The organism is Angelakisella massiliensis, from assembly GCF_900104675.1.
GTDB lineage: Bacteria > Bacillota > Clostridia > Oscillospirales > Ruminococcaceae > Angelakisella > Angelakisella massiliensis.
On sequence record NZ_LT629945.1, the window covers coordinates 1,502,581 to 1,560,251 of the forward strand.

Annotated in this window: 54 protein-coding genes (2 of these 54 only partly in view); 36 read left to right on the forward strand and 18 right to left on the reverse strand. The window is 51.3% G+C overall.

Annotation, left to right across the window (positions count from 1 at the left end; all coding sequences use genetic code 11):
* Window positions 1–425, forward strand: the 3' portion of a protein-coding gene (locus tag BQ5383_RS12525; protein ID WP_071432480.1) for a flavodoxin family protein. 115 nt of this gene lie to the left of the window's left edge; 425 of the gene's 540 nt are visible here — the last part of the coding sequence; its start codon lies beyond the left edge, outside the window; its stop codon occupies window positions 423–425.
* Between the two features lie 219 nt (window positions 426–644).
* On the opposite strand, the gene BQ5383_RS12530 is transcribed toward BQ5383_RS12525, so the two are convergent.
* Complete coding sequence (locus BQ5383_RS12530) at window positions 645–1,493, reverse strand: HAD hydrolase family protein (RefSeq protein WP_071432482.1); 849 nt, start codon at window positions 1,491–1,493, stop codon at window positions 645–647.
* Between the two features lie 570 nt (window positions 1,494–2,063).
* On the opposite strand from BQ5383_RS12530, the gene glmS reads away from it, so the two are divergent.
* Window positions 2,064–3,881, forward strand: a complete 1,818-nt coding sequence (gene glmS / locus BQ5383_RS12535) for a glutamine--fructose-6-phosphate transaminase (isomerizing) (RefSeq protein ID WP_071432484.1) — start codon at window positions 2,064–2,066, stop codon at window positions 3,879–3,881.
* Between the two features lie 209 nt (window positions 3,882–4,090).
* Window positions 4,091–4,993 carry a hypothetical protein gene (locus BQ5383_RS12540; protein ID WP_071432486.1) on the forward strand — a complete coding sequence of 301 codons (903 nt, stop codon included), beginning with the start codon at window positions 4,091–4,093 and terminating at the stop codon, window positions 4,991–4,993.
* 147 nt (window positions 4,994–5,140) lie between these two features.
* On the opposite strand, the gene BQ5383_RS12545 is transcribed toward BQ5383_RS12540, so the two are convergent.
* Entirely contained in the window at window positions 5,141–6,736 is a 1,596-nt protein-coding gene (locus tag BQ5383_RS12545; RefSeq protein WP_338061416.1) for a recombinase family protein, read from the reverse strand.
* 77 nt (window positions 6,737–6,813) lie between these two features.
* Here BQ5383_RS12545 and BQ5383_RS12550 point away from each other — a divergent pair, with 77 nt between their 5' ends.
* From BQ5383_RS12550 to BQ5383_RS12625, 18 genes are all read left to right on the forward strand, one after another.
* Window positions 6,814–7,032, forward strand: coding sequence for a hypothetical protein (locus tag BQ5383_RS12550; protein WP_002604486.1), 219 nt, complete (start codon window positions 6,814–6,816; stop codon window positions 7,030–7,032).
* Window positions 7,033–7,160: 128 nt separating this feature from the next.
* The gene (locus tag BQ5383_RS12555) at window positions 7,161–8,105 is read left to right on the forward strand and encodes a DUF6017 domain-containing protein (protein ID WP_002604485.1); all 945 of its coding nucleotides are present in this window, start codon (window positions 7,161–7,163) and stop codon (window positions 8,103–8,105) included.
* Between the two features lie 36 nt (window positions 8,106–8,141).
* A complete protein-coding gene (locus BQ5383_RS12560) occupies window positions 8,142–8,615 on the forward strand; it encodes a PcfB family protein (RefSeq protein ID WP_002604484.1) in 474 nt (157 codons plus the stop codon).
* Window positions 8,612–10,393, forward strand: a complete 1,782-nt coding sequence (locus BQ5383_RS12565; RefSeq protein ID WP_002604483.1) for a VirD4-like conjugal transfer protein, CD1115 family — start codon at window positions 8,612–8,614, stop codon at window positions 10,391–10,393. The genes BQ5383_RS12560 and BQ5383_RS12565 overlap by 4 nt, the downstream gene beginning before the upstream one ends.
* A gap of 67 nt (window positions 10,394–10,460) precedes the next feature.
* A complete protein-coding gene (locus BQ5383_RS12570; protein ID WP_071432490.1) occupies window positions 10,461–10,676 on the forward strand; it encodes a Maff2 family mobile element protein in 216 nt (71 codons plus the stop codon).
* A gap of 70 nt (window positions 10,677–10,746) precedes the next feature.
* On the forward strand, window positions 10,747–11,610 hold the full coding sequence (locus BQ5383_RS12575; protein WP_268874631.1) for a VirB6/TrbL-like conjugal transfer protein, CD1112 family: 864 nt from the start codon (window positions 10,747–10,749) through the stop codon (window positions 11,608–11,610).
* 4 nt (window positions 11,611–11,614) lie between these two features.
* A complete protein-coding gene (locus BQ5383_RS12580) occupies window positions 11,615–12,523 on the forward strand; it encodes a radical SAM protein (protein WP_071432492.1) in 909 nt (302 codons plus the stop codon).
* Between the two features lies 1 nt (window position 12,524).
* The gene (locus BQ5383_RS12585) at window positions 12,525–12,917 is read left to right on the forward strand and encodes a PrgI family protein (RefSeq protein WP_007860207.1); all 393 of its coding nucleotides are present in this window, start codon (window positions 12,525–12,527) and stop codon (window positions 12,915–12,917) included.
* Window positions 12,877–15,273: a VirB4-like conjugal transfer ATPase, CD1110 family gene (locus tag BQ5383_RS12590; RefSeq protein ID WP_071432494.1), complete on the forward strand. Its 2,397-nt coding sequence runs from the start codon at window positions 12,877–12,879 to the stop codon at window positions 15,271–15,273. The genes BQ5383_RS12585 and BQ5383_RS12590 overlap by 41 nt, the downstream gene beginning before the upstream one ends.
* Window positions 15,270–16,226, forward strand: a complete 957-nt coding sequence (locus BQ5383_RS12595; protein ID WP_071432496.1) for a DNA-methyltransferase — start codon at window positions 15,270–15,272, stop codon at window positions 16,224–16,226. Before BQ5383_RS12590 ends, BQ5383_RS12595 begins: the two co-directional genes overlap by 4 nt.
* Window positions 16,227–16,264: 38 nt before the next feature.
* Entirely contained in the window at window positions 16,265–18,190 is a 1,926-nt protein-coding gene (locus BQ5383_RS12600) for a C40 family peptidase (protein WP_476726769.1), read from the forward strand.
* A 21-nt stretch (window positions 18,191–18,211) separates the two neighbouring features.
* A complete protein-coding gene (locus BQ5383_RS12605; RefSeq protein ID WP_003508256.1) occupies window positions 18,212–18,478 on the forward strand; it encodes a DUF4315 family protein in 267 nt (88 codons plus the stop codon).
* The gene (locus BQ5383_RS12610) at window positions 18,468–19,199 is read left to right on the forward strand and encodes a DUF4366 domain-containing protein (protein ID WP_071432500.1); all 732 of its coding nucleotides are present in this window, start codon (window positions 18,468–18,470) and stop codon (window positions 19,197–19,199) included. The genes BQ5383_RS12605 and BQ5383_RS12610 overlap by 11 nt, the downstream gene beginning before the upstream one ends.
* Window positions 19,200–19,260: 61 nt before the next feature.
* Window positions 19,261–19,422, forward strand: a complete 162-nt coding sequence (locus BQ5383_RS21170; protein WP_172724629.1) for a hypothetical protein — start codon at window positions 19,261–19,263, stop codon at window positions 19,420–19,422.
* Between the two features lie 77 nt (window positions 19,423–19,499).
* On the forward strand, window positions 19,500–21,575 hold the full coding sequence (locus BQ5383_RS12615; RefSeq protein ID WP_071432502.1) for a type IA DNA topoisomerase: 2,076 nt from the start codon (window positions 19,500–19,502) through the stop codon (window positions 21,573–21,575).
* Window positions 21,572–21,940, forward strand: coding sequence for a cysteine-rich VLP domain-containing protein (locus BQ5383_RS20130; RefSeq protein ID WP_007860200.1), 369 nt, complete (start codon window positions 21,572–21,574; stop codon window positions 21,938–21,940). Before BQ5383_RS12615 ends, BQ5383_RS20130 begins: the two co-directional genes overlap by 4 nt.
* 125 nt (window positions 21,941–22,065) lie before the next feature.
* The gene (locus BQ5383_RS12620) at window positions 22,066–25,464 is read left to right on the forward strand and encodes a YodL domain-containing protein (protein ID WP_071432504.1); all 3,399 of its coding nucleotides are present in this window, start codon (window positions 22,066–22,068) and stop codon (window positions 25,462–25,464) included.
* Between the two features lie 4 nt (window positions 25,465–25,468).
* Window positions 25,469–25,678: a transposon-transfer assisting family protein gene (locus tag BQ5383_RS12625; protein ID WP_071432506.1), complete on the forward strand. Its 210-nt coding sequence runs from the start codon at window positions 25,469–25,471 to the stop codon at window positions 25,676–25,678.
* 202 nt (window positions 25,679–25,880) lie between these two features.
* Here BQ5383_RS12625 and BQ5383_RS12630 read toward each other — a convergent pair whose 3' ends face one another.
* The 3 genes from BQ5383_RS12630 to BQ5383_RS12640 all read right to left on the reverse strand — a co-directional run bounded on the left by BQ5383_RS12630 (window position 25,881) and on the right by BQ5383_RS12640 (window position 28,063).
* Window positions 25,881–27,215, reverse strand: coding sequence for a relaxase/mobilization nuclease domain-containing protein (locus BQ5383_RS12630; protein WP_002584959.1), 1,335 nt, complete (start codon window positions 27,213–27,215; stop codon window positions 25,881–25,883).
* Window positions 27,176–27,505, reverse strand: a complete 330-nt coding sequence (locus BQ5383_RS12635; protein ID WP_002584958.1) for a plasmid mobilization protein — start codon at window positions 27,503–27,505, stop codon at window positions 27,176–27,178. Before BQ5383_RS12635 ends, BQ5383_RS12630 begins: the two co-directional genes overlap by 40 nt.
* 201 nt (window positions 27,506–27,706) lie before the next feature.
* Entirely contained in the window at window positions 27,707–28,063 is a 357-nt protein-coding gene (locus BQ5383_RS12640) for a helix-turn-helix transcriptional regulator (protein WP_002584957.1), read from the reverse strand.
* Window positions 28,064–28,461: 398 nt separating this feature from the next.
* On the opposite strand from BQ5383_RS12640, the gene BQ5383_RS20135 reads away from it, so the two are divergent.
* From BQ5383_RS20135 to BQ5383_RS12685, 11 genes are all read left to right on the forward strand, one after another.
* A complete protein-coding gene (locus tag BQ5383_RS20135; RefSeq protein ID WP_003431289.1) occupies window positions 28,462–28,647 on the forward strand; it encodes a cysteine-rich KTR domain-containing protein in 186 nt (61 codons plus the stop codon).
* Between the two features lie 16 nt (window positions 28,648–28,663).
* The gene (rlmN, locus tag BQ5383_RS12645) at window positions 28,664–29,647 is read left to right on the forward strand and encodes a 23S rRNA (adenine(2503)-C(2))-methyltransferase RlmN (protein ID WP_002584956.1); all 984 of its coding nucleotides are present in this window, start codon (window positions 28,664–28,666) and stop codon (window positions 29,645–29,647) included.
* A 473-nt stretch (window positions 29,648–30,120) separates the two neighbouring features.
* Window positions 30,121–30,558, forward strand: coding sequence for a sigma-70 family RNA polymerase sigma factor (locus BQ5383_RS12650; RefSeq protein WP_002604474.1), 438 nt, complete (start codon window positions 30,121–30,123; stop codon window positions 30,556–30,558).
* Window positions 30,542–30,784 (forward strand): helix-turn-helix domain-containing protein, encoded by a 243-nt coding sequence (locus tag BQ5383_RS12655; RefSeq protein WP_002604473.1) that lies wholly within the window; start codon window positions 30,542–30,544, stop codon window positions 30,782–30,784. The genes BQ5383_RS12650 and BQ5383_RS12655 overlap by 17 nt, the downstream gene beginning before the upstream one ends.
* Window positions 30,785–31,242: 458 nt before the next feature.
* Complete coding sequence (locus BQ5383_RS20145; RefSeq protein WP_002604472.1) at window positions 31,243–31,416, forward strand: transposon-encoded TnpW family protein; 174 nt, start codon at window positions 31,243–31,245, stop codon at window positions 31,414–31,416.
* A gap of 77 nt (window positions 31,417–31,493) precedes the next feature.
* Window positions 31,494–33,167, forward strand: coding sequence for a recombinase family protein (locus BQ5383_RS12660; RefSeq protein ID WP_002604471.1), 1,674 nt, complete (start codon window positions 31,494–31,496; stop codon window positions 33,165–33,167).
* A 325-nt stretch (window positions 33,168–33,492) separates the two neighbouring features.
* Window positions 33,493–36,162, forward strand: a complete 2,670-nt coding sequence (locus BQ5383_RS12665; protein WP_235821980.1) for an SNF2-related protein — start codon at window positions 33,493–33,495, stop codon at window positions 36,160–36,162.
* On the forward strand, window positions 36,143–36,904 hold the full coding sequence (locus BQ5383_RS12670) for a hypothetical protein (protein WP_071432508.1): 762 nt from the start codon (window positions 36,143–36,145) through the stop codon (window positions 36,902–36,904). The genes BQ5383_RS12665 and BQ5383_RS12670 overlap by 20 nt, the downstream gene beginning before the upstream one ends.
* On the forward strand, window positions 36,888–38,837 hold the full coding sequence (locus BQ5383_RS12675) for a site-specific DNA-methyltransferase (protein WP_071432510.1): 1,950 nt from the start codon (window positions 36,888–36,890) through the stop codon (window positions 38,835–38,837). The genes BQ5383_RS12670 and BQ5383_RS12675 overlap by 17 nt, the downstream gene beginning before the upstream one ends.
* A 7-nt stretch (window positions 38,838–38,844) precedes the next feature.
* The gene (locus tag BQ5383_RS12680) at window positions 38,845–39,363 is read left to right on the forward strand and encodes a hypothetical protein (protein ID WP_009860794.1); all 519 of its coding nucleotides are present in this window, start codon (window positions 38,845–38,847) and stop codon (window positions 39,361–39,363) included.
* 6 nt (window positions 39,364–39,369) lie between these two features.
* Window positions 39,370–42,525: a type III restriction-modification system endonuclease gene (locus tag BQ5383_RS12685; RefSeq protein ID WP_009860795.1), complete on the forward strand. Its 3,156-nt coding sequence runs from the start codon at window positions 39,370–39,372 to the stop codon at window positions 42,523–42,525.
* Between the two features lie 19 nt (window positions 42,526–42,544).
* Here the strand turns inward: BQ5383_RS12685 and mobQ are convergent, their stop codons facing one another.
* The 7 genes from mobQ to BQ5383_RS12720 form a co-directional block, all read right to left on the reverse strand.
* Window positions 42,545–44,251: a MobQ family relaxase gene (mobQ, locus tag BQ5383_RS12690; protein ID WP_071432512.1), complete on the reverse strand. Its 1,707-nt coding sequence runs from the start codon at window positions 44,249–44,251 to the stop codon at window positions 42,545–42,547.
* A 429-nt stretch (window positions 44,252–44,680) separates the two neighbouring features.
* Window positions 44,681–44,887, reverse strand: a complete 207-nt coding sequence (locus BQ5383_RS12695) for a hypothetical protein (RefSeq protein ID WP_002596142.1) — start codon at window positions 44,885–44,887, stop codon at window positions 44,681–44,683.
* Window positions 44,888–44,891: 4 nt separating this feature from the next.
* The gene (locus BQ5383_RS12700) at window positions 44,892–45,101 is read right to left on the reverse strand and encodes an LLM class flavin-dependent oxidoreductase (protein ID WP_425475198.1); all 210 of its coding nucleotides are present in this window, start codon (window positions 45,099–45,101) and stop codon (window positions 44,892–44,894) included.
* A 504-nt stretch (window positions 45,102–45,605) separates the two neighbouring features.
* Window positions 45,606–46,985 carry a DNA primase family protein gene (locus BQ5383_RS12705; RefSeq protein ID WP_071432516.1) on the reverse strand — a complete coding sequence of 460 codons (1,380 nt, stop codon included), beginning with the start codon at window positions 46,983–46,985 and terminating at the stop codon, window positions 45,606–45,608.
* The gene (locus BQ5383_RS12710) at window positions 46,963–47,583 is read right to left on the reverse strand and encodes a CHC2 zinc finger domain-containing protein (protein ID WP_071432518.1); all 621 of its coding nucleotides are present in this window, start codon (window positions 47,581–47,583) and stop codon (window positions 46,963–46,965) included. The genes BQ5383_RS12705 and BQ5383_RS12710 overlap by 23 nt, the downstream gene beginning before the upstream one ends.
* Before the next feature lie 68 nt (window positions 47,584–47,651).
* On the reverse strand, window positions 47,652–49,571 hold the full coding sequence (locus tag BQ5383_RS12715; RefSeq protein ID WP_071432520.1) for a DUF4368 domain-containing protein: 1,920 nt from the start codon (window positions 49,569–49,571) through the stop codon (window positions 47,652–47,654).
* Window position 49,572: 1 nt separating this feature from the next.
* Window positions 49,573–49,776, reverse strand: a complete 204-nt coding sequence (locus tag BQ5383_RS12720) for a transposon-encoded TnpW family protein (protein WP_007885061.1) — start codon at window positions 49,774–49,776, stop codon at window positions 49,573–49,575.
* Between the two features lie 262 nt (window positions 49,777–50,038).
* On the opposite strand from BQ5383_RS12720, the gene BQ5383_RS12725 reads away from it, so the two are divergent.
* The 3 genes from BQ5383_RS12725 to BQ5383_RS12735 are packed head-to-tail and all read left to right on the forward strand — an operon-like array spanning window position 50,039 to window position 52,852.
* A complete protein-coding gene (locus BQ5383_RS12725) occupies window positions 50,039–50,875 on the forward strand; it encodes a hypothetical protein (RefSeq protein WP_071435081.1) in 837 nt (278 codons plus the stop codon).
* A 31-nt stretch (window positions 50,876–50,906) separates the two neighbouring features.
* Window positions 50,907–51,827, forward strand: a complete 921-nt coding sequence (locus BQ5383_RS12730) for a DNA gyrase inhibitor YacG (protein WP_083389962.1) — start codon at window positions 50,907–50,909, stop codon at window positions 51,825–51,827.
* Window positions 51,824–52,852 carry a virulence RhuM family protein gene (locus BQ5383_RS12735; protein WP_071432522.1) on the forward strand — a complete coding sequence of 343 codons (1,029 nt, stop codon included), beginning with the start codon at window positions 51,824–51,826 and terminating at the stop codon, window positions 52,850–52,852. Before BQ5383_RS12730 ends, BQ5383_RS12735 begins: the two co-directional genes overlap by 4 nt.
* 66 nt (window positions 52,853–52,918) lie before the next feature.
* Here the strand turns inward: BQ5383_RS12735 and BQ5383_RS12740 are convergent, their stop codons facing one another.
* The 6 genes from BQ5383_RS12740 to BQ5383_RS12765 form a co-directional block, all read right to left on the reverse strand.
* The gene (locus tag BQ5383_RS12740) at window positions 52,919–53,194 is read right to left on the reverse strand and encodes a DUF6809 family protein (RefSeq protein WP_002596150.1); all 276 of its coding nucleotides are present in this window, start codon (window positions 53,192–53,194) and stop codon (window positions 52,919–52,921) included.
* A 13-nt stretch (window positions 53,195–53,207) separates the two neighbouring features.
* A complete protein-coding gene (locus BQ5383_RS12745; RefSeq protein ID WP_071432524.1) occupies window positions 53,208–53,558 on the reverse strand; it encodes a TnpV protein in 351 nt (116 codons plus the stop codon).
* Between the two features lie 323 nt (window positions 53,559–53,881).
* On the reverse strand, window positions 53,882–54,160 hold the full coding sequence (locus BQ5383_RS12750; RefSeq protein ID WP_071432526.1) for a hypothetical protein: 279 nt from the start codon (window positions 54,158–54,160) through the stop codon (window positions 53,882–53,884).
* Between the two features lie 49 nt (window positions 54,161–54,209).
* On the reverse strand, window positions 54,210–55,565 hold the full coding sequence (locus BQ5383_RS12755) for a relaxase/mobilization nuclease domain-containing protein (RefSeq protein WP_071432528.1): 1,356 nt from the start codon (window positions 55,563–55,565) through the stop codon (window positions 54,210–54,212).
* Between the two features lie 3 nt (window positions 55,566–55,568).
* The gene (locus tag BQ5383_RS12760) at window positions 55,569–55,880 is read right to left on the reverse strand and encodes a plasmid mobilization protein (protein ID WP_071432530.1); all 312 of its coding nucleotides are present in this window, start codon (window positions 55,878–55,880) and stop codon (window positions 55,569–55,571) included.
* Window positions 55,881–56,081: 201 nt separating this feature from the next.
* Window positions 56,082–57,155: an AAA family ATPase gene (locus BQ5383_RS12765; RefSeq protein WP_071432532.1), complete on the reverse strand. Its 1,074-nt coding sequence runs from the start codon at window positions 57,153–57,155 to the stop codon at window positions 56,082–56,084.
* Between the two features lie 163 nt (window positions 57,156–57,318).
* Between BQ5383_RS12765 and BQ5383_RS12770 the strand changes: the two genes are divergently transcribed.
* On the forward strand, window positions 57,319–57,671 hold the start of the coding sequence (locus tag BQ5383_RS12770) for a DUF6076 domain-containing protein (protein ID WP_071432534.1). Its footprint extends 772 nt past the window's final position; 353 of the gene's 1,125 nt are visible here — the first part of the coding sequence; the start codon lies at window positions 57,319–57,321; the stop codon falls past the right edge of the window.

Below are 57,671 nucleotides of genomic sequence, written 5' to 3' on the forward strand. Positions count from 1 at the left end.
TGACCCTCCGGGAGCGGCGCATTGGATATTGCATCGGCTGTGGAGCCTGCTATAATCAGAAAAGCCCCTGCATCCAGCGGGATGACGCACCGGGAATCGTGGAGAAAATGGTGGCGGCCGATGTGATCGTGCTGGCCACGCCAGTATATTTCTATTCCATATCCGGCCAGTTGAAAACACTTCTTGACCGCACCTGTGCCGGTTATACCAGAATATCCGATAAGGAGTTTTATTTTATTCTCACCGCCGCGGACAATGATCCTCATGCTTTGCAGCCGGCGGTGGAATGTCTGCGGGGATTTACTTCCTGCCTGCGCGGAGCAAAGGAATGCGGGATCCTGTATGGTACAGGCGTATGGCAGCTGGGGGATGTGGAAAAGACCGATCTGCTCAAGCAGGCGCAGCAGATGGGCCGCCAGGTGTAAAAACTGATAAAAAAGATCGCTGTAAAACAAATTTCTGAAAAAAGTGAGCAAAACCGGCTGTATTCTGGGAAATTCCCTTAAAAACAGCCGGTTTTATATTGTTTGTCAATCTTTTTTGCGCAAACTGCTGCGGTCTTATTTTGTAACAGTATCTCCGCCTGCGGAAAGCTTCATTAAAAGAAAAAAACAAGATATAAAACTGATTTTTTCAGCCGCTGCTCAGACAGCAGCCGTTTGGCCCAGCACCAGCTCTTCAATGATCCTGGCGGCTCCCTCCTCATTGCAGGAGGGAGCAATCAGATGGGCGGCGGCTTTGGCTGCGGGGGTGCCATTGGCCATGGCTACGCTGACCCCGGCTGTCAAAAGCATTTCCAGGTCGTTGTCGTTATCGCCCAAAGCCATCACGCAGTCCATGGGGATGCCCAGCTGCTGTGCCAGCAGTGATATGGCAATCCCTTTGTTTGCCTTGGAGTCACCGATCTCCAGATTGGATGCGCCGGAGGAGACATGGCGAACCCCGGGCAGCTGATCCACCTTTGCCATGATTTCTTCCCGAAGAGGGCTTTCCAGCAGGGTAATATTGATTTTTTCCACCCCCACCTGATGCTCCAGCACATAATCTGCCAGATCCTCTATGCCGGGGGAAGGATTTTTTTCAAACCATGCCAGATGATGCCGGGGAACGTAATAATCCCCCATATGTTCCGTGCAGTGACGGGAGATGAGGATTTTTCCTTCTACAAACAGCTCAGTAAACAGGTCGTATGGCCGAAGCAGTTCCAGAACGGCGGCAGTATCTTCCGGAGCCATCAGCACCTGATGAAAAAGCTCTCCGGTATTCAGATCGCAGGTGGCGGAACCGTTGGAATAAATCACATACCGGCAACTGGGCAGAGCCAGGACCTCCGGCGGGATGGTGGGCAAAACCCGGCCGGTACAGGGGACAAAGATGCAGCCCCGCTGCGCGGCTTCCTCAATGGCATGGACAAAGCGGGGTGTGATTTGGGTGCTGCCGATGGGGAAAACGGTGCCGTCCAGATCACAGAAGATCATTTTTATTTTTTTCATGCGGGTATCCTCCTCAGATGGTTTTCCCCTTCATATTGTATTCGCTGTCATTATAGCATTACGGGCGGAAAATAGAAAGTCCGGCGAAAAATTCCGCACCACCTGCCTGAGAAAAGCATAGAATGGGAAAAAAGAGGCCGTTCATATTTTCCCTCTTTCTTTTTGAGCGAAATTATGGCATACTGTAACAAACTGGCATAAGGGAGGTGAAAGTGGGTTTTCAAGCTTGATCAGCGCCAGTGCCCTTGCTTTGTATGGAAGCAGGGGACGACGAGGCGGAGGGTGATCGAATATTCGGCGGGTGCCCTCCCGTTGGTTCCACAGCGCAGGACGGGGCAAAAAGCAGAGGTAACTGTGCAGAACAAATTCCCGTTCATGGAACACTGAAATCGCTTCGGGTCCGCTCAGCCCGGAGGTTCAGAAGCCGCTGTACAGCAGCGGTCGTCAGACAGGGGAGCGCTGGATACTGGTCCGGTGTGGTTCATTGTTGTCCAGGAGATGCAATGGGCCTGTGCTCCCATCTGCTCCTCTGTAAAAAGACAGGGGACTGAAGGAAAGGAGCGTTTTTTTATGTGCGGAATTGTGGGATATTCCGGCCTCAAGCCGGTACGGCAGGTATTGACTGATGGATTGGCCAGTCTGGAATACCGTGGGTATGATTCGGCAGGGGTCGCCTTATGGGAAAATGATGCTGTCACTGTGATCCGGCAGCAGGGCAGGCTGTCCAAACTGGTGGAGCGCCTGGGATTGATGCATGAGCAGAGCCGGTGCGGCATCGGCCATACCAGATGGGCCACCCATGGCCAACCCAGCGAGGTCAACGCCCATCCCCATCGTCAGGGCCGGGTGACGCTGGTTCATAATGGTATTATTGAAAATTATCTTCAGCTGCGGGAAGAGCTTGAGAAAAAGGGATATCACTTTCAAACCCAAACAGACACCGAGATCGCGGCGGCGCTGATTGACAGCTGCTATACCGGTTCTCCTTTGGAGGCTATCCGGAAAGCGTGCGCCGGGATGGAGGGGGCGTATGCTTTTGCCATCCTTTTTGACGGTCATCCCAACTGTGTTTATGGGGTTCGTCTGGGCAGTCCGTTGGTAGCCGCAGTGGATGAGACCGGCGCCTATCTGGCTTCCGATCTGGCGGCGATCCTTCCCTATACCGACCGGTATCTGCTGCCGGAGGAGGGGGAACTGCTGGCGCTGGAAAATGGCCGTCTCACCTGCTATGACAGTGATCTTCAGCCGATGGAACCGGTATGGAAACAGGCCCACTGGTCGGTAGAACAGGCCCAAAAGGAAGGCTATCGGTACTTCATGGAAAAGGAAATCCATGAGCAGCCTCAGGCGCTGCGGCGTACCATCTCCCCCCGGATCGAGGACGGTCTGCCCACCTTCGGGGTGGACGGCTTGCCGGCGGGATTTTTCCAGAAGATCCGCAGACTGTATATTACCGCCTGCGGTACCGCCCTGTATTGCGGTATGGTGGGCAAGGCGCTCATTGAGAAGATCGCCCGTCTGCCGGTGGAGGTGGAGGTTGCTTCAGAGTTTCGGTACCGGGATCCCATTCTGGAGCCGGACAGTGCCGCCGTCATCATTTCCCAATCCGGTGAAACTGCTGACAGTCTGGCGGCTTTGCGGCTGCTGAAGGCGAGAGGAATCCCTGTTATTGCCATTGTCAATGTGGTGGGCTCCTCCATCGCCAGAGAGGCGGATTATTGCCTGTATACTTACGCCGGGCCGGAAATTGCTGTAGCCACCACCAAGGCCTATTCCGTTCAGGTGGCAATGATGTACCTGATCGCTATCCTGGCCGCCGGAGAGCGCCAGGTGGTGGATCAGGAGCAGCAGCGCCGTCTGATTGAGGGGCTGGAGGAAGCGGTGGAGCTGACTCCCAAAGTGCTGGCGATGAAGGAAGAGATACGCAGCTATGCACGGGGGCTGCGGGACACCGAGAGTATGTTCTATATCGGCCGGGGGCTGGACTATTCCCTTGCCCTGGAGGGGTCCCTGAAGCTCAAGGAGATATCTTATATTCATGCTGAAGCTTATGCGGCGGGGGAGCTGAAGCACGGCACACTGGCGCTGGTGACGCCCCATACCCCGGTAGTGGCTCTGGCCACCCAGCCGGAGCTGTTGTCCAAAACGGTGAGCAATATGCGGGAAGTGATGGCACGGGGAGGTCCGGTGCTGGCTTTGGTCACCGAGGACCTGGAGATTGATGCCGGAGCCTGTGATCAGCGCATCACCATTCCCGGCAAGGGCGGTATTTTTGCCCCGCTGCTGGTGGTCATCGTTTTGCAGATGATTGGCTTCTATGCTGCTGAGGAGCGGGGCTGTGATGTGGATAAACCCCGCAATCTGGCCAAATCCGTTACGGTGGAATAAATCGCCGGGATACGCCAAAAGGTCTGATATGTGTTTTCAGGCAGTGACGGCTGGCTGTTTCCCAATTGGCTTTTAAGCCTGTGTATGTTGTTTCCTGGACGTTTTTGGTGCTATGAAAGCGCCATATCATTTCAACAGTTACAAAGCCCAAGGGCCTTCCAGATCCATTGAGGAAATCTGGAAGGCCCTTTGCTTATCCCGAGTATTTTGTGGAGAATCAGAATGGCGATCTGACCGCCAATGATTTTGATTCCGATTATTTCTCCATCACCACCAAGCGCATCACCAGCGGTGCGTCTTACATCAAGTCCATCAGCATCAATGACAGCGAGGGCTGCGTAGAAATCACCTTCAACGGCGATTACGACATGGCGCTCAACGGCAAGCGCGACATTGAAATTGATGAGCTGGAAGTCAAGTCCAAGAAGGTTATCAACGAGGACGAAGACGACGAAATCAAGAAGAACACCACCTTCCTGGTATGCGAGAACCTGTCCATTGATCTGGGCTATACCGAAGTAGATCCCTATCCCCTGAATGAGGACATGGATATTTTGGAGAGCGATCTGAACAAGATCATCTGCTTCGACAAGGATACCGGCACTGACGATGTTTCCTACGGTACCGTAAGCGTGGAGCTGGGCGACGTTGCCTATCTGGAAGGCCGCGTTTATGACGGCGATGAGGTCTACTATGGCTACGATGAGGATGCCGACACCGATATCCTCAAAGCTTATCCCGATGCTGAGATGTCCTTCGTGAACATCTACACCAACGGTTTCCCCACCGCGATGGATCTGGAACTGTATGCCAATGAGGACGAGTATGTCTACGGCATTAAGGATGGCAAAGTGGTAGACGCCGGTCTGGATTGGGACGAGGATGCCTATGCTTATGTGGGCAAGATCCGTTCCTCCGCTTCCTACATCATCAGCGACATTGAGCTGGATGTTTCCGCTGTGGATGATACCACTGACGATACCACCGATGACGGCACTGCTACTGATGGTGTTGATAACCCTGATACCGGCGCCAACGATGTAGTGGGCGTGGCTACCGCTCTGGCAGTCGTGTCTCTGGTTGCCGCTGGTGCTGTGGCGGTGAAGAAGTAATTCTCCACACACATTCCTTCTCAAGCAATAAAAGCCCCGCTGTTCTCCGTGTCCGGTGCATGGGGACAATTTATGAACCTACCCATATAACTTCATATTTGTTCCTGTGGAGGGAGGCTGTGTTTCGGCACAGCCTCCCTTTTCTGCTCATGCAACCTCATTTGGGATTTCTTCTGACACAGAATCCGCCATATTCTGAGGCAGTTCGTCCACCAGCCCAATGTCACGGTAGTAGATGCGTACCTCCTGCGGTGCTGTGCGGGAGTATTTCTCCGCACGCTCACCGACCTCCACTCGCTTGATGAAGATGCGCAGGATCTCAGCAGTCAGCTCCGGGATCTCGCTGTGCCGCTTGGCGTTCTCAATGAACCGGGCAATATTGGAGCTGGAGTCTTTCAGTTCCTGAAGCCTTACTTCCATGGCAGGGAGCTGTTCCTGGATCTCTTTCTGCTCGGCGGTGTACTCCTGAGAGAGGATACGATACTGCTCGTCCGGGATACGTCCAAGTACACTGTCCTCGTAGAGCCGTTTGAACAGCTTTGTCAGCTCGATTTGGCGCTTCTGCATGGTGTCGCTCTTCTTCTGGAGCACTGCGATCTCCTGCTGTGCCTCCTTGCCCTGCTTCTTGCGGATATGCTCCGCAAACCGCAGCTCATTCTGACGAGCGAAGTGTGTGACACGGCGAATATCATCCAACAGGATAGCATTAAGCTCTTGTTCCCGGATATAATGAGCGGAGCACACAGCTTTGCCTTTCTTTTTGTAGGTGGAGCACATGAAGTTGTTTTTTACCGCATCCATGGTGTGCGCTCGGTGCAGTACCATGGTACCTCCACAGTCCAGGCAGTAGACCAATCCAGAGAAGATATTCTGCTCGTCCATGTTGGCTCTGCGCCGTTTGTGCTTGCGGATATCCTGTACGATCTCCCAGGTCTGTTGCGTAACGAGCGCCTCGTGCGTATTCTCAAAGCGGAGCTGCTCAGATTCTGGACGCTCAATGCGCTTCTTGTTCTTGAAGGACAGGGTGGTGGATTTCAGGTTGATGGTGTGGCCCAGATAGGTCTCATCCTCCAGAATGCCTGCGACGGTGTTGGTGGACCAGTTGTACGGCCGGGTGATATCCACTCCGGTCAGTTCCACTCCGTGCTTCTGGTAGTAGGAGTATCCAGGCGTGGGGATTTTGTCTTTCTTGAGCTGCTTTGCGATCTGGGCAGGACCCTTTCCGGACACACATAGGTCAAAGATATAACGCACTACCGGAGCGGTTTCAGGATCAGGCACCATGTGCCGTTTGGGATCTGCCGGGTCCTTCATATACCCATAGCGGGGGCGAGAGGAAACCCGGGCGCCAGTCTCCGCCTTGATCCGAACCACAGAGCGTCCCTTCTTGCTGCAGTCCTTGGCATAGAATTCGTTCATCAAATTCCGGAAGGGCGTAAAATCGTTGGTGGACTCATACAGGCTGTCCACACCATCGTTGACGGCGATAAACCGCACACCATAGCTTGGGAAGATGAGTTCCGTGTACTGACCCACCTGAAGGTACTCACGGCCCAGTCGGGACATGTCCTTGACGATCAGTGTTTCCACCTGACCGTTTTCCATCAGCTCCATGACCTGCTGCCAGCCTGGGCGGTTGAATAATGAGGTGTGATAGCGATAGCGGCAAAAAGCTAATAAAATCAATGGTTTTGCGGACAGCGGATAGACAGGGAATGTGTTAAAAACTGAATACGCACACAAACGGCGTTACCTTAACCCCTTTGGGGGAGAAAGTAACGCCGTTTTTTTATGCCCGCAGGAAAGGAGGTGCAGCCGGAATGTATTTCACAAAGGGCAAGCAGCGGGCGTTTGAATTGCTCATGCAGCAGAAGCCGGGATTTGACCGCTATCAATCCGGTTGTGCCGGAGATGATGAAGATTGCGGCACTTGCCGTTTCTACCGCCCCGGGTGGAAATATGAGTTTTGCGTTTTCAAAGAGTGTCCCTATTGCCCCGGCAAAAGGACGCGGAAAACGCACGCCAGCATGGACAAATAGACGGGCAAAAGCCCTTGTGCCATGCGGCTTTGCAGACGCGAAAACGGCAAAGGGCATATTGCAATACCAAAACAGCCGAAAACGGCTTTCTAATTGTCCACGCATACCAAGAGAGGAAGTGAGGAAATATGGCAGTTTTCAGAGTGGAGCGAAATACGGGATATACCGTTATGAGCAACCACCACTTGCGAAACAAGGAATTGTCCTTAAAGGCAAAGGGCTTGTTGTCGCAAATGCTTTCGCTGCCCGAAGATTGGGATTATACCCTTGCGGGCTTATCCCATATCAACCGGGAGAAGATCGACGCAATCCGCGAAGCGGTAAAGGAACTCGAAAAAGCCGGATATATCGTGCGCAGCCGGGAGCGCGACGAAAAGGGACGCTTGCGGGGCGCAGATTACGTCATATACGAGCAGCCGCAGCCGCGAGAGCCGGAAGCAGCTACCAGCGGCGGACAGCCGCCTATATTGGATTTACCTACATTGGAAAATCCAACATTGGATAATCCAACGTTGGAAAAACCTACGCAGGAAAAACCTACGTTGGAAAATCCAACGCAATTAAATAAAGATATATTAAGTAAAGAACAATCAATTACTGATTTATCAAGTACCGATTCCATTCCTTTCCATTCCCTAAACCCCTTGCCCTTTGCGCATGGCGAAGCGGCTACGCCGCCGGAAAGGAAAAGAACGGAAGCGAAAAGCAATAGCGCAGTAGAGATTTACAGGGAGATTATCAAGGACAATATCGAATACGACCATCTCATTCAAAACTGCAAAATTGACAAAGACCGTTTGGACGAGATTGTTGACCTTATGCTGGAAACCGTCTGCACAGCCCGAAAGACAATCCGTATTGCCGGGGACGACTACCCCGCCGAATTGGTGAAATCCAAGTTTTTGAAGCTGAACAGCAGCCATATTGAGTTTGTTTTGGATTGCATGAGGGAGAACACAACCAAAGTGCGCAACATCAAGCAGTATCTAAAAGCGGTGCTGTTCAACGCGCCGAGTACCATTGACAGCTACTATACCGCCCTTGTCAATCACGACTTATACGGCGGCGAATGAGCATAGCCGCACTTTACCGGGAAAGGAGTTGATACCTTGCAGGAGGAAGTAACCCAAAAAACGATTGCCCTATACGTCAAAGTGGGAAAAGGCGCGGCGCGGCTTACCGAACAGGCGTTACAGAAAGCAATCCAAAAGTTTTTGGAGCAGAAAAGCAAACCCGCGCATGGGAAACAGACCATGCGGCAGCTTATGAAGCAGAACGCGGGTGTTTCCAACATCGAGATCACCGACAGCAATATTAAAGCCTTTGAGAGTACGGCGAAGAAATACAACATAGATTTTTCGCTAAAAAAGGTTAAGGGCGAGCAGACCCGTTACCTTGTGTTTTTCAAAGGCCGGGACGCGGACGTTATGACCGCAGCGTTTCAAGAGTTTTCCGCAAAGAAGCTGAACCGGGAGAAAAAGCCCTCTATCCGCAAAGCCCTTGCCGCTGCAAAGGACAAGGCGAAGCAGCTTAACGCCGCCCGCGACAAGGTAAAGAAAATGGACAGGGGGCGCGAGATATGAAGCAGATCAACTACAAAAAGCTGATACTTCCGAATATCCCCTATGTGTTCTTTGTCTATCTCTTTGATAAAGTCGGACAGGCGGTGCGGCTTGCCCCCGGCGCGGATATTTCTGCAAAGATACTGAATATCACACAAGGATTTTCCGCAGCCTTTGAAAACGCCTTGCCGAGCGTTTACCCGTTGGATTTGCTTGTCGGCATTGTCGGTGCGGTGATTATCCGCTTGATAGTCTATGTCAAAGGGAAAAACGCGAAGAAATACCGCAAGGGCGCGGAGTACGGCTCTGCCCGATGGGGAAACGCCGAAGATATAAAGCCCTACATAGACCCGGATTTCCAAAACAACATCATTTTGACGCAGACGGAACGGCTTACCATGAACAGCCGCCCGAAGCAGCCGAAGTACGCGAGAAATAAGAACGTCGTCGTGATCGGCGGCAGCGGCAGCGGAAAAACAAGATTTTTTGTCAAACCTAATCTAATGCAGCTTCATTCCTCTTACGTCTTAACCGACCCGAAAGGTACGGTTTTGATTGAGTGCGGGAAGCTGCTGCAACGGGCGGGCTACCGCATTAAGGTACTGAATACGATTAACTTCAAAAAATCTATGCACTACAACCCCTTTGTGTATATCCGCAGCGAGAAAGATATTTTGAAGCTGGTAAATACGTTGATAGCGAATACCAAAGGTGAGGGAGAAAAAAGCGCGGAGGATTTTTGGGTAAAGGCAGAACGGCTTTTGTATTGCGCGTTGGTGGGCTACATCTGGTACGAAGCCCCCGCCGAGGAAATGAACTTTATTACCCTGTTGGAACTTATCAACGCCAGCGAAGCCCGCGAGGACGACGAGGAATATCAAAGCCCCGTCGATTTGCTGTTTGCCGACTTGGAAGAACGCGACCCCGACCATTTCGCGGTGAAGCAGTACCGAAAATATAAATTGGCGGCGGGCAAAACCGCAAAATCAATCCTCATTTCTTGCGGTGCGAGGCTCGCTCCTTTTGATATAAAGGAATTGCGCGATCTTATGTCCTACGACGAATTAGAACTTGACACGTTAGGCGACAGAAAAACAGCTTTGTTTTTGATTATGAGCGATACGGACAGCACGTTTAATTTTGTTATCGCTATGCTGCAATCGCAGTTATTTAATCTCTTGTGCGACAAGGCCGACGACGAATACGGCGGCAAGCTGCCGGTTCATGTTCGCTGCCTGTTAGACGAGTTTGCAAACATTGGACAAATCCCGCAGTTTGAAAAATTGATTGCCACAATCCGCAGCCGGGAAATCTCGGCTTCTATCATTCTGCAATCGCAGAGCCAGCTAAAAGCCATTTACAAGGACGCGGCAGAAATCATACTTGACAATGCCGACAGCACCTTGTTTTTGGGAGGGCGCGGGAAAAATGCAAAGGATATTTCGGAGAACTTGGGACGTGAAACAATCGACAGTTTCAACACTTCCGAAAATCGCGGCACGCAGGTTTCTCATGGCCTCAATTATCAGAAATTGGGAAAGGAGTTGATGACACAGGACGAAATCGCAGTTATGGACGGAGGAAAATGTATTTTGCAGTTGCGCGGCGTGCGCCCCTTTTTCAGCGATAAGTACGATATAACGCAGCACCCGAACTACAAATACCTTTCCGACTTCGACAAGAAAAACGCTTTTGACGTTGAACGGTATATGTCCACCCGTCCGGCAATCGTAAAGCCCGACGAACCCTTTGACATATACGAAATAGATTTGTCCGACGAGGACGCAGCCGCCGAATAAAAACGGCGGCATTTTTATTTCCAACAACATTTTTTGAGCCGTTTTAGCGGCAGAAAGCGAGGTTTATATGGATTTTTTCAACAGCGCAGTTGACGTATTGCAGACTTTGGTAATCGCGCTTGGCGCAGGTCTTGGCATTTGGGGTGCCATTAACTTAATGGAGGGTTACGGCAACGACAATCCGGGAGCAAAAAGCCAGGGCATGAAGCAGCTCATGGCGGGCGGCGGCGTTGCGTTGATCGGCGGCACCCTTGTTCCGCTTCTTTCCAAACTTTTTGGATAATGCCTAAAACAAATACCACCCGCCGCGCCCTCTCGGAAACGGGAGGGCGCGGGAAAGGAGGGATTAACTTTTGATATGGCAGATGATTGAAGATTGGTTTCGCGGCATTTTGACAGACGGGATTTTATCGAACCTCTCCGGCTTGTTTGACAGCGTAAATACAGAGGTTGGAGAAATTGCAACGCAAGTCGGCACGACCCCCGCCGGGTGGAACGCGGGCATATTCAACATGATACGCAGCCTTTCGGAAAACGTCATTGTACCGATTGCGGGCGTTATCATTACCTTTGTCATGTGTTATGAACTAATCCAGCTTGTAATTGAAAAAAACAATCTGCACGATCTCGACACTTGGATTTTCTTCAAATGGATTTTCAAAACCTTTGTTGCGGTGCTGCTGGTAACAAATACTTGGAACATTGTCATGGGAGTTTTCGACGTTACGCAGAGCGTCGTCAATCAGAGCGCGGGGGTTATCATATCCGATACAAGCATAGACGTTACCACCGTTATTACCGACATTGAAGCAAAACTCGAAGCTATGAGCGTGGGCGGTCTTTTGGGGTTATGGTTTCAATCCCTCTTTGTAGGGCTTACCATGAAAGCCCTGTCAATCTGTATTATGCTTGTGGTGTATGGGCGCATGATTGAAATATACCTTGTAACGAGCGTTGCCCCTATCCCTATGGCAACAATGGTAAATCACGAATGGGGCAGCATGGGACAGAATTACTTAAAATCTTTGCTTGCGCTTGGTTTTCAAGCGTTTTTGATTTTGGTGTGTGTCGGCATTTATGCGGTATTGATACAGACAATCGCAGCGACCGACGACATTTCCGGCGCGATCTGGGCTTGCATGGGCTATACCGTTCTCTTGTGCTTTACGCTTTTCAAAACAGGAAGCCTTGCAAAGAGCGTCTTTTCGGCACATTAAGGGGGTGAGTTATGATTTGAAAATCGGTTTAATCGACGTTGACAGCCATAATTTCCCCAACCTCTGCTTGATGAAGCTATCCGCGTATCATAAAGCAAAGGGGCATACGGTGGAATGGTGGAACGCAAAAGGGCGGTACGACCTTGTATATAAAAGCCGCGTCTTTACAGACACTTACTCCAAAGACACGATAACCGTTACCAACGCGGAACAGGTTATTTTCGGCGGTACGGGCTACGACACGAAAAACCGCTTGCCGCCGGAAGTGGAACACAGTTACCCGGATTATTCTATCTACCCGCAGTTTTTCGGGATTGCCTACGGCTTTTTAAGCCGGGGTTGTCCGAGAAATTGCGGGTTTTGCATTGTCAGCAGTAAAGAAGGGCGCAAAAGCGTTAAGGTTGCGGATTTATCCGAGTTTTGGAAATGGCAGCCGGAAATAAAAATCATGGACGCTAATCTGCTTGCCTGTCCCGACCATGAAAATCTCATTGAGCAGCTTATACAGAGCCGCGTATGGGTGGATTTTTCGCAAGGGCTGGATATACGCCTTGTGAACAGGGATAATGTCAGCCTGTTAAATCGGGTACGGATAAAAGCGGTACATTTTGCATGGGATAATCCCGACGAGGACTTGACCGGGTATTTCCAACGTTTTTTGGATTTGACCGCCATTAAGAGCAGCCGCCAGCGGCGCGTATATGTGCTTACCAACTATGGCAGCACCCACGAACAGGATTTATACCGCGTGAACACCTTGCGGGCTATGGGCTTTGACCCGTATGTGATGATTTATGAGCGTCCAACCGCCCCACCTGTTACCCGCCATTTGCAACGGTGGGTAAATAACAAACGGCTTTTCTATGCTGTCCCCCGTTTTGAAGATTACATTCCGAGCAGAAAGGAGGTTTGAAATGGCGTATGTAACCGTCCCAAAGGACTTAACAAAAATCAAAAGCAAGGTAATGTTCAACCTTACCAAACGACAGCTAATTTGTTTCAGCGCGGCGGTAGCAATCGGACTGCCGCTGTTCTTTTTGGTAAAAGACAGCGTTGGAACAACCACAGCGGCATTGTGCATGGTGCTTGCCATGCTGCCTATGTTTTTGCTTGCCATGTACGAGAAAAACGGGCAACCGCTGGAAGTGATTATTCGGCAATTTGTGGAAGTGAAGTTTCTTCGCCCCAAAGAGCGACCTTATCAGACCAACAATTTTTATGCCGCCCTTGCGCGGCAAGAGCAATTAGATAAGGAGGTACGGGCGATTGTCAAAGGAAAAGAAAAACACCCAAAACGAAAAGCGTAAACTTTCCCGACAGGAAAGAAAACAGATAGATACCCTTATCCGACAGGCAAAGGGCGACGGGAAGCCCCATACGGCGCAGGACAGCATACCGTTTGAGCGAATGTATAAGGACGGGATTTGCCGACTTGCAAACGGGCGGTATTCCAAGTGCATTGAGTTTGAGGACATCAACTATCAGCTTGCGCAGCCGGACGACAAAACCGCCATTTTTGAAGCCCTTTGCGATATGTATAACTCGTTCGACGCTTCTATCAGCGTGCAGCTTTCCCTAATCAGCCGCCATGCGAACAAGGACGATTTCAAGAACAGTATCACGATTGCGCCGCAGAATGATGACTTCGACAGTATCAGAGCAGAATACACCGAAATGCTTAGGACGCAGCTTGAACGCGGAAACAACGGGCTTATTAAGACCAAGTTTCTCACCTTTACCGTTGAAGCAAGGGACATTAGATCGGCGCGGGCGCGTCTTGCCCGCATTGAAACGGACACCCTCAACCATTTTAAGGTGATCGGCGCAGCGGCGCGGGTATTGGACGGGAAACAGCGTCTTGAAGTGCTGCATGGGATTTTCCACCCGGACGGGGAACGCTTTAACTTTGCGTGGGAATGGCTACCCGCAAGCGGGCTTTCCGTCAAAGACTTTATCGCCCCGTCCTCTTTCCGATTTGGCGACGGGCGAATGTTTCAAATGGGCGGCAAGTTTGGCGCGGTTTCCTTTTTGCAGATCGTCGCGCCGGAACTCTCCGACCGTATGCTTGCCGACTTCATGGACGCGGAAAACGGGATTATCGTCAATCTGCACATTCAGAGTATCGACCACAACGAAGCAATCAAGACGATTAAGCGCAAGATCACCGACCTTGACCGCATGAAGATTGAAGAACAAAAGAAAGCAATCCGCAGCGGTTATGACATGGATATTATTCCGTCCGACCTTGCCACCTACGGCGGGGAAGCAAAAAACCTACTCCGCGATTTGCAGAGCCGCAACGAAAGAATGTTTCTGCTTACGCTGCTTGTCTTAAACCTTGCAGATACCAAGCAGAAATTGGATAACGAAGTATTTGGGGCGGCGGCAATCGCACAGAAATACAACTGCATTTTGACCCGTCTTGACTACCGGCAGGAACAGGGGCTTATGTCCTCTATCCCGTTGGGGGATAACCTTATCCATATCCAGCGCGGCTTGACGACCAGCAGCACCGCCGTTTTCGTTCCCTTTACGGTGCAAGAGTTGTTCCAAAGCGGCGAAGCATTGTATTACGGCTTAAATGCCCTTTCCAACAACATGATTTTGTGCGACCGAAAGAAGCTGAAAAACCCCAACGGCTTGATACTCGGCACACCGGGCAGCGGCAAAAGTTTTTCTGCAAAACGTGAAATCACAAACGCTTTTCTCATTACGGCAGATGATATTATCATTTGCGACCCCGAAGCCGAATATTACCCCCTTGTCGGACGTTTGAAAGGACAGGTTATCAAGGTATCGCAGAACAGCACGCAATACATTAACCCTATGGATATTAACCTCAATTACAGCGAGGGCGACACGCCCATAGCCTTAAAGAGCGATTTTATCCTTTCCTTTTGTGAGTTGATTATGGGAGGTAAAAACGGGCTGGAAGCTGTCGAAAAGACCTTGATTGACCGCGCTGTTATCAGCGTGTACCGCAACTACCTTGCCGACCCAAAGCCCGAAAATATGCCGATTTTGGGCGACCTCTACGACGAGATCAAGAAGCAGCCGGAAAAGGAAGCGCAGCGTATCGCGGCGGCATTGGAACTCTATGTAAACGGCAGCTTGAACATTTTTAACCACAGGACAAACGTTGACATTCATAACCGCCTTGTCTGCTTTGATATTAAGGAACTCGGTACACAGCTTAAAAAAGTCGGTATGCTCATAGTCCAAGACCAAGTATGGAACAGAGTAACGGTAAACCGCAGCGAGGGCAAGGCGACGCGGTATTACATCGACGAGTTTCATTTGCTCTTGAAAGAGGAACAGACCGCAGCATACAGCGTTGAGATTTGGAAGCGTTTTAGAAAGTGGGGCGGTATTCCGACAGGTATCACGCAGAACGTCAAAGACCTTTTGACGAGCAGAGAAGTTTCAAATGTTTTTGAAAACAGCGATTTTGTCTATATGCTCAATCAAGCCCAGGGCGACCGGGAAATCCTTGCCAAGCAGCTTAACATTTCACAGCAGCAAATGACCTATGTAACCCATTCCGAAGCGGGCGAGGGACTTATCTTCTATGGCAACGTGATTTTGCCCTTTATTGACCGTTTCCCGAAAGATACGGAACTCTACCGCGTGATGACGACCAAGCCCGGCGAGGTGTCGGCATGAGGATAGAAACGGATAAAATCTATTGCGGCGACAGCTTGCAGGTGCTTCAAACCTTGCCGGATAACTGTATGGATTGTTGCGTAACGTCCCCGCCCTACTATGCTTTGCGCGATTACGGCACAGACGGGCAGATTGGGCGGGAAGCAACGCCGGAGGAATATGTTTCCCGCATTACGGCGGTTTTCCATGAGGTAAAGCGGGTGCTTACGCCGGAGGGTACTTGTTGGCTGAATATCGCGGACACTTATTGCGGTACAGGCAGCAAAGCCGACCACCAAGACCCGAAATATCCCAAAGGCAGAAACGGGCAGCAAGTGGCAGTAAACCACCGCGCCCCCGGCTGCAAGCCGAAAGACCTAATCGGTATTCCGTGGCTTGTAGCCCTTGCCTTGCGGGGCGACGGGTGGTATTTGCGCAGCTCCATCATTTGGCACAAGGGAAACCCCATGCCGGAAAGCTGCAAAGACCGCCCGACCCGCTGCTATGAGTATGTGTTTCTGCTTACCAAGTCGAAGAAATATTACTATGATTGGCAAGCAGTAGCCGAGCCGATAGCCCCCACAACAGCGGTACGGCTGAAAAGCGGAGTTGGGAAAGGCAACAAATATGCCGCTACCGTTCCGGGGCAGAACCAGCCGCAGAAAATCAACCGTCCCCGCGAGAAAGGCAGCTATACCGACGAAATGATTTCCCCCGTCCGCAGCCGCCGCAACGTTTGGGAGATCAACACAGCTTCCTATCGCGGCGGGCATTTTGCAGCGTTCCCGCCGAAACTTGCGGAAACGTGCATTTTGGCGGGCTGTCCTGTCGGCGGGATTGTGCTTGACCCGTTTTTAGGCAGCGGCACAACCGCAGCGGCGGCAAAAAGCCTTTCCCGCCGCTATGTCGGTATAGAGATCAACCCCGAATACTGCACCCTTGCAAAACAGCGTATTGGAGGTGATGAACATTGAGCAAGGAATTAAAAGCCCCCGACAAGGTAACACAGAAAATGACCCGCGACGGGGCGGTTGCGGAAAACCTTACGACGGGCGAAACAACGAGTATCAGCGAAAGACCGCCGGAGGAAAACTATTCAGCCCCCGCAGCGGGAGCAGCGGAAAAAGCGACCCAACGTATCGGCACAGAGGTTAGCCGCCATTTAGAAAAGGGCGCGGAGAAAAAGACCCTTGACGCAGCGCAGCTTAAAACCCATACGTCCCGCTTGCAGTTTTCCGAAGCGGAACGGGCAACGCCGGAACTGCAAAAGGCAATCAAAAAATCCGATACGGCGGCTGACCGTTTAGACAAAGCGCGGGCAGCTATCCCCAAACAGACCAAAATCACAAAAGAGCGCGTTTTTGACGAAGCCAAAGGCAAAGCAAAGACGCGCCTTGCTTTTGAAAAGACGGATAAGCCCCCAAACGGCAAATTGCGTCATAACCCGTTATCCCGTCCGGCGCAGGAATTGGACGCCGCCGTACATGGAAAAATCTATGAGGTGGAGAAAGAAAACGTCGGTGTGGAAAGCGGACACAGGATAGAACTTGTGGGCGAGAAAGCGGGCGGTATGACGACGCGGGCAGTAAAACGCGGCATACGCAGCCATAAGCTGAAACCCTACCGGGCAGCGGCAGCAGCCGAGAAAAAGGCAGCAAAGGCAAACGCCGATTTTCTCTATCAAAAGGCGCTGCATGATAACCCCGCCCTTGCGCACTCCAACCCGATTTCCCGTTTTTGGCAAAAGCAGCGCATTAAAAAGCAGTATGCAAAGGCGTTGAAAACAGGCGGCAAGGTGAAAAAGACCGCCGAAGCCACCGCAAAGGCGGCGAAGAAAACGGCGCAGGAAACCAAACGGGCAACGTTCTTTGTCGTCCGGCATTGGAAAGGCTGTTTGATTGTGGGCGGGATTGCCTTTATTGTGCTTCTGTTTTTCGGCGGCTTGTCCTCTTGTTCCCTGTTCGGCGGCAACAGCGGCAGCGGCTTGATTGCGTCGTCCTATCTCTCCGAGGACGCGGATATTACAGGCGCAGAAAGCGCGTATACCGCTATGGAAGCCGAGTTACAGGATATGCTGGATAATATCGAAAGCGAATACCCCGGCTATGACGAATACCGGGTAACGGCTGACGAGATCGAGCATGACCCGTATGTGCTAATCTCTATCCTCTCCGCTTGGCATGAGGGCGTGTTTACTCTCGATGAAGCGCAAAGCACCCTTGAAATGCTCTTTGATAAACAGTATATCTTGACGGTTACGGAGGAAGTCGAGGTACGCTACCGCACCGAAACGCGGACGGACAGCGAGGGCAACGAATACGACGTTGAAGTACCCTATAACTATTACATTCTCAATGTGGATTTGGAAAACTTCAACCTCTCCCATGTTCCCGTTTACATTATGGGCGAGGAACAGCTATCCATGTACGCTATGTATATGTCGTCGCTTGGAAACAGACCCGATCTTTTCCCACAATCCGGCTATATCTCAAAATACTATGAAAACCCGCCAGCGGATTATGAAATCCCGCCCGCCTATCTGGAAGATGAACAGTTTGCGCAGCTCATTGAGGAAGCAGAAAAGTACGTCGGTTTTCCTTATGTGTGGGGCGGCAGCAGCCCGGAAACCTCTTTTGATTGCAGCGGTTTTGTTAGCTATGTGCTGACGAACAGCGGCTTATACAATACGGGCAGACTTGGGGCGCAGGGGCTTTACAACATCTCAACCCGCGTTTCCAACCCGCAGCCGGGGGATTTGGTTTTCTTTACGGGTACATACGACACGCCGGGGGTATCTCATGTGGGTATCTACGTTGGCGAGGACGGGGACGGAAGCCCCGTCATGCTGCATTGTGGCGACCCGATACAATACGCAAAACTTGATACAAGCTATTGGCAATCCCATTTTTACGCCTATGGGCGGCTACATTACAACTGACTTTGAAAGGAGTTTATTTCTATGGCAAACACGAAACTTGACCGTATCGAAAGGGATATTGAGAAAACGAGGGCGAAAATCCTTGAATACCAAAAAAGGCTGAAAGACCTTGAAGCGCAGAAAATCGAGGAAGAAAACGCGCAGATCGTTCAAATGGTGAAAGCGGTACACCTTGACGGGGCGCAGCTTGCCGCGTTCCTCTCCGCTTACGCCAGCGGCGAAATTGCCTTGCCGCAGCCGGACGCAGACTATACCGACGAACAGGAGGAAACCGAAGATGAAGCATAAAAAACTGTTCCGCAGCGTTACCGCTTTGCTTGCCGCCCTTGTACTCATGGGCGGCTTTTCTGTTACCGCTTTTGCGGGCGGCGGTGATGTGAGCGACGAGCCGCCTACCCCCGTAACCGAAACCGAGCCGGAAGAAACGACGGGCGGCTATGAGCCGCAGCCCTTAACGCCGGAGGGCAACATGAGCCTTGTAGACGACATAACGGGCGAAGCGTCCGGCGATAAGCAGTTTATTACCGTCGTTACGAAAAACGGAAACTATTTTTACATCATCATTGACCGCGCCGAGGACGGGGAAAACACCGTCCATTTCCTCAATCAAGTTGATGAAAAAGACCTTTTGCAGCTTATGGAGGACGAACAGACCGAAACCCCCGCTTGTAGCTGTACTGAAAAATGCGTTGCCGGAAGCGTCAACACCGATTGCCCCGTTTGCAGCGTCAACATGAGCGAGTGCGCGGGCAAGGAAGCCGAGCCGGAGCCGGAAGAAACCGAGCAGCCGGAGCCGGAGGAAGATAAAGGCGGCGGCATGGGCGGTGCTATTCTGCTTGTGGTGCTGCTTCTTGCCGCAGCGGGCGGCGGCGCGTTCTATTACTTTAAGATTATGAAGCCCAAAAAGGACGCGGCAAAAGGCAGCAGCAACCTTGACGATCTCGATTTTGACGAGGACGACGAGGACGAGGAAGAATTAGAAACCGAGCAGGAGGACGAAAACATATAATTGCTTCTTTTTTCGCAATATGGTATAGTGCAAATGAAAATATATGTTGGGAGGTGGAAATATGACTGCCGATGAAAAAGCATATATAGCAAGCCGTTACAATGACTATACCAAATGTGAACCCGAATACCGCCAGCCCGAAAAGGGCGAAGCGATTAAACAGCTTATGGATTATTTCGGGATTGAGGAAATGGGGCAATTTACGAAATACGTTGACGACTAAATATAAAGAATACCTTATAGCGGTAAATCCAAAGAAAAGGATTTACCGCTTTTCTTTTTCACAGGAGGATTAAAACCATGAAACTTGTAATTGCAGAGAAACCGAGCGTCGGGGCGGCGATTGCCGCCGTACTTGGCGCGAATGAAAAGCGCAGCGGATATTTTGAGGGCGGCGGCTACCTTGTGTCCTGGTGTATCGGGCATTTGATTAGCCTTGCAGACGCGGCGACCTACAACGAGCAGTACCGAAAATGGAAGTATGACGATCTCCCCATTGTCCCGCAGGATTGGCAGTTTACCGTTGCCAGCGGCAAGGAGCAGCAGTTTTCCGTACTCAAAGACCTTATGCACCGCAGCGACGTTTCCGAGATTGTCAATGCGTGCGACAGCGGACGCGAGGGAGAACTCATTTTTCGCTTTGTCTACGAACAGGCAAATTGCAAAAAGCCCTTTTCCCGCCTTTGGATTAGCAGCATGGAAGAAAGCGCAATCCGCGAGGGCTTTTCAAACCTCAAAGACGGGCGCAGCTATGACGACCTCTATCAATCCGCGCTTTGCAGAGCAAAGGCAGATTGGCTTGTCGGGATTAACGCGACCCGCCTTTTCTCTATCCTCTATCACAAAACGCTGAATGTCGGCAGAGTGCAAACGCCCACCCTTACCATGCTGGTAAACCGCGACTATGCGATCAGCAGCTTTAAGAAAGAAAAATATCATGTTGTCCGTCTGGACGCGGGCGGTATTTCGGCTTTGTCCGAAAGGCTGAACGACGAAACGGCAGCGCAGCAGATGAAAGCGGCTTGCGAGAAATCGCAAGCCGTTTGTACTTCCCTCAAAAAAGAGAAAAAGACCGTTGCCCCGCCGAAGCTGTTTGACCTTACCGCGTTGCAGCGCGAAGCTAACCGCCTGTATGGATTTACGGCGAAACAGACCCTTGATTATGCGCAAGCCCTCTATGAAAAGCGGCTTTTGACCTATCCCCGCACCGACAGTAAATATATCACTTCCGATATGCAGGACAGCACAAAGGAACTCATTACCGGGCTTTGTTCGCTGCTTCCCTTTATGCGGGACGTGAAGCTGCAAGCAGACCTTACAAGGGTTTGCGACAACAGCAAAGTAACCGACCACCACGCTATTTTGCCGACAGCCGAGTTTTTGAAAGCGGGCTTTTCTTCCCTTGCCGACAGCGAAACAAAACTTATGACCCTTGTGTGCGCGAAGCTGCTTTGCGCCGCAGCCGCGCCCTATGAATACGAAGCGGTTACGGCGGTTATCTCTTGCGGCGGCTATACCTTTACCGCAAATGGAAAGACGACGCTTTGCGAGGGGTGGCGTGAGATTGAAACGCTGTCCCGCGCCGCGTCCGAGAAACAGGACGAGGACGCAGAGCCGGAAACCGTTTTGCCGCCGCTTGCCGAGGGGCAGACCTTTGACAATCCGGCAGCGGAGATCTCCGAGCGTTACACACAGCCCCCGAAAGCATATACCGAAGATACGCTTCTGTCCGCTATGGAGAACGCGGGCAAGGAAGAAACGCCGGAGGACGCAGAGCGCAAAGGGTTAGGCACTACCGCAACGCGGGCGGGTATCATTGAAAAACTCATTAGCGCGGGCTTTGCCGAGCGCAAGGGCAAAAAGCTAATCACCACAAAGGACGGGTATAACCTTGCCGCTATTCTGCCCGAAGTCCTTACGTCCCCGCAGCTTACGGCAGAATGGGAAACCCGCCTTACCGGGATTGCCAAAGGCAGCGACAGCCCGGACGACTTCATGCGCAGCATTGAGGAAATGACAGCGGGGCTTGTCAAAACCTATTCCGCGATTTCCGAAGATAAAGCGAAGCTGTTTACTCCGCAGCGGGAAGCAATCGGCACTTGTCCCCGTTGCGGCGCGGCGGTTTACGAGGGCAAGAAAAACTACTACTGTTCCGACAGGGCGTGCAGCTTTGTCATGTGGAAAAATGACTTGTTCTTTCAGCAGCGCAAAAAGACTTTCACAAAGGCGATTGCCGCCGCCCTTTTGAAAGACGGAAAGGTAAAAATCAAGGGTATGTACTCCACCAAAACGGGAAAGACCTTTGACGGGGTTGTGCTGCTTGCCGACACAGGCGGCAAGTATGTAAACTTCCGCGTCGAGCAGAACCGAAAATGATTAGGCTTGATGAAAAGCAGTATCGAGCCGTTAAGAAAATGACCCGCGCCGCGTGCGCCAACAACGATTGCGGGAACTGTCTGCTATTGGACGACGGGGAAACTTGCGTTTGTGTGCAGAGTATCAGCTATTCGCTGTTATGCCGTTATTTCCGCGAAGCGGTTTTACCCGCAGACAGGCAGCTATGCGAACAGATCACCCGCAGCGGGGAAACCGATTTGAAGCGTTGCGCGGTATGCGGCAGCACGTTTGCGGCGGGCAGCAACCGGGCGAAATACTGTCCCGATTGCGCGGCAAAGATACGCCGCAGACAGAAAGCGGAAAGCGAGAGAAACAGGCGTTTACGGATAAAAACAACTACATAGCAAGCACAGCAAACGAGTACCCGTTTGCGAGAAATGCCCGCGCTGCTCTATGGGAAGCGCGGGCATTTTGCTTGTTGGGATAGTCCCAAACCCTTAAAAATCGAGAAAGGACGTGATGAAACAATATGCCGTATTCTTCATACGACCATGACAAATTGGAAACCGCCGAAACCATGCGGATAGAACGCCGGATATATTTTGAAGCAAAGGACGGGGATATTGCCCCCTATGTTTCTTTGCCGCTGGAACAGCTACACGCCATGCGCGAGGAAAGCGCGGCAGCGGAACAGGCGATTTTTAACGATCTCTCAAGCCGCGCCGCCGCATGGGAGGAACAGGCGGGCAAAACACTTTTGCTTGACAAAGCGATTGAATACACAAGGACAACCGTTGTGCAGCACACTTCTAACGAGTGGCAGAAAGGCGAATATGACCGATATACCCGCAGCAACCGGGTATATCAGATGAACTACCACATTTACGAGAACACCCGTTACGACAGGGAGAAGCAGCAAAGCGTCCCTTACTCTTATTCTCTCACATGGGGCGTTTATACCAACAGCCCGAACAGGAACGGGCAAGCGAAGATTGCCGGGCAGGACAGAAAGGTTTTTTCCGATAAGGCGGCTATGGAAAAATATCTGAATGGACGTATCAAAGCATACGACCGTCTGTTTACGGAAATCTCCCCGCCTATCCCGCAGGAGTACGCCGAGCATTTCAAAGTAAACGGTATGCTTTTACCGGGCTATACCATTGAGGGCGAGGAACCCCCGCAGCAGCAGCCACAGGCGGCAGCTATCCCCGAAACTACCGGGCAGCAAAAGGAGCGTGAACACATGAGCGAACAGTTTTCTATTATGATTGGCAACCGCAGCCGTTTTGAAGCGGGCGACCCCGGCGGTTATTGGCTGGATATGCCCGCCACAAAGGAGCAACTTCACGAAGCTATGCAGAGCGTCGGCATTACCGCCGACAACCCGCAGGATTTTTCCATTCGCGGCTTTTCCGACGACCCGGAAAAACATATTGCCTTGCCTTATGACATGGTATGCGCCGCCAACGTGGACGAACTCAATTTTCTTGCGGCGCGGATTGAGCAGTTAGACCCCGCCGAGATCGGCAAGCTGAACGCAGCTTTGCAGCAGAAAAACGGCTTTGAGAATATCGGACAGGTAATCGACTTCACCTACAACGTGGATTTTTACGTCCATATTCCCGAAGTACATACCTACCGCGATTTGGGCGACTACTACTTAAATCAATCCGGCATGGTACAAATGCCCGAAGAATGGAAAGGCGGGATTGACCTTACCGCGTTTGGAAGAAACGCCGCCGAGCAGGAAAAGGGCGCGTTTACCGAATACGGCTATATCGTCGAAAGCGGCGACGAGTGGGAGCGTCAATTTGAGGGGCGCGAAGTGCCGGAGGAATACCGCATTATGAGTTACCCGCAGCAAGAGCGCGGCGAACAGGATAAAGTCTTTATGGACGCAGCCGAAGCACAGCAGACAGAAACGCCGCCCGCCGAGCCGCCGCAGCCCCGCCCCGTCGTGCCGATTATCCTTTCTTCTGAAAAACCCGGCGACAAGGTAAAGGAGATCACCGCCCGTCTGGAACAGGGCATACAAGCAATTTTTGACAGCGACCGCTACAAAGAGTTTTTAACGGCTATGTCAAAGTTTCACGATTACAGCTTGAATAACACGATCTTGATTGCCATGCAGGGCGGCAATTTGGTAAAGGGCTATTCACAATGGCAGAAAGAGTTTGACCGCCATGTGAAAAGCGGCGAGAAAGGTATTAAAATCTTTGCCCCCGCCCCCTACAAGGTAAAAAAGCTGGTGGATAAAATCGACCCCGACACAAGAAAGCCCATACTTGACAGCGAGGGAAAGACGGTTAAGGAGGAAAAGGAAGTTACCGTTCCCGCCTTTAAGGTTGTAACCGTCTTTGACATTTCGCAGACCGAGGGAAAGGAGTTTCCCGACCTCTCCGTGAAACCGCTGCTTGCCGATGTGGAACAGTACGAGGACTTTTTCGCTGCCCTTGAAAAAGCGTCCCCCGTTCCGATTGCTTTTGAGCAGATCACAAACGGCGCAAACGGATATTTCAGCTTGACCGATAAGCGAATTGCTATCAAAGAGGGTGTAAGTGAGCTGCAAGCGGTTAAGACCGCCATTCACGAAATCGCCCATGCGAAGCTGCATGACGTGGACTTAAACGCCCCGCTGGAGGAACAAAACCGCGTTGACCGCCGCAGCCGCGAGGTACAGGCTGAAAGCGTTGCCTATACGGTGTGTCAGCATTTCGGGCTTGATACGTCGGATTACTCTTTCGGGTATGTTGCCGGGTGGAGCAGCGGCAAGGAAATGACCGAATTAAAAGCGTCCCTTGAAACGATACAGGCAACCGCAAAGGAACTCATTACCGAGATCGAGGGGCATTTTACCGAATTGCAGCAGCAGCGGCAAGCCGAGCAGGAGCAGGAAGCGAAAACAAAAGAAACCTTGCTTCTCAACGGTAAGGAGGACAGCTACGGGATTTATCAGTTAGCCCGCAGAGAGGAAACTATGGATTTGCGCTTTGAGCCTTTCGACCGTCTGCAAGCAACGGGGCATACCGTTGACCGGGCAAATTATGAACTCGTCTATACTGCGCCGCTTACAAAGGATATGACGCTTGGCGGCATTTGGGAAAAGTTTAATATCGACCGCCCCGCCGACTTCAAGGGGCATAGCCTTTCCGTTTCCAACATTGTTGTGCTTCATCAGAACGGCGAGAACACCGCCCATTATGTAGACAGCATAGGTTTTCAGCAGGTGCCGGAGTTTTTACAGGAGCAAGCGCAGCAGACCCCCGTATTTGATAAGCTATCTCCCGAACAGCAGCAAGCCCTATCCGATACCGTAAAAGATACGCTGCAACTGCTCGTAGACGCAGACAAGCGGATTTATGGCGACGTTACGGGCAAGACCCTTGAAGCAATCGCGGCGCAAGGGTATTCCTACAAGGGCGGGCAGCTTGAAAAGCAGCAGCCGGAAGCGACCCCCGAAAGCCTTATGACGGGCGAAACCGTCAGAACGCCGAGGGGCAATTTTTACATTACCGATATGAGCCGTGAACAGATCGAAGCGGCGGGCTTTGGTTTTCATCATGCGTCGGAGGACGGGAAGTATCTCATTATGGGAAATGGTACACAGGCTTATGCCATAGCCGCCGAGCAGCCGCAGCGGGATAATCCCTTAAAGCACGTTGAGGACATTGTAGAACAGAACGACAACAACTTTGACGGGATTATCAATAATACGCCGCAAACGCCCACCGTCGCGGATTTGGAGCAGCGGGCAAAGGCGGGCGAAGCGATTTCCGTTACCGACCTTGCGAAAGCGGTAAAAGCCGAGAAACGGGAGCAGCCGCAGAAGAAACCGTCCATTTTGAAGAAGCTGGACGAGTACAAGAAACAGGCGGCGCAGCAGCCGAAAGCCAAGCAGAAAGAACAGAAAAAGGATTTGGAGGTTTGATAGTATGAATATCCGCTTTACCATAGAGGAAGAAAACATAGTTGCGATTTACGCCGAGGACAGCCGGGAAACAACGCTTGAAAATATCCTTGCCGCTATGCCCTACATGGACGAGGATATGCGCCAGCTTGCCGCCGTAGCGGTAAACAAGCTGCAAGCCATGACGGACAGCGAGTTTTCCGAAAGGGAGTTTATCTTGACCGACGAGGAATAGCCCATAACGAAGCGGGGGCGCGGTTGCCGATTTCCGGCACCGCGCCCCTGTTCTTTTTTTGTCCTTGCGTGGACAATTAGAAAGCCGTTTTTGCGGGTTTGAATATACTTTATCGTCTATGTCGTTTTCATGCGCTGGAAGCCGCAGAAACACAGGCGTTTTCAGCCCTTAACATTCCACTTGCCACCCCATGTTTTGCGCCTTATCGCTCCTGCTCCCGCGCCCTGCTTTGGGACGGGTAAAGAATACTATCGACGTTCTTTTTGACAACGCCGTATTCCTGCATTTGCTTCTTGGCTTGCCGATAATCTTCATACAATTTGGTTTTCCTGTCGTTTAAGCTTCTATACTCCTTGCGCAGCGCGGCGAGATCGGGCAGCTTCTTTATCTGCATTTCCTTTAATGCCCTTGCCGCAGCTTCAAACAGGATAATTTCGCTTTCATGCCCCCGCAGATACTTTTCCTTGTCCGGCGATTTTCGGTATTCATCGTAAATCGGTTTTAACTGTCGGTATGTGGTGGTGTGCTTGATAAGCAGCGACAAATCAGACATACGCTGTTCCACTTCCTTAACCGCCTTTGCCGCCGCGTCATGAGCGGTCATAATATCGGCTATCTTGCTTTCAAGTTCGCTATAATACTCAATCTTGTTTTCGGTTAGGAAGTTCATGCTTTTAGCAGCCTGTTTCAGATTATGGATTTTTGCCCACCGTTCATAGCCCGCCGACTGTTGGGCTTTGATACTGTTTTCAAGATCGACGACAAGCCGGATTTTCTTATCTTCCCGCAGCGTTTTTGTTTTGGCAACATACACGCCCTTGATACGCTCCTTTATCGCTTCTTCCGTATAGGCCGCGCCGAGCGTCTTTGTGCGGGTAAACCGTTCCTGTCCGGCAGCGCGAAAGGAAATGTATTTGCCCTGTTTGATTTCATACCCCATTTCCTGCAAGCGGCGCAGCAGTTCGTCAAAATCTTTCACTTGGGGAATGAGAGTATCTATCGCCGTTTTCAGCTTTGCTTTGTAGCTTGTCCCTTGCTTTTCGGCGGTGTATTCTGCATAGCTTTTTCCCTTGTCCTGTCCCGGTACGACGACGGATAGCCCATGCTCTTTACATATCCTGTCGCTGGTGCGCCGGATAAAGTGATAGCTTTGCTTGTTGGAATGGTACTTTTTGTAGTCAACGAAGCTAACCGCGTTGAAAATCAAGTGATTATGCAGATGGTCTTTATCGACGTGAGTTGTCAAAACAAACTCATACTTGCCGCCTAATACCGCCCCGGCAAGTTCCATGCCGATTTTGTGCGCTTCTTCCGGTGTGGTTTCTCCCACCGCAAAGGATTGTATCAAGTGCCGCCCTAAATGTGTGCCGCGATCTCCGGCAGCTTCCCGCGTCCATGCAAACTCAATATCGGCGGTTTCCAGCCCGCAGCCGAAAGAGGACGCAAGCAGCTTCCCGTCTGTCTTTTCGGGATTTAAGATATAGTCTATCGCAGCCTTTAAGGTTGATTTAATAGGGTGCGTCTTTGTAACCGCCATATCTCGTCCACCGCCTTTTTAATGTCCTCTATATCCTGCCTGTAAACCGTCCCCGTCGCATTGGCGCGTTTTGCAATTTGGTTGATGTTCCGGCTCACCGCTTGCAGTTCCCGGATATATGCTTTTGTGTCGCTTCGGTCAACGACAAGAATATACCCGTCTATCGCCATTTTACGGAAGTATGCCCCATACTGCTTTATGGGAAGCTGCTTCATCTTCTCGTCGATCAGCCGCTTTTCTTCTTCCGTAACGTAAAACTTCATCTGTATATTTCTCTTTCGGTTTTCCATTTCCGCACCGCCTTTCGGTATAAGGGTTTGGGATTATCCCAACAAGCATTTTCCGCAAACGGGTACTCGTTTGCTGTGCTTGCTATCTACTCCATACCCCCACCGAAAGGCGGTATTTGTTGCGCGTTCCTTTGATTTTGGACGCAAAAAAAGATTGCAGCCGCCATGCGCTGCAATCTCCCGATTTCTCATATTGTGAGGTTAATCCTCTGCTTTTTCGACTTCCGTTATCTCCCTTGCTGTTGCGGTTACAATCCGTATGCCTTTATCGCTCATACCGTCCAGCAGCGCGTCAAGCTGCCGCCGCCCGGTGGATTTCTCCGCATTGCTGTTCGGGAAGAAAAATTGATCTACCGAAATATGATACCGGGTTACAAGGTCATAGAATACCTGTAAACTCGGCTGTTGTCCCTTGTTCTCGATATTCGCAAGGTAGCGCGGGGAAATATATAACTCGTCGCTTACCTTTTTGCGGCTCTCGCCGTATTCATTTCTCGCGGCTTTTATAGCTGCCCCGAAAGCCTTAAAGTCGTACAATGGTACGGGTCTTTTTGCCATTTTCATTCACCCTGTTACATTTTACAGTTCACCTTTCTTTTTGGATATGTCCACACAATTCATATCATTAGGTTAAATACTTCCTGTTGTGTATTGACAGTAGACTGATTTTCTGATAAAATGAAATTTATGTAAAAGGAGGCGGCGTTTATGTTGCATAGCATGCGTATTAGATAAGCATTGAAAAAAAGGATTTTCCCATTTTCAACATGGGCTTTTTTGTCATGCTTATTTTGCGGATGCTATACAAAAAACTAACGACGTATAGATATAGTATAGACATAGTGCAAGCTATGCCTTAGTTTTGTTGTACTGCTCTGTGCATTATAAATGCAGGTCAATGCTCATGTTGAGGATTGACCTGCATTTTTTTGTGTAAAAAGGACGAGTGAAATATAATGCTTAAAAAATATTGGATAAAATGTCCGATTTGTAACGGAAAGACGAGAGTTCAAGTATTTCATAATACTGTATTAAAAGATTTTCCTCTTTTCTGCCCTAAATGCAAATTGACGCATATCATTGATGTAGAAAAATTAGAGATTGTAATCAAAAATACAGAAAAACAAACTTTTATTATTTAGAAGAAAGGATATAAAAATGAAACGTTTACCTAAATATACGCCTGCGGAAGTACGGAATGATCCATACGGATTTACTTACAAAGAAATGTCGGAAGTTATTGGCGAGAATGAAGCAAAAGCCTTATATGAAGAATTATATAAGCAATTACCACGCAAAAAAAATCTATCAATGTTGGTAAAAAATATTTGCAAAAGCAGTGATACTGAAAAGTATGTTTACGAACTGAAAGACAACAAATACATTGAAACGGTTTTTATCAAGCGGCGAGATGGTGGAACTGTTTGCGTGAGCACACAAGTCGGTTGTCCTGTTGGTTGTATTTTTTGTGAGTCCGGGCGAAATGGCTTTGTTCGTAATCTAACATCGTCAGAAATCGTACAACAGATTATATTGTTGCGTCGAAAAGTAAACCGTATCGTTTTTATGGGTATGGGAGAGCCTTTATTCAATTATGACAACTTGATAAAAGCAATCCATATTCTCCGAGATAGATATGGGCTCAACTTTCCAACCGACGGCATTACCATATCAACAGTTGGTCCGGTCGATCAATTAAAAAAATTGCGCGAGGAACATCTTAAAATTCAGTTGACAATATCTTTACACGCAGCAACACAATCTGCAAGAAATCGTATTATTCCTCACATGCGCATATATGCTATTGAAGATGTTGTTAAGCAAGCCTTATCCTATTCTGAAAGGCATAATCGCAAAATTGTCTTTGCGTATTTGCTTTTACCGGGTATAAATGACCGGCCCTCAGATGTAAGACAACTTGCAAAATGGTTTCGGGGCAAAAAAGTTATGATTAACGTGTTACAATACAACCCAACAAGCAATTCAAGAATTAAAGCACCACAGAAACGGGAAATAGTTGCATTCAAACATCAATTAGAGCAAGCAGGACTTGAAGTTACTATGAGAGTTTCTCATGGCAGAGAGATTAACGCGGCTTGTGGACAGTTAGCTAACACATATAATAAATTCAAAAAAAAATGATTAAAAGTGCCAGACGCATAGACGCAGAGCCGATAACGCATTAGGTCAAAAAACCTATGTGTTATCGGCTTTTTTATTTAATATTGCGCAAAAGCCGCTGTTCCCTATTATAGAATGGATTGCGGGTAGTGTATTAAAGTCGCCCTTTTTTAAGGATACGGCGGTATCGGGGAGGTATCGCCGTGTCCATTTTTATTTACTGTAACCCGCCTAATGCTTTGCGGTCAAAAAAAGCTATGCTCCGCAAGCGGGATATTCCGGCTATGAATGTGAACTGTCAATACATTTAGCTACTGCTTACATTTCCTTTGCGCCCGTCCGCGTCTTGCGGACGGGCGCATTTTGCTTTTTTCAACTTTTTTCTGAAAAGCGCACTCAAGAGCCATCTCCCGAACGGGTACGGAGCGAAAGGGGCAGAGAGGACAAGCCCTTAACTCCCGTCCTCTACTCCACGCGGGAAGGAGGTGAACTCTATGGAGCTATCTTCTTCCGACAAGGAAAGAATACAACATCAGTACGACGCATTAGCAAAGAAAACTTTGGTCGGCGAAGCGAAAAGCCACCGCCGCACTCTTGCGAAACGCGCAGCACGCGAAGTTACTTTTTCGGATTTGAGCGAAAGCGAACTCGCGCAGCTTTTCACAACGGACGAATACGAAAGCGATTATTTCCGTTTTCAAGTGTCCGGCTTTGATGTACTCGTCAAAAATGAACTGCTTGCCGAAGCCCTTAACGCTTTGCCCGAAAGGAAACGCGACATTATCCTTTTGTCCTACTTCTTGGATATGAGCGACGCGGAAATTGGCGAACTGCTGAATGTTGTACGCACGACGGTTTTCCGGCACAGGAAATCCGCGCTTGCGAAAATCAAACAGTATTTGGAGGGAAAAGCAGATGATGAATACCGTTAGGAAGTCTGAAAATCTGTTGCCGTTCCCTGTCATTTCCGCAGCGGCAAACGGCGACACAACCGCCATGTGCGCGATCTTGAAGCACTACGAGGGTTACATAGCGAAACTTTGTACCCGCACGCTGAAAGACGACGCGGGCAATACCTATTCCTATGTGGACGAGGAAATGCGTAACAGGCTGCAAGTGCGCCTTATTACCCGCACCCTTGCTTTTCATGTAGGATAATCTTTTAGCCCATGCGGGGAGCGTGTCCCCTTTCCACGCTTCCCGTTATGGGCTATTTGTCGTTCCGCAAAAGCATATCCGCTGTTGATGTGCTTTTGCAGGCCGACAAAGCCTATTGTTCTTTGACAAAGAAAGCGGCCTTTGGTGCGCAGCATAACAGGCAAACGGGTACATTCCGTCTGTACCGAGCCAGTCGGCGGGTACGCCATGACAGCTTTTCCCCATAGGGGAAAAGCCGAGCGAGAACTACCGCGCTGTAAAACAGGTTTAGCAGCTTGTGGGCGACGACATACAAGGCGGCACAATGATACTCCCGCGTTGAACACCCTCAAAGTATTGCGCGGCGCACCCATAAGCATGGGCCGGGGTGAAACTCCCGTGAGGTTGCAGCTAACAACCGCCCGTTTTTGCCTTTTGACGAATATAGTTTATCCATACAGGAAAAGGAGGTTTTTCTAATGGATAAAAAACAGACAATTACAACCGAACGCAAAATAGGGAAAATCACCTATCTTGTTCAAGCGTTGCCGAGTGAAAAGGCAACCGATACAATCCATAAAAAGATTGAGAAACTCATTGTAAAGGATTTGCAGAAAAAGCCCGGAAATCCGGGATTTTTAGCGTCCGAGTAGTGCATTAGGCGGCGGGATATGGTATAATGATAGCAACACATTATACCTGTTTATTCGGCTGTCGGAAAGGAGGACTAATGTTACAGTCGAATAAAATCACCGCCCTTTACTGCCGTTTAAGTCAAGAGGATATGCAAGCCGGAGAAAGCGGAAGCATACAGCACCAAAAAATGATACTTCAACGCTATGCGGACGAACACCATTTTTTGAACACAAAGTTTTTTGTGGACGACGGATTTTCCGGCGTGAGTTTTGAGCGCGAGGGGCTGCAAGCGATGTTGCAGGAAGTGGAAGCCGGACGAGTGGCGACGGTCATTACCAAAGACCTTTCCCGTCTTGGCAGAAACTATCTGAAAACGGGCGAACTCATAGAGATTGTATTTCCCGAAAACGGAGTACGCTATATCGCGATCAACGACGGAGTTGACACAGCGCGGGAGGATAACGAGTTTACCCCCTTGCGGAACTGGTTTAACGAGTTTTACGCCCGCGACACAAGCAAGAAAATCCGCGCAGTTAAACAGGCACAGGCGCAAAAAGGCGAGCGCGTCAACGGGGAATATCCATACGGCTATATCCCAGACCCGAACAACCGCCACCACCTTATACCCGACCCGGAAACCGCGCCGATTGTCAAACAGGTTTTCGCTATGTTTGTTAGCGGCGTGCGTATGTGCGAAATCCAAAAATGGCTTGCGGAAAACAAAGTCTTGACGATTGGAGCGTTGCGCTATCAGCGTACAGGACAGGCGCGGTATCAGCGGGCAATGATCGCCCCCTATACTTGGCCGGACAAAACGCTCTATGACATATTAGCAAGGCAGGAATATTTAGGGCATACCATAACCGCGAAAACTCACAAGGTATCCTACAAGTCGAAAAAGACCCGGAAGAACGAAGAAGAACAACGCTATTTCTTCCCAAACACCCATGAGCCGCTTGTTGACGAGGAAACCTTTGAACTTGCGCAAAAGCGGATTGCTACCCGCCACCGCCCGACAAAAGCAGCGGAGATTGATATTTTTTCCGGCTTGCTGTTTTGCGCTGGTTGCAGACATAAGATGTATTACCAACAGGGCGTAAATATCGAGCCGCGCAAGTTTTCCTATTCTTGCGGCGCATGGCGCAACAGGGCAAGGACAGGCAGCGAGTGTACCTCTCATTATATCCGCAAAAACGTACTTCTTGATTTAGTGCTGGAAGATATGCGGCGGGTTTTGCGGTATGTTAAGGAACACGAACAGGACTTTATCTGTAAAGCTACCGAGTACGGCGACATGGAAGCGAGAAAGGCATTAGCGCAGCAGCAAAAGGAACTTTTCAAAGCACAGGCGCGTATGACCGAACTTGACACGCTTTTCCGCAAGCTGTATGAGGACAACGCATTAGGCAGACTGACAGATGAACGGTTTGTGTTTCTAACTTCCGGCTATGAGGACGAAAAGAAATCCCTTGCCGCAAGGATAGACGAGTTACAACAGCAGATCGCAACCGTTACCGAGCGAAAAAGGGATATATCAAGGTTTATTCAGATTGTCGGGAAATACAGCGACATACAGGAATTGACCTATGAAAACGTCCATGAGTTTATCGACCGTATTTTGATACATGAATTAGACCGGGAAACCAACACCCGGAAAATCGAAATCCATTATAGCTTTGTCGGACAGGTTGATACCGAGCAGGAGCCGACGCAAGTTGTCAACCATGACCGCCGCAACATGGTAGATGTAAAAAGTATCGCTATCTAACCCCAGCAAAGTTCGTCCCCGAGTAGCCGTCATCGTATAGGAAAAGCGTATTGGTGAAGCCTTTCTCAGCTGAGTACTTCTCCAAGAGAAGCTTTTGGAAAGAGATTTGTCAAGGGTGTTTTACCATTCAGCAACGAATTAAGGCATAAACAATATCACATTTTTATAATGCTTTTTGACCACAATCAGTCCGGCACTGACTGTGGTCTTTATTTTGAAAATGACATTTTCCCCTTAAATAAAGGAATCAATCGTCGTTGCGTTTTTCGTCAATATCTGCCATAATAAAAAGGAGTGTAAATAAAAGAAAAAGGGGGGAATTGCCATGCCGCAAACACCGTTTCATGCCTATTACAAGGCCCGGCTTTTGGAACAACTGCCGGAAGCAGAACAGTTTATTCCGGTCTTTGCATCATCGGACATTGAAATCTATCCGTTCCAAATTGCAGCGGCCAGCTTTGCCCTGCGTTCCCCCTATCAGAAAGGTGCTGTCCTGTGCGATGAAGCCGGTATGGGCAAGAGCCACGAGGCCATGCTGGTCATCAATCAAAAGTGGCTGGAGGGATGCAGCCGGATTCTGCTGGTTATTCCCAATGCCGACCTGCTGCACCAGTGGACGGAAATGCTGGATCGATTCTATACCGTTCCCTATGTGGTTTTGACCAGCCGCAAAGAATGGCAGGCCCACAGCGCCCCCGACCATCCCAACGCCTTTATCCAGGATGCCATAGTCGTAACCACCTACGACTTTGCCGCCGACAACGAGGAGGCTGCAAAGGTGGTCAACTGGGACTTGACGGTATTTGAAGAGGCTAACGCCCTGTCCCCGGTCTACCAGGAGGACAACAAGCAGGCCAAGGCCCTCAAGCGGATCGCCGGTGATTCTTTCAAGCTGCTGCTGACCGGCACTCCCATTGAAAAGAACATCATGGACTTATACGGTCTGATCTGGTTCATCGACGAAACGCTGCTGCCGGGAGAAAAAGAGTTTCTGGCCCGGTATCTGCGCCGACCAGAGAACTACCCGGAACTCAGCGAACAGGTCAGCCGCTATTGTTTCCGTACCCTCCGTTCCCAGGCCAAGCACTACGCCAAGGTGACGGAACGTGTGCTGCTGACCGTGGAGTACACCCCCGGCAAGGCAGAGCGGCAGCTCTATGAGCTGCTGTACGCCTACATCAACCAGACGGAAAAGAGAGCCTTTCCCGAAATGAACCAATATGACCTGGCTCTGCGGTTACTTGGCCTGTTGGGTTCCTCTACGGCGGCAATTTTGCAAACCATCAAAGGTATCGTCAAGCGGCTCCAGGGGCTGGAAAACGCAGCGGACGAACTAAGCCAATGGCAAGAGATTCAAACCGTAGCCGAAAGCATTCCCCAGGATGCCAAGGCCGGTGAGCTGCTGACCGTTCTCAAACAGGGATTTTCCCTTATGAAGAAAACGGGAGCCAAACAGAAAGCGGTTATCTTCACCGAGAGCGTGGAAACCCAGAAGATGCTCCAGAATCTTCTTTCTGGCCGGTACCGCACTCTGGCCTACAACGGCAGCGCCGATTACTCCGTGATCCACCAGTTCAAGGAGGATGGCGAGGTGCTGATTTCTACCGATAACGGTGCCAAGGGCTTCAATCTGGAGGAGGCTGCTTTCATCATCCACTACGACTTGCTGTACAACACCTTAAAGCTGGAGCAGCGTATCGACCGCTGCCACCGGCTGGGTCAGGAAAACGATGTGCTGTCAGTGGCCTTCATCGACAAGAACAACTTTGCCGATGTTCGCAAGCTGGAGCTGGTCAACAAGCGGATGCTGGTGACAGACGGTGTCTTTGGTATTACCGATGACGTGCTGGGCGGTTTTACAGATGATGTAAAAGCAGCCTTTCCGGTCATTGCCCAGCGGTTGCGGCCCAGGGCGCAGATTGAGCAGGCATACCGCCACACCCTGAGTACCCACGAGGAAGATAACCGGCAGACCGTCTCCGCAGCGGAGGATATTCTGTTTACCACCTTCACCAAGGAACTGGCCGACAAGGTGAAGATCAATCCCAAGTATGTGAATCGCCGTGGACAGGAGCTGAACAACGACCTCTGGGAAATTACCAAATGGTTTTTTACTCGTTATAATGAAAAGAACGATGATTGCCGTTTTGTGATTGACGAATTCAACCGTACGATCACGGCCACGGAGTACCGGGAACTGCCGGTGCTGTTCTACTACTGGACGGGGAGCCGGAACCGGCCCTATCGCAGCCAGAAGATGTACGGCATGGCAAAAGACTTCAAACCCAAGGCCGGACAGATTACCCTGTCCAGTATCATAGGCCGTGGGATTCTCCACGAGCTGGAGTGTGCCAACGAGGGAGTGCTGACCATCCCGACGGTGCAGGCGCCGTGCCAGATAGCCCTTTATACTGTCACCCTGGTTTCAGGCTCCAGCCGCACAGAACACGCCGTACTGTGCGGTTTGACGGATAGCGGCAAGGCCCTGGACGATGCAGCTTGCCGCAGCATCTTTGACTTGCCGGTGGAGAGCAGCACGGAGGATGAGCGGAGATCCCCCCACTGGTTAAAAGGAACCAGCCGCCCCCACCCGCTGGATCGGCTGGTGCCGAGTGATAAGATGATGGCGGAGCAACTGGAGCGCCTTTCGCCTGCCCAGGCCGAGGAAATGGAGCGGATGAAGCAGCAAGTGTCCGCTGATAAGGCGGCATTGAGCCGAGAACTGAACACCCTGGACAGCCAGGTACAGCAGGCGCAAGCGGAGCTGGAGGCCGTCACCGGCGACCGGCTGAAACGTCTGGCTGCACAGAAGAAAATCAACCAGCTTCGGCAGGAATATATGAAGCACCAGGAGAGCCAGTTCTTTGACGCCATGCGGCTGGATATGGAGCTGGAAGAAAAAATGAAATCTTTTGCCGACAAAGAAAAGCTGACGGCAAGGGTGCAGAGAGAATTTGTGGTGGTGATTGATAAGAATGCGAAAGAAAATAACTGATTTTTACAACAAATATTCGGTTGCTTTTAATATAATCAGTTTTCTTGTGGCTATCGGAAGCATCTGCCTTACAATCTGGATTTCCAAACAGCCTGTGACACTTCCGCAGAAAGAGCTTAGTTGTATAACGACAAATAGCAAAAGTCTTGTACTGATGCTGGGAAACGATAGTAACTTGAAATTATTGTACGGAGAACGTGAGGTTTCAAAACCGTGCATAACTTCGATTGTAATTCAAAATACTGGAGCTTACCCAATAACAAATAGTGACTTTTTGCGGCCATTTATTATTGCTTTTGGGGAAACAGACGAGATATTATCGGTTAATATAGGCGATTGCTCCAATCAGTATATCAGGGAAGAAGTCGTCGAAAATAGTAGTTTTAGCAATCAGAAACTGACCATTGATAATTTTTTGCTTAATCCAGGAGAAATGTTTACGGTTGATATAATAAGTGATGGAGGTATCCCTCTTATTAACTTCGATTATCGCTTAGAGGGGATCAGCGAGTTAAATTTAATCAATAATCCCTCTAATCAGATCATTCTTACACGTAAAGAAAATCCTGTGAGTATTTTGCCGTTTTTAGTTCTACTGTGCTTGATTGTAGTAGCTGTAATTATCGTAATGGTAATTGTTATGAAGAAACTAAATAAGCGGGATGCAGCAATGTTTGACCGTTTAGAGGCAGCAATAAGGAAAGAAATGCAAGAGGAGAATCAGCATGAACAATCTGATTGATGGTTTATCCATGAACATAGAACAAACCAACCTGGACAAGCTGCGCTCGGTGTTCCCGGAGTGCGTCAGCGAGGGCAAGCTGGACATTGACAAGCTGCTTTCTCTGTGCGGCGAGTACATCGACAACGATTTTGAGAAGTACAAGTTTGAGTGGAAGGGCAAAGCGGACTGCCTGCGGCTGGCCCAGAAGCGTTCCACCGGCACTCTGCGTCCCTGTCCAGAGGAAAGCGTAGATTGGGACACCACCCAAAACCTTTACATCGAGGGTGACAACCTGGAGGTCTTGAAGCTGCTGCAAACGGCTTATTACCGCAAGGTGAAGATGATTTACATCGACCCGCCTTACAATACCGGCAACGATTTTGTCTATGCCGATGATTTTGCCGATCCCATGGCACGGTACAAGGAAGTAACCCAGCAGACCACCAAGAGCAACCCGGAAACCATGGGCCGCTACCACACCAACTGGCTCAATATGATGTACCCCCGTCTGAGGCTGGCGGCAAATCTCCTGCGGGATGATGGTGTGATTTTTATCTCTATTGATGATGTTGAGATAGATAATCTTAAAAAACTATGCAACGAGATTTTTGGTGAAGAAAATTTTGTGGCGCAGTTTATATGGCAGAGTAGGCAGAACAAAGATAATCGAAACATTACCGGTGTTTCAATAGACCACGAGTATGTAGTGTGTTATACAAAGCAATTCGGACACCGGGTATTCCGTGGAACCGACAGAAAAACAGAACAATATAAGAATCCTGACAATGACCCCCGTGGCCCTTGGACAAGTGCTAACATGGTAGGACTTGCTACTGCCGATGCTCGTCCAAATTTGCACTATGATTTAATCAATCCGGCAGATGGAAGAAACTACGGATGCCCCGAAAAAGGCTGGCGATATGATCGAAATACCATGAATCGGCTCATTCAAGAGGGCAGGATTATTTGGCCCGACAACCCAGATGGGCGGCCGCGCAAAAAATCATTTTTGAACGAGCTGTCAGACAATCTTCCTGGTTTTTCATCTGTTTTCAGCACTGGCGTTTATACAAATACTGCAACCAAGGAAATTGGAGGATTGTTTAATAAGTATTTATTTGATTTTCCAAAGCCAGTCGAGGTTATTAAGCAATTAGTTTCCCAAGTGTCTAACACGGATGACATCATCCTTGACTTCTTCTCCGGTTCTGCTACTACCGCCCATGCAGTGATGCAGCTCAACGCTGAGGACGGTGGAAATCGGCGCTTTATTCTGGTACAGCTTCCCGAACTGTGCGACGAAAAGAGCGAGGCATACAAGACCGGGTACAAGAATATCTGCGAGATCGGTAAGGAGCGAATCCGGCGGGCTGGTAAAATGCTAAAAGATGCGCTTGAAAGTTCCGGTTTGTTTGTTCGTGCAATGAAACGCCATCAAGATCAGCATGATTCACTTGAAGGATTTGCTTATGCGGAGTGGGAAGAAAGTCCAGAGGTAATCAATGCAAAAAAAGAAATGGCAGCAAAACTGGATGTGGGCTTCCGTGTTTTCAAGCTGGACACCTCCAATCTGGAAACCTGGGACGCCACCCCCATTGAGGACGAGCAGCTCGACCTGCTGTATCGGCGGATGAACAGCATGATTCATCGGGTGAAGCCGGAGCGCACCGACCTGGATATGATTTATGAAATCATGCTCAAACTGGGTGTGCCGCTGACCTACTCCGTGACACCGTTCTCCATCAATAACAAGACTGTCTATGGCGTGGGCGATGACTGCCTGCTGCTGGTCTGTCTGGCCGAGGATGTGCAGCCCGAGGACGTGGAGCAGATGACCGAATATGCCCCGGCAAAAATCATCATCTCCCGTGACAGCTTTGCTGACGATACCGCTATGGCTAATGCCTACTATATCCTGCGGGATCATGGGATTGAGCTGAAACTGGTGTGAGAAAGATATGAATAACACTCTAAAATGGTTTCATGTAATCACAAAAACCATTGTACATTGCTTACTTGGAACAATCGAATACATTGGTATTCCATTTTTACTTGCTTGTCTTTCTACATTCATTTCCCCTATCTCCAGCGGTAATACTTTGTGGCTTTGGATTGAGCGGATTGCTTTTTGCTTTACGATATACGAAGTAATTATTGTTGGTGTGCGAAAAATGCAGATTGACATACGCAAAGATGCACTATTAGCACTAAAAACCGCCTACGAACGAGCAGCCCTGTATTGTGAAACAGGAAATCAAGACATATATCGGAACTTAACTTCAAAAATAGATCAGGTGCTTGACAATGGGATACTAAATCAACTTGATGTTGTGCAGAGCTATAAAAATCTCAAGCTCTACATGGACAGCAAAAATATTGTTGGAATCAAATATGAGATTATCAATATTCAGCACTCCATTGAAGCAGATAATCTCTTATGGAACTATACCCTGTTCCTGCGGTTATTTAAGAGGTGAACAGGCATGAAACTGAAATTCAAGAATCAAGCCTTCCAAATGGATGCAGTCAACGCTGTGGTGGATTTGTTTGCCGGCCAGGAGAAAACACGGAGCACCTTCTCCGTCATGGAGGAAGCCCAGACCAATTTCTTAAATGAGCTGGGCCAGGGCAATGCTCTCTACATTGACCAGGAAACATTGACCGCCAATATGCACACCGTCCAGAAGCGGAATAACCTGCCCCTGACCCCCACAGCGGAAGGCTGCCAGTTCTGTATTGAGATGGAAACTGGCACCGGCAAGACCTACGTCTACACCAAGACCATCTTTGAGCTGAACCGCAAGTACGGATTCACCAAGTTTGTTATCGTGGTGCCGTCGGTGGCCATCCGGGAGGGCGTCTACAAATCCTTTCAGGTCACGCAGGAGCATTTCGGCCTGCAATACGACAACGTGCCATGCCGGTACTTCATCTACAACTCTGCCAAGCTGTCCGACGTGCGGCAATTTGCCACCAGTTCCAATATCGAAGTGATGATTATTAACATCGACGCTTTCAAGAAAGCGGAGAACATCATCAATCAAGCGCAGGATCGGCTCAACGGTGAAACGGCTATGGGCTTTATTCAGAACACACACCCTATCGTTATCATCGATGAACCCCAGAGCGTAGACAACACCCCCAAGGCCAAGGAAGCCATTGCCACGCTCAATCCCCTGTGTGTGCTGCGGTACTCCGCCACCCACCGAGAAAAAATCAATCTGCTTTACCGCCTGACTCCGGTAGACGCCTACCAGATGGGGCTGGTCAAGCAGATCGCCGTATCCTCCAATCAGGTTGCCGGTGGCTTCAATCAAGCCTATGTGCGGCTGCTTTCCGTCAGCAACGACAAGGGCTTTAAGGCCAGAGTGGAACTGGATGTGAAGGGCAAGACCGGAGCCGTGACCCGCAAGGCCATGACTGTCAAGCCGGGCGACGATTTATTCCTGCTGTCCGGCGGGCGGGAACTGTACGAAGGCTACACCGTTACCGGAATTGACTGCACTCCCGATTTTGAACATATCGAGTTTGGCAATACCCAGGAGGTCAAGCTGGGCAAGGCCATTGGAGACGTGGACGAGAACATCGTCAAGAAGGCGCAAATCCGGCGCACCATCGAAACCCACCTTGACAAAGAGCTGCGGTATCTGGACAAGGGGATCAAGGTACTGTCCCTGTTCTTCATCGATAAGGTGGACAAGTACCGCCACGAGGACGGCACACCCGGCATCTACGCCACTATGTTTGAGGAGTGCTATCAGGAGCTGATCGCAAAGCCCAAGTATGCGCTCCTCCGAGAGCGATTCACCACAGATGTGAGCAAGGTACATAACGGCTACTTCTCTCAGGACAAGAAAGGACGCCTGAAGGACACCAAGGGCGACACCCAGGCCGACGATGACACCTACAACACCATCATGCGGGACAAGGAGTGGCTTCTCAGCTTTGAGTGTCCGCTGCGGTTTATTTTCTCCCACTCGGCGCTGCGGGAAGGCTGGGACAACCCCAACGTGTTTCAGGTCTGCACCCTGATCGAGCAGAAGTCCACCTTTACCTGCCGCCAGAAGGTGGGCCGTGGCCTGCGCCTGTGCGTGAACCAGGACGGTGAACGCATCGAGGACAAGAATATCAATGTCCTTCACGTCATGGCCAACGAGAGCTTTTCCGAGTTTGCTTCCACCCTCCAGAAAGAGATCGAGGACGAAACTGGCGTCAAGTTTGGTGTACTCCAGCTCAGTTTGTTTGCTGGGATGACCTATCAGGAAGAAGTTACCCGTGAGCATACGATTGACAGAGAAGAGGCCCACGAGCTGGTAAAAACCTGGATGGACGACGGCTCCATTGACAAATGGATGGCCGACCCCGAAATGACGGCAGCGGAAGAAAAAATTACAGCGGAATTGGAATCAGGGAAAATCACCGAACCGCCCAGCCCCGTAACGGAAGTCATGCGCCAAATTAAAAACGGTGCGACCGCTGAACAGGCAGCAGAGGCAATTATTGGAATCACCAGTACAATCACTACCGTAGAGGAACATACCGTCACCCACGAGGAAGCTACGGAGCTGCTGGAGCATTTTGAGCAGAAGGGGTATATCACCAGCACCGGTAAGGTCAAGGATACCATGAAGAACGCTTTGAAGAACGGAACCCTTGACCTGCCGAAAAAATATGAAGCTGCCAGAGAGCGTTTTGAGCAGATTATCGCCAATGCCGACCGGAAGCCCCCGGTGCGGGATGCCTCCCGTGATGTGGTGGTACGGCTCAACAAACAGGTCATGCTCTCCCCGGAGTTCCTGGAGCTGTGGAGCAAGATCAAGCAGAAAACCGCCTACCGGGTGAGCATTGACACAGAGCAGCTGGTGAAGAACTGCGTCAAAGCCTTTCAGGAAATGCCCCATATCCCCAAAACCCGTCTGGTGTCCCAGACTGCCGATATTCACATCCAGCAGTCCGGGATCAGCCACATGGAACGGGAAATGCGGACGATGGAGATTGCCAACGATTATCAGGCCCTGCCGGACATCATCACCGCCATCAGCGATGAAACGCTGTTGACCCCGGCTACCGTCAATCGGATTCTGGTAGAGAGCGGACGGTGTGGCGATTTCCTCAACAATCCGGAGGCATTTCTGGAGCAAGCCGTAGAGCTAATCCGCAGCCACCGCCACGCCTTGGCTATCGACGGTATCCGTTATGTGAAGCTGGATGGCCAGGAATATTATGTGCAGGAAATCTTCGACACCACGGAGTTGCTTGCTAACCTGGATCGAAACGCCGTAAAGGTGGAACACAGCGTCTATGACTATGTGGTTTACGACAGCTCCACGGTAGAGAAGCCGGTGGCGGTGGCCCTGGACAACGACCCGGATGTGAAGATGTTCTTCAAGATTCCCAGCCGCTTCAAAATTGAAACCCCCATTGGCACGTACAACCCCGACTGGGCTGTGTATCTGAATAAGAACGGTGAGGAAAAGCTGTACTTCGTCCTGGAAACCAAGGGTGACACCAGCTTTATGCACCTGAAAACCAGTGAGCAGCTAAAAATCCACTGCGGCAAGGAGCATTTCAAAGCACTGGACGCAGGTGTGGAGCTGGAGACTGCAACCAGTTGGACGGAGCTGCGCAAGCGCATTTGACAGAGATAGAAAGAGCTTTTTATCTCACATCTCGTCCTTGATTCTTGCGCTTTCCCTTGTTGGAAATCTGCTGCTCCTTCTGCGTCTGGCGCACCATTCTCCGCACGGCCAGCCGCTCTGCATCCTCGTCCAGCATCCGGGACACCGCCTTTTTACTGTCAAACATCAGAAGTGGGCTGTACTTCTCAACGTAAACCTGCTGTGCCTGGTTCTCCGCTTCCTGTTCTTTGCCGGGGCGGATGGCCTGTCTTGCTTCATACAGCTGCACTGGGTCGAAGCCCTGGGCCTGCTCCCGAAGCCCGGCATACTCGTTCAGGGCAGCGTCCAACTCGGCGGAATATTTCTGTTCCTGTTCTTCCAGCCGTTTCAGGCTCTGCTCCATGGCAGCGATGTCTTTAGGAAATTTATCGGCGGCATCTTCCTCGGTATATGCCAGCGACGCCAGAAGCAGATTTTTCTCAGAACGCAATTCTTCCAAATCCTCTGTCAGTGCCGCAATTTTTGCGGCCAGCTCCCGGTGTCGGAATACATGGACAGCAGAGAGCGCCTTTTTCTCGGTAAGCAGGCTGCGGCGCTCCTTCGTCTTATCTCGGATGTCCTTTGCCAGCTGATTGTACTGTGTGAGGGCAGGGCGCAGCGTATTCAGCGAAGTGTTCAGGCGTTCCTTGCCCTTGCGGAGATACCCCAGCTGATAGCAGAACAGCAGCAGATTTTTACGCAGATTCTCCATGGCCTCGGCAAGTGCCGGGAGGGTATTTTTGACTGCCTGGGCCAGCTTTTTGACCTGTCCCCTCAGCTCCCGGAGCAGGGCATTGTCGGTCTTGATCTGCCGGTTCAGCTCGCACCGGTCAGAGATGATACCCTTTTTCTCCATGGCTCTGGCAACCACACCCTCATGGACCGTGGGCCGCTCCAGCAGACCACGCTCGGCATGGCTGCGGTGGTCGATGCGTTCCTCATGTCCGGTGCGCTCCAGATGGCGGTTTGCCACATCTGCCCATGCAGCCCGCCACAGAACAAGTTGCTCATCGCTGTTCCAGCGTTCCGTGATGGGATTCTGTCTGCCATATTTGGTACTTTTGGGATACTTGGATACCCGTTCATAATCCTGCGCCTGCGCTGCGGACGGGGCCATATACACCTTCTTTTTGCCCACTTTGTACTGGTACTGTTTTTCCCAGCCGTCGGCCTGCGCCTGTTTGAACTCAGCGGCGGTAAAGCCCCGTTCCTCGCCGTCTTTGACACAGAGATATTCTTTCTCAGTCTTGTACTGCCATTTTCCCTTTTCATCCAGCGGGCGCACCGTCAGCAGGATATGGGCATGGGGATTGTGTCCGGGAGGATACGGGTCATGGATGGCAGCATCGGCGCACATTCCGTCTGCCACAAATTGCTCCTTGATGAAATCTTGCAGGAGCTGGATTTGTTCCTCCCGGCTCAGTTCTATGGGCAGCGCCGCCACAAATTCACGGGCGAGGCGACTGTCCTTTGCTGTTTCGGTTTCCTCCACGGCGTTCCACAGGGTTTCCCGATCCTGCCACTCTGCGGGGGCCGTGGCTGGCAGAAAAACCTGCCGCCACCCAAGGCCCTGTTTGCGGGTGTAGTCGTGCTGCACCCCGTCATACTCGTTGAGCATCCGGGAACAGCTCAGATAGGCCGCAGCAGCCACAGCGGAGCGCCCGGCTCCACGGCTGACCATCTTGGCCTCCAAATGATAAATCGCCATAAATCACCTTGTCCTTTCTGAAAGGGGTGCCCCGAAACAGGGCACCCTTGTTTTCGCTCAGTGCGTCGTGAAATACGACGCACCACCAGCAGGGGCGGAACGATTCGTTCCACCCCTGTATCTGTGTCAAGCTGCCGGTGGCAGGTTGACACAGGCAGACGGCGGGATGGGGTGGCAATATACCACCCCATGAACAGGGGCTTCCAAAACGGAAACCCCTGCGTCGACTGCATGGGCAAGGCTGGCAGTTTGGCAGAAATGCAGCCTTGTCCAGCGGCTCCCGCAGGAGCCGCAATCCCCCTCGGAGAGCGCACGTGCCCGACCAACGGGAGGGCTACCACCGCCTGCTTTAGCAGGTGGTGAGTAAGTGCGCCCTTCGGGATAAAAAAGAGGAAGGCCCCCGGTTTCCCGGAGACCTCCCAGCAGTTTTCAATCGTGTCCTGCCAGCTTTCGCCGCAGGTACTCTTCCAGATTATCAAGCCCTACCGCCTGTACTTCCGGCAGCACTTTTTCCAGTACAGCGCCCTCCTGAATGAGCCGCCTTGTCCGGGCTTTTCGCTCCTTCACCCGGTCCCGTGCCTGGGCTTCCTCCAAGCGGTGCTTTGCCTGCAACAGTTTCTTTTCTTCACTTGTCATGGGATTACCTCCGTTTCTGCCAGATCAGGTCATAGCCCAGCACATCGGCCAGTTCCACAACCTCCTTGTAGCGGATGGATTCCCGCTGGAGCTTGGCCGACAGGTTGGAAACGCTGTCCGACCAGTCGTATTCCTCATGGAGCCGGTCAACTACCTCCTGCATGGTGTATCCCGCCCGGACGATCTGTGCCTTAATCTCATTGCGTACCGTCATCATCAAAAATCCTCCTAAATTTTCTTGATAAAAAAGCGAAGTCGGCACGCCTTCTGGCATAACCGCTTCGCTGTGTCGTGAAAAATCCCCTTGTAACCAAATCCGTTCAGAATTGCCGGTGTGATGTCCTGTCCATAAGCCGCACCTTCCGACTTTCCCATTCGTGTGACTTGGCTTGAAACCGTGCATTTCCCCATGATTCCATGCACCCGGTTCACCGGGGTAAGAAGCACGGTTTCGCAAAATGATTTTTTTCAACCGTCAATTACTTTCCGATTCCCACTTGCCTTGATTTAGCATGGGGATTTGACCGGTGATTCTGACTGACATAGCCGCCGAGTTGCTATAAAAGGGAGAACAAGGGTCAATCAAAGCGTACGTACGTACAGCGTCCTCACAAGCTCCACATCCTTCGCTTCCGGCCAAAGCCGAAAGCTCACTCGTTCCGCTGCTCGTCCTTTCCCCAACGGAACCGCTTTACAGGGTTCCGCTGGGGCCCCAGTATTAACGCCGCCATTCCTCCGGCACATCTTCCGGTACGTACGTACGCATCGAATCACCGGAAAACACTGATATATGATTTCTCACCAATACCTCAATTCCCAGAAATCCACGCACCCGCCGTCCGGCTGCGTTGGTCACATTGTTGCAGTATTCCAGATTATAGCGGCTCTGGCAGGCAATCAGGGCTTCGCTGAAGCTGCGTGGCTTCAGGGCAGGCAGGTTGTTTTCGGTGCAGTAAATCTGGTATGCCTCGTACAGTTCTTTGGAGCTGGCAGATAGATCCGCTTTCCGGCGAACATACCCGTCAGAATCCAGAAAATCATAGACATTGTTATTGTCCCGCTTGACTGCCTCCCGGTTTTCTCTGGTGCGGTCGCTTTCGGTGAACTTGAAGTTGTTGGCGGCCAGCCGCTGCAATCCCTCAAAAGCCCACAGCAGAATACCCTCCACCTCGGCTTTCATCTTCTCGGCAAGGTCAGGATCATCCACACGGCCAGCCGGTTTTTCTTTCGTGGTCAGCACCAGCTGGCGGCGATAAAACCCGTCGCTCCGGTCAAACAGCGCCTGCAAATCCCCGTTGGAGAAGGCCAGTAGCCGGGCGCACATCCATCCCTGATAGCTCTGCTTGCCCTTGCGCTCCAAATCCATCTTGCCCTGGGCGGTGACAATGGATTTCACATAGTTGGTCTGGCGCAGGGCTTCCATCCGCATATCGTCGTCCACGCACAGGAGGATATGTTCCAGGTCAGCACGGGCAAAACGGTTCTCGGATATTTTCCCGATGCTGCCATCCTTCATGTTGGAGCCGAACAAAGTTCCCAGAACAGCGCCGATCTGCGACTTGCCCTCGCCGCCGCTGCCCTTAATGACCATCATCCGTTGTCCCTTGTTGCTGGGAATCAGGCAGTAGCCGATATATTCCTGCAAGGTGGGGATGTCCTCCGGGTAGAGCAGGCCATCCAGAAATTGCAGCCAGAGAACAGGCTTTGGGGCGTTGGGGTTGTAGGCCACAGGGAAGCGGTTGCGGACGATTTTCGGCTTTCCCTCCGCAAAGGTTCCGTCCAGAAAAAGCGTCCCGTTGGAAAGATGAATCCGGTCTGGCTCCGGGGGAAAATCCTCCACCAGTGCTGCCAGCTTCATCAGCTCCACAATGTTGCTGATTTTACGGGGAATATTGCTGACCGCACAGCATTTCAGTTCCTCAAAAATCTCTCCCCGCAGGGGTAGTTCATCGGTCACACGACCTTCGGGCGTGAAAAAAGCCCCGTTTGTGAAGATGATCTTGTGCGTCTGCAAGAACTCCTCACAAAACAGGGCTTCGTTGATGCTTTTTCCATCAAACCAGACGGGCATCCCGTCAAGCTGCGCTTTGTTTTTCATGGGCATCGTCCTCCTTTTTCAGCCTGCCCAGCCGTTCCTCCAAACCGGCAATCAGTCCATCCTTGTTCAGCATTTCTACGATTCTTATCCGCTGTTCCAGTTCGGCGGCAATGAGCAAATCTGCCAGATACTCCACATAGTCCAGCATCTGGCAGGCTTCCACAAACCGGTCATCCAGAACATCTTCCAGTGTCTTGGGTGCGTACTGCACCTTCCAGCTTTCCAGAAGATGCAGATAATCACACAGCACCCGCAGACAGCGCACTTCTTCCTGCCGGTATGCTGTCAGCAGGGGACGCTCCGGTTTGGGCAGGACCGCTGCCGCAGGGGGCTTGTCCGGGCCAATCCCAAAATCCTGTGCCAGCTTCTGCGCTGCCTCGTAGCTGCTCAGGTCAAATAACCTCGCCACAAAGTCAATCACATCGCCGGTGGCTCCGCAGCCGAAGCAGTAAAAATACCGTTCGTTCAGCTTCATGCTGGGGTGCCGGTCCTCATGGAACGGACAGCTGCACATCCCGTTTCGGTTGACTTGCAGCCCATAGTGTTCCGCCGCATCCGGCACACAAATATTCTGTTTTACCAGTTCAAAGAGTGTCATAAAAAATCCCTCCGTTTCAGGGCATAAAAAAAGCGGCCTGCCCGGTTTATTTGGGCAGGCCACAGTCCTTATGCAGTTTGTGATGTTTCCGTTTCTTTGGCTTTCCGCTTTTCCTGCCGGTAGAACTTCTCCCGGCAGGCGGGTTTGCAGAATTTAGCGTTGGGGCGGACAGACTGGAACGGCGCTCCGCAGCACTGGCACACCAGCTGATACGGTTCGCCCGGAACGATCAGCCCCTCAGCAATCTTCTGTTTGCGTTCCTTCTGGCGCAGGTATTTTTCATGGTCACGGATACGCTTCTGACGGCGCTTTTCCTCCGCAGCCAGTTCTTCCTCGGTGGGTTCGGGCATGGGCACTTCGAATTTCCCGATGAAATTCAGATAAATCTCAATTTCCTGCACCCGTTCCCCGGTGCTTCTGTCCGGGGCATGAACCAGAATTTTCTCCACAAATTCATGGATCATAGGGGCGGTCAGCTCGGTGAAATCCGTATATTTCTGTGCCAGCGCCAGAAAGTGGCTGGCACGGTCCGTGTCCTCATGGAATTGGTCCAGCTGTGCCTGCTCGGAGGCAAGCAGTTGTTCCAGCTCGGCCTGTTCCTTCTCATATTCGGCACACAGCAGCTCGAACCGTTTTTCCTCCAACTTGCCCATGGCATAGGTTTCGTATAGCTTTTTAATCAGCACATCCAGCTCGGCGCTGCGCTTGCGCTCCTTGGCGACCTTGCGTTTCAGCTCCTTGGCCGCTTCCTGCTGGCGAACCTGTGAAATGCTGCGAACTTTCTGAATAAACTCTTCCTTGTTCTGGATGGCATAGCTGGCGGTAGTGCGGATGGTTTCCAGAATCAGAGCGTTCAGGGCTTTGGTGCTAACGGTGTGGGAAAAACACATCTGGGTTTCCCGCTCAAAGGTCAGGGTGTAGGTGGAGCAGTTATAAAAGTCGGTTCCATACTCCCGCCCGTCCTTTTTGCGTTTGCCCCGGTGGTTATACATCTTGGCTCCGCAGTCGGCACAGAACACAAGGCCGGTCAGGGGATTGGCAACGCCGGTGGTATCTGTCCGGCGCACCGTCCGTTTCACCTGCTGGGCGAGCTGCCAGGTTTCCGGGTCAACGATGGCCTCGTGGGTGTTCTCAAAAATCAGCCAGTCGGACGGGTCATTTTTTACCCGCTTATCCCGGTAGGACTTTTTGGAGGAACGGAAATTCACGGTGTGCCCCATATACTCCGGCTTGGTCAGCATAGAACTGACCGTGAAGCCGTACCAGTCATAGGGGCGGCTGGTGTCCACGGTGTTCTTACGGCTGCCTCTGCCGTTGCGAGCCAGATAATAGGCGGGGCACTCCACCTTTTCCTGTGTGAGTATCTTGGCAATCTCATGGGGGCCGTGCCCCTCCACCGCAAGCCGGAAGATCCGCCGCACCACGGCGGCGGCTTCCTCGTCCACCAGCCAGTAGTCCTTGTCCTCTGGGTCTTTTTTGTAGCCATAGATGGCGTTGTTGGTGGTTGGCTTGCCCGCCTTGCCCTTGACACGGTATGCTGCCGAAACCTTTTTGGACTGGTCACGCAGATACCATTCATTCATGATATTGAGAAAGGGCGCAAACTCGCCGCTGTCCTGTTCCTCGCTGTCGATGTTATTGGCGACAGCAACAAAATGAACCCCATTCTGCCGGAACATTACCTCGGTGTAAAAGCCGGTTTGCAGGTAGTTTCTGCCGATCCGACTTAGGTCCTTACACAGCAGATGGGCCACCTTGCCCGCCTCGATGTCCGCCACAAGGCGCTTCCATGCAGGACGGTCAAAGTTGCCACCGGACCACCCATCGTCTGTGTAGTGGACGATATTGGTGTAGCCCCGCTGTGCTGCATAGCTTTCGAGATAACGTTTCTGGTTCAGAATGGAGTTCGAGTCACCCGTGAGGTCATCGTCACGGGACAGGCGCTCATAGAGCGCAGTGATTTTTTCTTCCGTCTGTCTGTTTGCCATATCAGGCGCTCCTTTCAGACGGACGGCTCATTTGTGGCAGTTCCATTATACCACATTCCGGCTGGTTTGCCAGCCCGTCATTGCGGATCAGCCGCAGAATTTTATCTTCCATCGTTTCCTCGGCGGTTTCGCTGAGGTAGACACGAACTTTATAGGTGGTGTTGCCAATGTGCCGGGTCAGAAACACGGCGTTTTTATCTGCCATAGAACCTCTCTTTCTTGCGCTTTCGGCGCATCCGGTGTATACTGTTGTTATAGTTCCGTTGCCTGTAACCTGCGATTGTGTTACTTCTTTTTTGTGTCATGCCTGAACATGGCGAAATCCCCCTTTCTCCTGCGTGAACGAGCCGATGTAACCCAAGTAACTTGTTTTCAGATTACTCTTTCACTAATAGGAGAAATCCGGGGTGCAAAACGGAACCATTTTTGAAAAATCGAAAAATATTTTTTTGAAAAGAGGTGGGGGCATGGCGTATCTGTCTGATGACGAGCTTCTGGATACCGAGGGTGGCTTCACCGGATGGGACGCTGGGGCGGAAGAAACGCTGGAACAGGCGCTTGCGGAAGAACGTCTGGCCGAGCTGGAAAGTGAGCTGGAGCAGGACGAGCATCCCATCGACTATGAAGCAGAGCTGGAGGACGAGGAAGAAGAAGCTGCCCCGGTCAGTGATAAACGGCTGAAACGGGAGATGCGGGCCGAGGCCATACGGCGGCTGGAGGAAGCAGCCCGCACCGAAAAGGATTTCCGGGCCGTGGTGGAGGAATGGAACAAGCTGGACCGGAACCGGGAGCGCCGGGAACGGGACCATGAAAACCTCCGTGGGGATGTGCCGCTGGAATATCAGGCGGTGCCGGAACCGAAACTCATTCCCCGATGGATGAACAACCCCACATACCGGCAGCTGATGGCCGGGAACTTTCTGGACATCCTGTTTGACTGCCCCTATGAGATGCACAACCTGACCGCCGACGCCTTTGTTTCCCGCATGGTGGAAGAACTGAGTGAGGAACATAAGGAAGTTTTGTATTTTCTCTCTTTGCGGCTGTACAGCACCACCCGGCTTGCCGCTGTGCGTGGGCAGTCTGACCGCAACATCCGCAAGCTGCGGAAAACCATCCACAAGAAATTGCAGCGCCAGATGTATGACCATCTGTGCGGCAAGCAGGAGCATGGTAGCAGCTTGACCTTGCGGGAACGCCAGTTTTTGGAGGAATACTCGAAAATTGCAAGGAAACAAGGCAAGGACGCCGTGATCCGGCGGGAGAATAAGACCAAGCGCAGAAAAAAGAAAAACCGCCCCTGATAATTGGGACGATTAAGGAGAAAGGGCGTGTATGATGAAAAATTTATTTGAACAGTCCCGTTCCCATTGGGTGCGGTACGATCATTACGAGCTGAAAACAGCGGAAGATGGCAAGCGGTATATCACCCCCGGCAAGAGCGCAAAGCCGGATGTCTACAATCCGCTGAAAGAGGTCCCCAACATTGTGCTGGATGCGCTGAATGTGGGGATGCTGATGATGGGGCGCAAGCCGGAAGCAGAAGTGGAAAAGGCGATCATGGAGTTTATCACCCGGTACGGCCTGCTGGGGCTGATGACTGCCCTTCCCACCACACCGTCCTTTATGGACTATGAGGCGGTGTACCTGCCGAAAAACCACTTCATCAAGGAAGAATCCATGGCGACAGACAAATACTTGTCCCTGTTTTACCCCTTTGACCAGCTGGATTTGGTGAAAAAAGGCATTGAATCCACATGGAATGTGTCCGGTGACCGGACGATGGTTGCCCTGACCATGACTTTCATGGACGAGCCGATGGCGAAGAACATGAGCTTCCAGCGAGAGTATGCGGAACCCTACGACTGGGTTGCCCAGCAGTTCAAGGACTGGGCCTTTACGCTGACCACAGCTATTTTGTACTACAATGACTATGATTCCATCGACGAGGATGCACGGGGGCTGTACCGCAAGGCCATGGCCGCATTTGGTGGGATCGCCCCCAGCTACCACATCGAGCTGTTGGATAAGCCCACCATCTATTGGGATTTCCATTCGCTGCTGCTGGGCATCCAGATGATGTTCAGCTTCATGTTGGTAGACGGTGACCAGCCCCTGCGCCTGTGCAAGCACTGCCAGAAGGTGTTTCTGGGTAGCCGGTCCAACGCCGCCTTTTGCAGCCCACGGTGCAAGAACCAGTATAATGTCTACAAGAGCCGGGGAAAGAACCGGACGGATGGAGGTGACGAGGAATGAGCGAGGAACAGGGACTGACCCCGTATGAAACCAGAGAAATCCTCTTTTATAAGACCGAAAACGGAGAAGTGCGGGTGGAAATCCTGCTCTTTCAGGAAAACCTCTGGCTGACACAGGCAAAAATGGCAGAACTGTTCGAGGTACAGAAAGCGGCCATTTCCAAGCACCTGAAAAATATCTTTGAATCCGGCGAACTGAGCGAGGATTCAGTTGTTTCCAAAATGGAAACAACTGCGGCGGACGGGAAACGGTATCAGACCAACTATTATAATCTGGACGCCATTATCGCTGTGGGGTATCGGGTGAACTCCAAAAAGGCGACCATGTTCCGCATTTGGGCAAACAGGGTGTTGAAAGAGTTCATCATCAAAGGCTATGTGATGGATGACGCACGGCTGCGGGAGCCGGAGAACTTTTTCGGCAAGGATTATTTCGAGGAACAGCTGGAGCGTATCCGGGACATCCGGGCCAGCGAGAGAAGATTTTACCAGAAAATCACGGACATCTATTCCCAGTGCAGCGCCGACTACGATGTGGAAAGCCCTATTACAAAGGAGTTTTTCGCCACGGTGCAGAATAAGCTCCACTATGCGGTCACCCATCATACCGCCGCCGAGATCGTATATGGCCGTGCCGACAGCACTAAGCCCAACATGGGGCTTACCACATGGAAAAACGCCCCCAAAGGCCGTATCCGCAAATCGGATGTCACCGTCGCCAAAAACTATCTGAACGAAACGGAAATGCGAAACCTGAACGAGATCGTCACCATGTACCTTGACTATGCGGAACGGCAGGCCCGCCGGGGAAATGTCATGTATATGGCCGATTGGGTCAAGCGGCTTGACGCATTTTTACAGTTCAACGAGGAAGATATTCTGCATGATAAAGGCAAGGTGACCGCCGCCATCGCCAAAGCCTTTGCTGAGAAAGAGTTTGAAAAGTTCCGGGTATTGCAGGATCGGACCTATCAGAGCGACTTTGACCGGCTGGTTGCGGAAACTTCGGATGATCTGACAGAATAACCATATATAACAGAAAGCCCACGCCACCGGTCTCTTTCCGGCTGCGTGGGCTTTTTCGGCCATCGCTTATTTCTTGTTTTGCAGCTGTTCATGGGCCTCCTGCTGGACAATCAGCCCCGCCGAAAAGCCATACTTGAAATGGCTCTCACTTTCCTCGCACTGAGCGATAGCGTTCTGCGCCCGGAGTTCCTCCACCAGAGCATAGTCCTCTTTGCTGAGCCGCTGGGATAACTGCTCCATCAACGCCGCACAGGTTTGGATCGCCTTGCGGTATTCCGGGGATGTGGGAACAACGGTTTCACAGGGATAAAACTCCCCGTTATACATGGCTTCCAAAATCATTGCGTTCCCTCCCTCAACAGTAGACCAACTCCGCCAGGACGATTTCCTCGGCCCTGTTGTGGATGGAGTTCATGGAGCGCACCCATGCCATCTGGTCGGCAGATTTCAGGGCTTCTGTGACGCCCTCTTGCTGCATCATGGCTTTTTCGATAATTTCCAGCCGCTCCCGGCAGGCGGTGTCGATTTCCTCCAAATGGGGAAACAGCTTTTCAGTGACAATAAGATCGGTATACAGAATGGGCCGGTGTTCTTTTAAGTAGGCACGGCGCAACCGGCCATATTTCCCGATATGATACTCTTTGGTGTCCGATAACACAAGATCGGGGATGAAATAGTCGCCGCATTGGGTATAAGTCAGTTCCATACAAAGCTCCTTTCGAGGGAATGTGATTGACAGTTATGGTAGGTTTGAGGGCATCCCTCCTTTATCATAACTGTCTTTTCATTCGCCACAAATGAGCCGCCAGTCATGATGTAATGTTTTTTGGTGTATTCCACCCTCTATACATTACATCATGATTCTGAATGCTGTTAGAGTCATCCGTCTTATTTGTTTTCTGTGTGTCCTCTTGGCTCAGCCGGCCATAGAGGACGGTATATTTTTCATTGCTTGCCATTGCTACTCCTTTCTGGGCAAGCCGATACGGTAACAACAAACATACCGCATCTCCTGCCTAAAGTCTATCCTCAAATCGAATCTTTTCCTAAATCACTGTCGATGATTTGGAGCATCTGTTCCGTCGGTGTTTTTGCTTTCTCGGCAGTTGAAAAGATGGAGCGGACGAAGAATTTTCGTCCGCCCACGATCATCTCCCGGCGCAGCTCCATACCATGTTCCGTTTCGTGATAGAATGTATCCCGGTAGATCGGCGTAATCGTGTTTTCTCCCCGGATACCGATTGCTCGCTCCGGCATATAACCGCCCAGGATACCTGTTTCCATATACACTTCAAATTCACTTTTCATTGAGTTCCTTTCCCCCGAATCCAATTTGGGCAACAAAAATAGCAGACCGTCACATGGTCTGCTGCCAGGTTTGTTCTTCTTCGTGATCGTCCTGGGCATGGCCCTGGGCGATTTTCTTTTGCTGCTGCTTACGGAGTGTTTTTCTGTCTGTGTGCGAGTGCATTGTGGTGCTGTCCATCACGGGAGCATCAGGCTGAGACCGCTCCAGACGGTATCCAAGCCCCACCACAGCAGAAGCAACGCCCCCGTCCCCATCAGCAGGACCGCCCATGTGGGACCATCCAGGTGCGGCAGCCGCAGTCTGGACAGTCTGATGCCGGGCAGAGAAAAACGCTTCTCGTTCCGCTTCCCAGCCTGTTCGCTCATCCGCTCCAGATGCTTCACCGCTTTCAGCAGCTCGTCCATCTGTGTCCGTGTCGGGAGCTGCGCCAGCAGTTCGCTGATCTTCTTCAGATAGCCAGTCTGTCTCTCGGTGTGGTACCCCAGTGTGTAGAGGCCGCTCTGCAGATCCTCCCACTCTGCTTTCGTAGGATGCACTTCGGGAGGTAGTGTCAGCTCCTGCGCCGGAGGCTGCGGCGTGGTCTGTACCACCTGCGCGGGACGGTTCTTCTCCAACAGCTCGTCCATAGATAATTTCTTCTCTGATCCTGAATTCATATTCCATATTCTCCTTCAAATATTTGTCCCCAAACAGCAGGCGGTCTCGGCACTGCCAGCCGCTGGGTGTGGTGTAGGTGATGTTCCGTCGGGACGCTTCCCAACGTACCTTGTAGCCCTCGCTCTCCATCAGCGCAATGAACTCCTCACGGCTGGATGCGTGGCGCATACAGTCGTTGATGAGATTCATGAGCTGCAGCTTCTTACTCTGACCACGGGCGGTCGTGTGATACTCGCCAATCCTCATAGTTTTCGTTTTCTGCTTCCTATCCTTGGGCTGGAACACAGGGAGAGAAAACTCTATGCAGACCTGATCGTTGCGCTGTCGCAGTTCCTGAAGCTGATCCTTTGCGATGTGCAGTTTCTTTCCGGTATCGAAGTTGACGGAGTTGATGAGAAAGTGGGAATGAATGTGTTCCCGGTCTGTGTGGGTGCAGACCAGAACTTCATACCCCTCATAGTACTCAGCCAGCTTCAGTGCCGCCGCATGAGCGGCGACCGGATCGACCGCTTCGCCTTTGGGGAAGCTCTGCACCATGTGGTAGAACAGCACGCCGTCGGTTTTGTGATGCAGCCGCTTGGGGGTCATGAAGTCCGCGTAGACAGATTCCGGCTGGCAGTTGATGCCTGTGACCAACTGTTGACCGTCACACTCGGTTTTCTTGTTCTGCATGGTGTACCGCATCACGGCTCCCATGCATCCGGTGGTCTGTCCTCGCTTGTAGTTAGTGAAGCTGATGATCGCCATTTTTCACCACCGCTTTCGTTCCAGGATCAACCGGACAGCAGCGCAGAGGTCAGAGAACGCCTGTCGTATACCGTCCAGATTAATCACCGTGACGCGTCCCATGTGTGCCAGGGTGACGAGTTGATTCAGATTTCTGCCGATGGACTTCAGCTCCTTGAGCACTTCTTTCAGTCCATCGACGACCACAATCTGCTTTCCCAGACAGCAGGCGGTCACATAATCGCTCATGGACATCCCGGAGCGTTTCGCCAATTCCTTGATGGCCTCCCGGTCTTTGGATGCCATCCGGGTACTGAACTTGATATCTTTTTTCATGTCGTTTCCTCCAAATCACAGATAAAGTGGGTCCGGGCTTCTGCCCGGAAATTATGCGGAAGGCGGGCGGCGGCTTTGCCGGCGACCAGACAAACGCGATGCTGGCCACCTCCAAGGAGGTGATTCTCCCGCACCGGACTACCGCGTTCCACCTTCGGCCACAAGCGGCCCAACACGGCGTTTCTTTTGCCTTGCGGGAGTTTACTCGCCGTACCTGGAAACCGCCCGCAAATCGCCGCACAGCGCCCCGGCAGGGTCAACAGGGTCGACTGCCGGGACACCCTGGGTATCGTCACTTTCGGCACGCTGCAGCTCAATGAGCCGCCTTCCGTTGCTGCGGCGCACCAGAGTGGAAATGCCGATTTTGCTTAGTGCGTCAAGGTTTTGCTGGATCTGTCGGGACACTTTCTTGGGCGAGATGTGCTCCACACCCAAAGGGTCGATTCGTTCAGACAGCTCTGTGGGAGTGCCGATAAATTCAGTTCGGTCACGCATCAGTTCGGAGAGGAGATAAACGATACGGTCGCCCAGCAGCTCCGGCTGTGTCCGGCTGTCCGACACCAGTTCCCATACATTTTCACCGTTGCGCTCCAGTGTCAGCTCCCGGTATTCAATGTCACGGCCAACACAGGAGAGCTTCGCTCTACCGCTGCCCCGCCGTTCCTCCACCAGTGTGAAGCTGGAATCCACCGCACCGCTGATAGCGGTGGTACCGGAGATGCGGTTGAACACATCATCAGCAGTTTCCTTGCGCAGATGATGGATCAGCAGAATGGCGATGCCGTGGGCATCCGCGATTCGCTTCAGTGCAGAGAGGTCGCGGTAGTCATTGGCGTAGGTTGCGTCGCGAGCTGGACGGACCATCTGCAGGGTGTCGATGATGACCAGCACGGTGTCGGGATGTGTGGCGAGGAAAGTTTCCACCTGCTCCTCCAGCCCCTGTCCAATGAGGGCGCACTCCGTGCAAAAGTGGACGCTGCTTGGCGCGTCCTCGGTGATCTCGAAGAGCCGGTTCTGGATGCGGAGGACGGAATCCTCCAGACAGAGATAGAGGGTGGTACCCTGTTTGGTGGGCATCTTCCAGACCGGCTCTCCCTTGGCCACCATAACGGACAGCCAGAGAGCCAGCCAGGATTTTCCCACCTTGGGAGAGCCGGCAAGGAGGTGCAGTCCTTGCGCGATCAGGGTGTCCACCACAAAATTGGGCGGACGCAGAGGCTGGCTCATCAGGGCCGCCCCATCCACCGTGCGAAGCGGCGGGATGTTTTTGTTCATGAATCATTCCTCCTTTGTTCTGAGTATGAAAAAAGCGCCCACCACAGTGAGCGCCTTTCCCGAAAGGAGTTTTTCCTTTCACTTGATTATTGGGGGTATTTTGATAAAATGAGAATATCACAAGACAGGCAGAAAACAGATATAGGACAGAGGGGGTGGCCCTATGCCACTGGGGATCCAACAGAACAACAATTTCCTGCATCTGACAATGGATGTCTGGCAGGATCAGATCTTTTTTAACGAGACCGTCTACCCGGCCGGCCACTTTGTCGCCGAACTGTTGAATGTTCCCGAGGAGACCATACGGGAACTGGTCACCCACGGCGGCGCCATCAGCCATCAGGTGGAGGCCCTGGCCTTGGCCGGGCGAGGTGAATTGATCAACCTGCTGGACGGGACCCGCGTCTCTCTGGAGAAGCTGCTGGATGCCCTGTGGCAATGTCCACCGTACAGCCTGATGGACAAAGCACAGGAGCAGCACACATTGGAGGTGATGTTTTCCCCGGCATCCCACAA

What these genes read in the sequence shown, in the direction of transcription:
- BQ5383_RS12530 (WP_071432482.1), bottom strand. Translation starts at nt 1,493, where the DNA reads ATGAAAAAAATAAAAATGATCTTCTGTGATCTGGACGGCACCGTTTTC.
- glmS (WP_071432484.1), top strand. Translation starts at nt 2,064, where the DNA reads ATGTGCGGAATTGTGGGATATTCCGGCCTCAAGCCGGTACGGCAGGTA.
- BQ5383_RS12550 (WP_002604486.1), top strand. Translation starts at nt 6,814, where the DNA reads ATGTATTTCACAAAGGGCAAGCAGCGGGCGTTTGAATTGCTCATGCAG.
- BQ5383_RS12555 (WP_002604485.1), top strand. Translation starts at nt 7,161, where the DNA reads ATGGCAGTTTTCAGAGTGGAGCGAAATACGGGATATACCGTTATGAGC.
- BQ5383_RS12565 (WP_002604483.1), top strand. Translation starts at nt 8,612, where the DNA reads ATGAAGCAGATCAACTACAAAAAGCTGATACTTCCGAATATCCCCTAT.
- BQ5383_RS12570 (WP_071432490.1), top strand. Translation starts at nt 10,461, where the DNA reads ATGGATTTTTTCAACAGCGCAGTTGACGTATTGCAGACTTTGGTAATC.
- BQ5383_RS12585 (WP_007860207.1), top strand. Translation starts at nt 12,525, where the DNA reads ATGGCGTATGTAACCGTCCCAAAGGACTTAACAAAAATCAAAAGCAAG.
- BQ5383_RS12595 (WP_071432496.1), top strand. Translation starts at nt 15,270, where the DNA reads ATGAGGATAGAAACGGATAAAATCTATTGCGGCGACAGCTTGCAGGTG.
- BQ5383_RS12600 (WP_476726769.1), top strand. Translation starts at nt 16,265, where the DNA reads ATGACCCGCGACGGGGCGGTTGCGGAAAACCTTACGACGGGCGAAACA.
- BQ5383_RS12605 (WP_003508256.1), top strand. Translation starts at nt 18,212, where the DNA reads ATGGCAAACACGAAACTTGACCGTATCGAAAGGGATATTGAGAAAACG.
- BQ5383_RS12610 (WP_071432500.1), top strand. Translation starts at nt 18,468, where the DNA reads ATGAAGCATAAAAAACTGTTCCGCAGCGTTACCGCTTTGCTTGCCGCC.
- BQ5383_RS21170 (WP_172724629.1), top strand. Translation starts at nt 19,261, where the DNA reads ATGACTGCCGATGAAAAAGCATATATAGCAAGCCGTTACAATGACTAT.
- BQ5383_RS12615 (WP_071432502.1), top strand. Translation starts at nt 19,500, where the DNA reads ATGAAACTTGTAATTGCAGAGAAACCGAGCGTCGGGGCGGCGATTGCC.
- BQ5383_RS20130 (WP_007860200.1), top strand. Translation starts at nt 21,572, where the DNA reads ATGATTAGGCTTGATGAAAAGCAGTATCGAGCCGTTAAGAAAATGACC.
- BQ5383_RS12620 (WP_071432504.1), top strand. Translation starts at nt 22,066, where the DNA reads ATGCCGTATTCTTCATACGACCATGACAAATTGGAAACCGCCGAAACC.
- BQ5383_RS12625 (WP_071432506.1), top strand. Translation starts at nt 25,469, where the DNA reads ATGAATATCCGCTTTACCATAGAGGAAGAAAACATAGTTGCGATTTAC.
- BQ5383_RS12630 (WP_002584959.1), bottom strand. Translation starts at nt 27,215, where the DNA reads ATGGCGGTTACAAAGACGCACCCTATTAAATCAACCTTAAAGGCTGCG.
- BQ5383_RS12635 (WP_002584958.1), bottom strand. Translation starts at nt 27,505, where the DNA reads ATGGAAAACCGAAAGAGAAATATACAGATGAAGTTTTACGTTACGGAA.
- BQ5383_RS12640 (WP_002584957.1), bottom strand. Translation starts at nt 28,063, where the DNA reads ATGGCAAAAAGACCCGTACCATTGTACGACTTTAAGGCTTTCGGGGCA.
- BQ5383_RS20135 (WP_003431289.1), top strand. Translation starts at nt 28,462, where the DNA reads ATGCTTAAAAAATATTGGATAAAATGTCCGATTTGTAACGGAAAGACG.
- rlmN (WP_002584956.1), top strand. Translation starts at nt 28,664, where the DNA reads ATGAAACGTTTACCTAAATATACGCCTGCGGAAGTACGGAATGATCCA.
- BQ5383_RS12650 (WP_002604474.1), top strand. Translation starts at nt 30,121, where the DNA reads ATGGAGCTATCTTCTTCCGACAAGGAAAGAATACAACATCAGTACGAC.
- BQ5383_RS12655 (WP_002604473.1), top strand. Translation starts at nt 30,542, where the DNA reads ATGATGAATACCGTTAGGAAGTCTGAAAATCTGTTGCCGTTCCCTGTC.
- BQ5383_RS20145 (WP_002604472.1), top strand. Translation starts at nt 31,243, where the DNA reads ATGGATAAAAAACAGACAATTACAACCGAACGCAAAATAGGGAAAATC.
- BQ5383_RS12660 (WP_002604471.1), top strand. Translation starts at nt 31,494, where the DNA reads ATGTTACAGTCGAATAAAATCACCGCCCTTTACTGCCGTTTAAGTCAA.
- BQ5383_RS12665 (WP_235821980.1), top strand. Translation starts at nt 33,493, where the DNA reads ATGCCGCAAACACCGTTTCATGCCTATTACAAGGCCCGGCTTTTGGAA.
- BQ5383_RS12670 (WP_071432508.1), top strand. Translation starts at nt 36,143, where the DNA reads ATGCGAAAGAAAATAACTGATTTTTACAACAAATATTCGGTTGCTTTT.
- BQ5383_RS12675 (WP_071432510.1), top strand. Translation starts at nt 36,888, where the DNA reads ATGAACAATCTGATTGATGGTTTATCCATGAACATAGAACAAACCAAC.
- BQ5383_RS12680 (WP_009860794.1), top strand. Translation starts at nt 38,845, where the DNA reads ATGAATAACACTCTAAAATGGTTTCATGTAATCACAAAAACCATTGTA.
- BQ5383_RS12685 (WP_009860795.1), top strand. Translation starts at nt 39,370, where the DNA reads ATGAAACTGAAATTCAAGAATCAAGCCTTCCAAATGGATGCAGTCAAC.
- mobQ (WP_071432512.1), bottom strand. Translation starts at nt 44,251, where the DNA reads ATGGCGATTTATCATTTGGAGGCCAAGATGGTCAGCCGTGGAGCCGGG.
- BQ5383_RS12695 (WP_002596142.1), bottom strand. Translation starts at nt 44,887, where the DNA reads ATGACAAGTGAAGAAAAGAAACTGTTGCAGGCAAAGCACCGCTTGGAG.
- BQ5383_RS12700 (WP_425475198.1), bottom strand. Translation starts at nt 45,101, where the DNA reads ATGACGGTACGCAATGAGATTAAGGCACAGATCGTCCGGGCGGGATAC.
- BQ5383_RS12705 (WP_071432516.1), bottom strand. Translation starts at nt 46,985, where the DNA reads ATGAAAAACAAAGCGCAGCTTGACGGGATGCCCGTCTGGTTTGATGGA.
- BQ5383_RS12710 (WP_071432518.1), bottom strand. Translation starts at nt 47,583, where the DNA reads ATGACACTCTTTGAACTGGTAAAACAGAATATTTGTGTGCCGGATGCG.
- BQ5383_RS12715 (WP_071432520.1), bottom strand. Translation starts at nt 49,571, where the DNA reads ATGGCAAACAGACAGACGGAAGAAAAAATCACTGCGCTCTATGAGCGC.
- BQ5383_RS12720 (WP_007885061.1), bottom strand. Translation starts at nt 49,776, where the DNA reads ATGGCAGATAAAAACGCCGTGTTTCTGACCCGGCACATTGGCAACACC.
- BQ5383_RS12725 (WP_071435081.1), top strand. Translation starts at nt 50,039, where the DNA reads ATGGCGTATCTGTCTGATGACGAGCTTCTGGATACCGAGGGTGGCTTC.
- BQ5383_RS12730 (WP_083389962.1), top strand. Translation starts at nt 50,907, where the DNA reads ATGATGAAAAATTTATTTGAACAGTCCCGTTCCCATTGGGTGCGGTAC.
- BQ5383_RS12735 (WP_071432522.1), top strand. Translation starts at nt 51,824, where the DNA reads ATGAGCGAGGAACAGGGACTGACCCCGTATGAAACCAGAGAAATCCTC.
- BQ5383_RS12740 (WP_002596150.1), bottom strand. Translation starts at nt 53,194, where the DNA reads ATGATTTTGGAAGCCATGTATAACGGGGAGTTTTATCCCTGTGAAACC.
- BQ5383_RS12745 (WP_071432524.1), bottom strand. Translation starts at nt 53,558, where the DNA reads ATGGAACTGACTTATACCCAATGCGGCGACTATTTCATCCCCGATCTT.
- BQ5383_RS12750 (WP_071432526.1), bottom strand. Translation starts at nt 54,160, where the DNA reads ATGAAAAGTGAATTTGAAGTGTATATGGAAACAGGTATCCTGGGCGGT.
- BQ5383_RS12755 (WP_071432528.1), bottom strand. Translation starts at nt 55,565, where the DNA reads ATGGCGATCATCAGCTTCACTAACTACAAGCGAGGACAGACCACCGGA.
- BQ5383_RS12760 (WP_071432530.1), bottom strand. Translation starts at nt 55,880, where the DNA reads ATGAAAAAAGATATCAAGTTCAGTACCCGGATGGCATCCAAAGACCGG.
- BQ5383_RS12765 (WP_071432532.1), bottom strand. Translation starts at nt 57,155, where the DNA reads ATGAACAAAAACATCCCGCCGCTTCGCACGGTGGATGGGGCGGCCCTG.